This is a genomic window from Maricaulis sp. W15, from assembly GCF_001924955.1.
GTDB lineage: Bacteria > Pseudomonadota > Alphaproteobacteria > Caulobacterales > Maricaulaceae > Maricaulis > Maricaulis maris.
Map to the genome: position 1 here is coordinate 457,488 of NZ_LQXG01000012.1, position 50,436 is coordinate 507,923.

Genomic DNA, 50,436 nt, shown 5'->3' on the forward strand with positions numbered 1-50,436 from the left:
GGAAGGCCGGGATCTGCAACACGTCGACGGCCCCGGCCGCGATCCGGGCCTGCTCTTCGCTGTGCACATCGGTCAGCACCGGCAGTCCACTGGTCTCACGGATTTCCGCGAAGACCGGCAAAGAGGCTTCCAGGCCCAACCCGCGCTGGGCACTGGCACTGGTGCGGTTCGCCTTGTCGAAAGAGGTTTTGTAGATCAGCCCGATATCAAGGCGATCCGCGATTTCCCGCAATTGGGCGGAGACTTCCAGACCGTGTTGCCGACTCTCCAGCTGGCACGGGCCGGCGATCATCGTCAGCTTGCGATCATTGCCAATCTCGATCGGGGCCTGACCGGGACGCGGAATGGAAATGACGGAATTGACCTGGCTCACGCTCTGTCTCCTTGTCGGTGCGGACGCTGTCGCTCGCCGGAACGTGTTGCGACCTGATGCGTATCGGAGTGATCCGATATCGGGTCGATGACGTAACCGGACAAGGCCCTTATTGAGCGACAGGACAGGAATGGCAAGTTCGAGCGCCACCGACACAGCTCTCGTCTGGTTCAGACGCGACTTGAGACTGGCAGACAACCCGGCCCTGCACGCTGCCGTGCAGAGCGGTCGGCCGCTTGTCTGCGTCTATGTCCACGAGACCGGATCAGACACCGCGCTCGCTCCGGGTTCGGCATCGGCCTGGTGGCTGCACCACTCGCTCACACGACTTGGTGACGCGATCGAAAGCATCGGCGGTCAACTGGTCCTGCGCCAGGGGCCGGCGTCGCAGGTCCTGCCGGCGCTGTGCCAAGAGGCGGGTTGTAGCGAGGTGTTCTGGAACCGCAGCGACATCCCCCAGATCGACGCCCGCGATTGTCGCCTTGCCAGCGAACTGGCCGGAATGGGCGTCAGGGCGCGCGGGTTTCGCGCCAGCACGCTGATCGATCCGCAAAGACATCTCAACGGCTCCGGCGCCCCTTATCGGGTCTTCACACCCTTCTGGAAGGCGGCACTCAAAGAGCTCGATCCGAGGGAAGCCCTGCCGGCTCCAATCCGGCTTGTCGGCGGCCCGCGCCTGGTCAGTGACAGGCTCGACACCTGGCATCTCCGGCCGACATCGCCGGACTGGGCAACCGGGTTTGATGCCGACTGGACACCCGGAGAAGACGGCGCCAACGCGCGGCTGGACAGTTTTCTGGCGAACCGGCTGATCGACTATCGCGAGCATCGAGACCGTCCCGACATTGAGGGCACGTCGCGACTGTCACCGCACTTGGCCTGGGGTGAAATTTCGCCGCGGACCGTCTGGCACCGGGCCCGTGGACATGCCGAGCGCAGCGGGCAGTACCAAGAGGCCGAAAAACTCCTCGCCGAGATCGGCTGGCGCGATTTCGCGACCTATCTCGCCGCCCATTTCGGCGATTTCCGCACCGCCAATTTCAACCGCCAGTTCGATTATTTTCCGTGGCGGGAAAACCCGGACGGGCTGGCCGCGTGGAAACGCGGGCAAACCGGAATTCCGATGGTCGACGCCGCGATGCGGCAATTATGGACCACCGGCTGGATGCACAATCGCACCCGCATGATCACGGCGTCTTTCCTGATCAAACATCTCGGCGTGCATTGGCGTAAAGGCATGGCCTGGTTCGAGGACACGCTGGTTGATGCCGACCTCAATGTGAACGCGGCGAGCTGGCAATGGGTCGCCGGATCCGGTGCTGATGCGGCCCCCTATTTCCGCGTCTTCAACCCGGTTACCCAGGGCGAAAAGTTTGACCCTGATGGCGATTATGTCAGACGCTGGGTGCCCGAACTGGCAAATCTCGGCGGCAAGGCCACCCATGCTCCCTGGCATCAATCAACGGATATGCTTGCCAAGGCCGGCGTCACGCTTGGCAAGACCTATCCCGAACCGATCATTGATTTGAAACTGGGGCGCGAGCAGGCACTGGAGGCCTACCAGTCCATGAAGGCTGACGCCGAAGCGGCGACCGCACTCGGCATTGATGGTTAGGCGTCGCGTAGGCGGTAGACAATGTCCTGGTCGCCGATCGTAAAGGCGCAACCGACCCAGCGCCCGGCGGCGTCATACCAAAGATCGACCGCCACCGTGCCGGTCATGCGCAAATGCCGAGCCTCGATCGCCCCATCCGCAGTCGCCACCGTCCCGACACCGAGGTCCTCGATCTCGACCGCCATCGGCTCACCGGTCTCAGTATTCAGGACCGCCGGCACGCCCGGTGTATAGCCGGACCAGTGACTGGACGGGTGCAGCGCTTCAACAATGTCGCCATCAATATCGACATGCCCATCCGGCCGGCGGCGAAGCATGAAGTACTCGCGATCCCCCGCTTTCAATGTCGATGCCTGAAGGCTTTGAAGCGCGCCATCAACCCAAACTTCCTCCGATTCATGCTGATAGTGGAAAACGGTCACCGGCCCGAAACCGACGCGCAGCTCGACATCAATATCCACCCGGAGTTCGCCGCCGGGCAATTGCGCAAAGCGAACAGCATGCTCTCCGAACAAGGAACCATTGCGATAGACGTCAAAGACGACGTCCCGGGGCATCTCTGCCTTCGCGGCGGCAGGCGCCACGGCGGCAAACAGCAGGGCGCAAAGCGCGGCGATACGGAATCGTGTTGGCAAGGTCATGTCGGCTCTACGTTTCAGGCCGCTATCCGGATCGCAGCGCTTGCCATTTAATTCACCATCCGCGAAACCCAGATGAGTCCGGACCGCGCAATTTCAGGAGACGAACCGTGCCAGCTGCCCGCAATGTCATCGACCTGATTGGAAACACGCCGCTCCTGCGCCTCAAGGCGGCCTCGGAGGCGACGGGATGTGAAATCCTCGGCAAGGCCGAATTCCTCAATCCGGGCGGCTCGATCAAGGACCGCGCGGCGCTCGGCATCATTCGTGCCGCCGAGGCCAGCGGTGCTCTGCGGCCCGGTGGCACGATCGTCGAAGGCACGGCCGGCAATACCGGTATCGGCCTCGCCCTGGTCGGTGCCGCACTGGGCTATCGCGTGGTCATCGTCTTCCCGCGCACCCAGTCCAAGGAAAAGAAGGATGCGATCCGGCTGCTCGGCGCCGAACTGATCGAGGTTGACGCCGTACCCTACGCCAATCCCAATCATTATGCCCGCTATTCGGGGGCACTCGCGGCGCAGCTCGACAAGAGCGAGCCGAACGGGGCGATCTGGGCCAACCAGTTCGACAATACCGCCAATCGCGATTTCCATGCCGACACCACCGCCCGGGAAATCTGGGAACAGACCGGTGGCAAGCTGGACGGTTTCATCTGCGCCGTCGGGTCCGGCGGGACGCTGGGCGGGCTTTCCAAGGCGCTCAAGGCCAAGCGCGACGACATCCAGATCGGCATTGCCGACCCCGGCGGCGCGGCGCTCTATGGCTATTACAAGCACGGCGAACTGAAATCCGAAGGGACTTCGATCACTGAAGGCATCGGCCAGAGCCGGGTCACCGCCAATCTGGACGGGACGGTTGTCGACCGGGCCTATCGCATCAATGATGACGAGGCCCTGCCGCTCCTCTTCGACCTGGTCCAGCATGCGGGGCTCTGCCTTGGCGGCTCGTCCGGCGTGAATATCGCCGGCGCCATGCACATGGCCCGCGACCTTGGTCCCGGCCACACCATCGTGACCATATTGTGTGATCATGGCGGGCGCTATCAGTCCAAACTCTACAATCCCGACTTCCTGCGCGAGAAGGGTCTGCCCGTGCCGGCCTGGCTGGCCTGATGACCCGCGCGCTCATCACCGCTGCTGAGGCCCTGGCTCGGCTTGATGATCCGGACACGGTCTTTCTGGATGGCAGTTGGACCTTTCCCGGCGGTCCCCGAACCGGCGCAGACGGTCATGTCCGCGGCAGTCGGCGCTTTGATATCGATACGGTGAAAGACAGCGCCAACCCGCTGCCGCACATGTTGCCGGACGCCGACACGTTCACCGCCCACGCCCGGGCATTGGGCCTCAACAACACCTCACGCCTGATCATCTATGATCGCTACGGCCTGTTCAGCGCCGCCCGGGTCTGGTGGATGTTTCGCGCCATGGGCCATGATGATGTTGCGGTCCTGGATGGCGGTTTGCCCGCGTGGGCCGTTGCCGGTGGACCCATTGCCGACACGATTGAGCCGACATGGCCGGAGGGCGATTTCCAGGCGCGTTTCTGTCCGCAACGGGTCGCTGACAGGGTGGCGGTCGCGGCCGCGATTGCGTCGGGCGAGCGGCAGATTCTTGACGCGCGCGGCGAGGCCCGCTTTTCCGCCCGCACTCCCGAGCCGCGCGAAGGCATGCGCAGCGGCCACATGCCCGGCGCCCACAACCTGCCTTTTACCACCCTGTTGCACCCGGACGGTCGTTTGCGGGTCAGCGCCGAAGCGTTCCGGGATGTCGGCATTGATCTCGACAAACCGGTCATCACCAGCTGCGGCTCTGGGGTGACGGCTTGCATTCTGTCGCTGGCACTGGATTGTCTGGGCAAGGAGTCGGCGGTCTATGACGGGTCCTGGAGCGAATGGGGCAGCCGTCCCGACACCGCAATTGAACCGGAAGCATGACGCCATGAAAGACGAGACCAAACTCACCCGCCTCGGCCGACCCCATGATGAGCGCGGCCAGGTCAATCCGTCGGTGGCGCGCGGCTCGACCATGCTCGCCCCTTCAGCGTCGGCACTCTACGACTTCCCGCCGGGCCGCAAGCATTACGGCCGCATCGGCCTTGAAACCCATGACGCGCTGCGCGGGGCACTGACCGAGTTGCAAGGGGGCGCAGGCTGTGCCCTCACCTCCTCCGGCCTGATGGCCAACACGCTGTCCATCCTGGCCGCGACCGAAGCCGGTGGCGAGGTCTTGGCTGCCGATTGCATCTACGGTCCCGTACGCAATTTCCTGCTGACCCAGCTGGCGCGCTTTGGTGTCACGACGCGCTTCTTTGCGCCGCGCATGGGCGCGGAAATCGGCGATCTCATCACGGACAAGACCCAGGCCATCCTGCTGGAAAGCCCCGGCTCGCTGACCATGGAATTACAGGACGTGCCGGCGATCGCCAAAATCGCACGCGACAAGGGTGTCATTACCATTATCGACGACACCTGGAGCGCCGGCCTGACCCTGAAACCGCTGCAGCTCGGCGTCGATTATGCCGTCCAGGCGCTGACCAAATATGTCGGCGGTCATTCCGACCTGTTGATGGGCGCTGTGGTGGCGCGCGACGAGGCCCTGTTCCAGCGCCTGCAGACCACCGAACGCGCCTTCGGCTTCCATACCGGACCCGATGACGCCTATCTCGCCCTGCGCGGGCTGCGCTCGATGGGTGTTCGCATGCAGCGCAGTGCCGAGAGCAGCCTGGCCATCGCCGATTGGCTGGCGGCCCGCGATGACGTCGGTGCGATCCGCCACCCGGCCCGGCCCGACCATCCAGATCACGCCATTTTCAAGCGCGACTTCACCGGCGCTTGCGGCCTGTTCGCCTTTGAGGTCCCCGGCTGGGACATTGCCACATCAGAACGCTTCCTCGACGCGCTGGAGGTGTTCGGCATGGGCTTTTCCTGGGGCGGCTATGAAAGCCTCGCCATCCATTGCGACCCGCAATTGAAGCGCAGCAAGACCGAACATAAGCATGACGGCGCGCTGATCCGCCTGTCGATCGGCCTGGAAGCACCGGAAGATTTGATCGCGGATCTGGAACGCGGATTTAAGGCAGCGACCTGAAAGCCGGTTATCGCAACCGATCCACCTCGCCATTAACAACAGATCCCAATCCATGACGATGACACCCAGCGGAATTTTGCTTCGCACCTACACGCAAATGCTCAAGGGCCTCGCCGCTTGGCTCGAAAAGGCGCGTGACCAGGTCGACAACCCCGACGCGCTGATGGCTGCACGCCTGGCGCCGGACATGTTTCCGTTGACGACACAGATCCGCTTTGCCTGCCTGCAGGCCCACGAGGGCGGTCACCGTCTGTGTCACCAGGACTTTCCCGCAGAGCTCGATATTCTGCTCGAGGAAGGCCGGCAGGGCGGCGACAGGCCGGGAACCATGGCCGACGCACTGCAACGGATCGACGAGGCTCTGGCGGCCCTGGACTCCTTTGTCCCAGAGGAAATGGACGCAGGTGGCGACCGCCCGCTCGCTCTCGAGCTGCCGATCGGCCTGGCCTTCGATTTCGACGGTGCGACCTATGTGCGGGATTGGGCCCTGCCGCAATTCTACTTCCACATCACGATGGCCTACGCGATCCTGCGCCAACAGGGCGTCGAGCTGGGCAAGGCGGATTATGTCGCCCACATGTTTGCCTATCGCCGCGAGTCCGCGGACACGCCTGGCTAGCGGCGGATCCCGGCTGACCGCGATATTGATCGGGCGCGCCGCCAATTCGAACCCGCAGGGTTCGCAAGTGCGTCCAAGCGCCGGGCGGTCAGCCCGCCCCTCGGTGGCGTTCGCGCAGCGAACTGCCGCGAGATCAAAGATCAATCAAGCGCCCAGACCACAGCCCTGAGCGCGTTCCATGTGAGCATCGACCCCGGCACCGGAATCGATGACGGGCTCGGGTCGTGCGGAACGGGAACAAAAAGAAAGGCTGGCGCTTCCGGCAGGACTCGAACCTGCAACCATCCGCTTAGAAGGCGGGCGCTCTATCCGGTTGAGCTACGGAAGCTGAAATCAGGCGCGCAGGCGCTAGTGCGACCAAGGCTGTTTGCGGGTCGCCGAGAAATTGTCGGAATAGGATTTGGCGTAGCGCTTGGGCTCTTGCGGTTCGACGACCTGGAAGGGAATGCCCTGACGTTTGGCATAGGCCACCGCGTCATCCTGGCTGTCGAAATTGAGTTTGATCTGACCGCGCATGTCGGACGAAGACGTCCAGCCCATCAGCGGATCCGGGCGCTTGGCCATTTCCGGCGAGAATTCCAGGACCCATCTCTTGGTCTTGCCGCGACCTGATTGCATGGCATTGCGTGCGGGACGGTAGATCTTCGCGAACATTCGCCTCTCCCAATCAAACCCTCGACCGGCCCGGAGCACAGGGCTGATCACGTCAACGGCAAATGGTCGGGGCGGCAAGATTCGAACTTGCGACCCTTCGCTCCCAAAGCGAATGCGCTACCAGACTGCGCCACGCCCCGACTTGATGCCCTTATGTAAGCGCCGCCCGATTAAGGCAAGCCTACTGCGCCTCGTCGGCGCTTTCCTCTGCAGCAGGCGCGTCGTCCAACGCAGCCGCCTCGACCTCAACCGTGTCAAAAAAGGGATGATGCACGATATCGCCGGGACGTAATCCCATCTCGATCGCCTGACCGGCTCCCAATTCCAGCACACCGGCCACGGTCGCATCCGACGACAGGCTGCGCAGCGATTCGGCTTGCGCGTAGGCGATGATCTTCACGACCACGCCGGCCGGGTCGATATAGACAATGTCGAGGTCAACCAGGGTATGGCGCATCCACATCGAAGCCGGCTGTGCCGGTTCGTAGTGGAACAGCATGCCGGTGCCCGGCTCGACCGCCTCGCGCCACATCAGCCCGCGCTCCATCTGGGCCGGCGTCGCGGCAATTTCTGCCATGATCTCATACTCATCGCCGCGCGCGGTCACGATGCGCACAGGATCGGGACCACCGAATTCGATGCTCGCATCCCGGGCGGTCGGATCTTGATTGGTTTGCGGGTCGGTCTGCTGCGCCGAGGCGGCGTCAGCAAGACCAAGAGCCAGAAGGCCGGAAAGGATCAGGTTTCGCATGCGCCGAAGCTAGCGGCGCACCGGTTCGTGCGCAACGCTCAATCACAAGCAGGGGCAGCGTCAGGCAGAGCCGGGCAAACAGGACCGGGCCTTCTGCCCCGGTCCGCGCTTGTTCACGACAGGCCGGCGACCTTGATTTCCGCCGCCAGCGCCCCCTTGGGACCTTCCACGCAACGCACTTCGAGCCGGTCACCCGGCTGGATATCGTCCAGACCCGCCCGCCGCAGTGTGGCCGCATGCAGGAAGACATCACCCTCGACATCATCGCAGGTCACGAAGCCATAGCCGCGCAAGGCGTCGAACCATTTCACAACGGCCTCACAAAACGGCGTGTTGACCACGGCATAGGGATGGAAACGGCGTGGGCGGGATTCCGCCTCGGCATCGCCACCCGTCATCGCCATCAACTCGACCGCCTGCCGACCCTTGTCGCCTTGAACAGCCTTGCAGAGAATTTTCGCGTTGGGCAGGGCCGGCCCTTGGCCGAACCGTCGAAGGCAACTGGCATGAAGGAGGATGTCCCCCTGCCCGTCACTTGCATCAATGAACCCGTAGCCCCGAGCTGGATCATACCATTTTACCCGGCCTTCGAGCTCAAGCATCTCTGTGTCTTCAAAGACTTCGTGAGCCAAAACCATCTTGTCACTCGCTAAAACAACCCTCAAGCGAAGGATTGTCACACAAAATGACATGTTAAGAGAAGATGAAAGCGACGATTGGTTGCTTGAAACTTCCGCTAAATCTTGATAGTGAGAGCCAGTCGCAGCAAGATTACCACAACATGTTGAGGTATAGACAAATTTCGACCGCTATCTGATGCGGTTTTCATGACAGTTTGGTAATCTGCAAAATTCGCGTTTAAAGCGAATTTCTTGAGCAGCTAACAGCGTTCACATTCGACAAAAACCGGTTCGTGTGCGCATGGATTTGCCTGTTCGACGGTCAGCCGGTGGTGGCAAATCCGGTGAAAACGAATCAGTCGCCGGAGAGTTCGGCCTGCAGCCGTTCCGCCTCGGCAAGCTGTGCCATGGCCGCCGACGACCGGTAGATGGCCGAATTGGACGCGTGCTCAGAACATTCCACCGACTCGACCCAGCAACGCCCGCCGGTCGCCGCGCGGACGATCTCGGAGGCCTTGTGGAAGGCAAGTTCCGCCATCCGCTCGCAGCTGGTGCCCTGCACGATGCGCACGCGCGCCAGGCCGCGCTCGCCCAGCGCTTCCAGGACGGGCCGTTCCGGATCGTCCTCGGCGACAAGAAGCGTGTGGTCGAACATCTCATGAAGCCAATCCTTGATCGGCCCGAAACCACCCCTGCCGAAATCGAGCACCCAGCCGCGCTTGTCGAGCTGTTCAGCGGCGAAGACGAAATGGAATCCGAAGGAGTAACCGTGCAGGAGTGCGCAATGACTGTCCGCCGCCCATTGCCGCGAACAGCAGGACAGTCCGCGCTCATTGCCATAGGATTTGGTCGACAGATGGGCCATGCCCCACTCTCCGCTCACTGTTCGGTGTGGGCCTATAGCCCGCACCCTGCACCAAGGCAAACCGGCGCCGGACTTGCGACCGGGTTCAGGGTCGGATCGCTCTGTATGGGGAGGAACATCGTGGCAGTCCCTAGGGGAATCGAACCCCTCTTTCCAGGTTGAAAACCTGGCGTCCTAACCGATAGACGAAGGGACCGCAGCGATGTGAGGGCCGTCGTATAGAAAAGCCTGAGCGACCTTGCAAGCGGGATTTCTGTAAAATCTCATTCCGCTGCAGTCGCGAGGTCCTCCAAGTGCAGCTGCACCCGTTCCCGACCCTGCCAAGTGTCCAGCTTAAGACGACCGAAGGCATGGAACAAGCCCGGCCCGGCGGCCAGCAGGGCCTCGCCAATCGGGGTTTCGGCGCAGCGAAAACAAATGCCATCAACCCGCCGCCCGTCGAGATCACCCAGCGTAAACCGGACATGATCGGTGCCGACCCGTTTGGCGAAGCTGACCCGCATGCGCGGCAGCACAAAGCGCGGTTCGGCATTGCCCTGGCCGAAGGGCGCCGCCCGTTCGAGCAATTGCGCCAGTTCCGTCGTGATCCCGCCAGCAGTCAGAACGCCATCGGCCCGCAATGCCATCTCATCTGCCGCTGCGGCGAGTTCCGGCGCCAGCCTGTCGTCAAGATAGGCGACCAGCTCGGTAATCCGGTCCGGGTCGATGCTCAACCCGCCAGCCATGGCGTGACCGCCGCCCGACAGCAACAGGCCGGCATCGCGCGCGGCGGCAATGGCGCCGCCGAGATTGACCCCGGGCACTGAGCGCCCGGACCCCTTGCCGATCGGCGGTGAGGCCGCGCGATCCAGCCCGATCACGATGACCGGCTTGTCGAATTTCTCTTTCAGACGCCCGGCGACCACGCCGATCACGCCGGGATGCCAACCCTCGCCGGCCGCGACCAGGATGGCGCGCTCACTGGCCTGGCCCTCCAATTGCGCCAATGCCGCTTCCTGCACATCGGCTTCGATGCTGCGGCGCTCGGCATTCAGCGCATCAAGCTCCCCGGCGATCCGCCGGGCGAGCGCTTCATCTTCGGTGGTCAAGAGCGTGGCCCCGAGATCGGACTTGCCAACACGGCCGCCGGCATTGATGCGCGGACCGATCAGAAAGCCGGCATGATAGGTATTGGCCTCGCCCTCGACACCTGACGCCTCGGCCAGGCAGCGCAGGCCGAGATGCGACCAGCGCCCCATGGCCTTGAGGCCCTGCGCCGTGATGGCGCGATTGACCCCGGTCAGCGGAACGACGTCACAAATCGTGCCCAGGGCCGCCAGGTCGATCCAATCGAGCAGGTCGGGTTCATTGTTCGGTGTGATCGTGCCACGCCGCCTGCCCTCGCGATTGAGCGCGGCCAGGAAGATGAAGGTCACCCCCGCTGCGGCGAGATGGCCACACCCGGATTTGTCGTCGGATCGATTGGGATTGACCAGTGCCGCCGCCGGCGGCATCGCCGCGTCCATCAGATGGTGGTCGATGACAATGACGTCGAGTCCGATTCCCGCCGCATGCTCCAGCGCCGCATGAGCGGCCGCACCGCAATCGACCGTGATGACCAGTTCGGCGCCGCGTGCCTGCAAGGTCTCGAACGCCGCACCGGAAGGGCCATAGCCTTCCTCGATGCGATCCGGAACATAGATATCCGCCGTGCGGTCAAAATGGCGGAAATAGCGGATCAACTGTGCCGCCGAGGTCGCGCCATCGACGTCATAATCGGCGAATACCGCCATCGGACGCTGCGCCTCGATGGCGTCCCAGACCAGGCTTGCGGCCTTGTCCATGTCGGCGAAATCGGACGGATCGGGAAAGCTGTCCCGCAAACGCGGTGTCAAAAAACCGGCTGCTGCCTCCGCCGTGATGCCGCGCGCCGCGATCACACGGGCCAGGGCATCCGGAACACCTTGTTGGCGGGCAATGGTGACCACGGCGCTCTCATCGGTCTCACGCAGCCGCCAGCGCTTGCCGGAAAGCGAACGGCTCACCCCCAGGAGTGGAGGCGAGCCGTTTGTCAGTGTCGGATTGTCGTCAAGCATCACACCATCGATCAGGCCGCCGGTCGGGCTGACCGGATACGGCGGACCGAATGATCGGCTGAGTCGAGCAAAAGCGTATGCGTGTGCACCGAACCGCCCTCAAAGCGGACACCATCGACCAGATCACCATCGGTGACGCCGGCGGCGACGAAGAGACAATGGCTGGCCGCCAGCTCGGCAACATCATATTTGCGGTCGAGATCGGTCACACCGGTGCGGGCGGCACGGGCGCGTTCGTCATCATTACGGAACACCAGGCGGGCCTGCATCTGGCCACCAATGCAGCGCAGCGCGGAAGCGAGCAGCACGCCTTCCGGTGCCCCGCCCTGGCCGATATACATGTCGACACCGGCGCCGAGACCGGCCGTGCCCATGCCACCGGCCACATCGCCATCGGGAATGAGTCGGATACGGCCACCGGCCTCTTTCACACCATCGATGATATACTGGTGACGTTCGCGTTCGAGGATGCAGACGGTGATCTCGGAGACGTCGACGCCCTTGGCCTTGGCCAGATTGCGGACATTGTCGCCCGGCGTCGCATCAAGATCGACCACGCCCGCAGGCAGGCCCGGCCCGACTGCGATCTTGTCCATATAGGTGTCCGGCGCATACAGGAGACCACCGCGCAGCGCGAAGGAAACCAGAACCAGCGCATTGGCCTGACCCTTGGCGGTCAGGGAGGTGCCTTCGAGCGGGTCGAGGGCGATATCGATCTCCGGACCTTCACCGGTGCCGACTTCCTCGCCGATATACAGCATCGGCGCCTCGTCGCGCTCGCCCTCGCCGATCACGATGCGGCCCTTCATCGGCATGGCGTTGAGACCGGTACGCAAAGCGTCGACGGCGGCCTGGTCAGCCAGCTCCTTCTCACCGCGACCGATCCAGCCGGATGCGGCGACAGCGGCGCTTTCAGCCGCTCGGACGGCCTGGAAGGCCAGATTGGTCAAGGCATGCGTATCGCTCATCTCGTCTTCCTCAAAACACCGTCCGGATCGGGTCCGGTCGGAGACTTCCTGTTCATTGCTGGGGCGGCTGCGTGCGTGCCTGCCCTTCGGACGTGAATTCTTCTGGAGATCCACGCCGGTTTTCCGCTTCCCGGCGCTCGGCCTCGGCCGCCATGGCCGCGCGTGCTGCAAGCAGCCGGCGAGCCTCGGCATCCATGGCGCTGGTTTGCGCCGCGGGAATGGATGTTACCGGTACCACCGCCGGTGCCTGCCGTCCATCCCCGGCCTGGTCCAGGCGATCCTCAACCCAATCCGGATTGCCGGCATTCTCCGTCGGCCTGTCGACGACTGCACAGCCCCCGACAAGCAGCGTGATGGACACGGCGATCAGGACATGTTGCATGGGATCTCCTCGCGCTGGACGCGCGTCGCGCTTTCTATACGCTGATAAGGGTCTGAGTCACCCGTTGATAACAAGGGACTGCCATGAGCGACAAGTCGGGCAAAGGCAAGGCCGGATCCGGTGCGGCGGGTTGGAGCGAGTTGACGGAGAAAGAACTCGAGACCCTCGACCATCTCTCCCGCAATCTCATGCAGGCCTCGCTGAAATCGCAGCATCTGATGTCCGATGTTATGCGCAAGGCGCTTGAGGGTGACCCCGTCCTGCCCAACGCTGACCCGTTTCATTCGGCGCCGGAATTCCAGGAAGTCTGGAAACAGATCATCGCCCAGCCCGACCTGATGATGCGCGCCCAGGCCGATCTGATGAAGGGCTATATCGATCTGTGGTCGAATACCAGCAAGCGCGTGATGGCTGGCGAGGCCGAGACCAAGCCCGCGATCGAGCCGGAAGCCGGCGACAAGCGCTGGCGCTCGTCCGACTGGTCGGAAAACCCGGTCTTTGACGCGATCAAACAATCCTATCTCCTCAACCAGCATTTCTTGATGGGCCTGGTGGGCAGTGTCGAGGGCATTGATGATCGCACCAAGCGCAAGGTCGAATTCCTGACGCGGCAAATGACCGACGCCCTGTCGCCGACCAATTTCGCCCTCACCAATCCCGATGTCCTGCGCGAGACCATGCAGAGCCAGGGCGAGAACCTGACCCGCGGCCTGCAAAACCTGCTCGACGATCTGGCCGGAGGCGACGGGCGGTTGGCACTCAAACAGACCGATATGGACGGTTTCCAGGTCGGCCGCGACATGGCGACGGCGCCGGGCGAAGTGGTGTTCGAAAACGCGCTGATGGAGCTGATCCAGTACACGCCGACCACCGAGACCGTGAAGCAGCGCCCACTGCTGATCGCGCCGCCCTGGATCAACAAATTCTACATCATGGATCTGCGCGAGAAGAACTCGATGATCCGCTGGCTGGTCGACCAGGGTTTCACCGTCTTCCTGATTTCGTGGGTCAATCCCGGTCCCGAGCTGAAGGACAAGACCTTCAACGACTACATGCATGAAGGCCTGTTCGCGGCACTGCACGCGATTGAGGCGACAACCGGAGAGACCTCGGTCAATGCGGTCGGCTATTGCGTCGCCGGCACGCTGTTGTCCTCGGCCCTGGCGTGGCTGGAAGCGGAAGGCCAGGCCGACCGCATCGGCTCAGCCACCTTCTTTGCCGCCCAATCCGATTTTGAAAAGGCGGGTGATCTCCTGCTTTTCATTGACGACGTCTGGATGAAGGAGATCGAGCGCATCATGGATAGCCAGGGCGGCGTGCTCGATGGCCGTTCCATGGCCGACACATTCAACCTGCTGCGCTCGAACGATCTGGTCTGGTCCTTCGTGGTCAACAATTACCTGCTCGGGCGCCAGCCTCAGGCCTTTGACCTCCTGTTCTGGAATGCCGACCAGACCCGCATGCCCAAGGCGCTGCACCTCTGGTATCTCGACAATTTCTACAAGAATAACCGTCTGGCCAAGGGCGAGCTGGAGCTGGGCGGACACAAGCTCGATCTCGGCGCGGTCAAGACACCGGTCTATATCCAGGCCTCACGCGACGACCACATCGCCCCCTACCCGTCCGTCTATCGCGCGGCGCGGCTCTATGGCGGCGAAGCCCGCTTCATGATGGCGGGATCCGGTCACATCGCCGGCGTCATCAACCACCCGGACGCGAAGAAATACCAATACTGGACCAATGAGGCCCTGCCCGAGACGGTCGAGGCATGGATTGATGGGGCCACCGAACATCCCGGCTCCTGGTGGGGCGATTGGCGCGACTGGCTGTTCGAGCGTTCCGGCGACGACGTCCCGGCCCGCACGCCCGGCGATGGCAAGCTGAAACCCATCCGCGAGGCGCCAGGCCGTAATGTCCTGGTGCGCAGCGATGCACCCAAGGGCCAAGCGGCGACACCGCCCAGTCCTGATTCCACGGCAGATATTCGGCCCGCCACTAAATCCGCGGCCCGCAAACCGGCGCCGAAAAAACAGGCGTCTGCGAAGGCCACGGCCAAGAAAACGACCGCAAAGAAACCTGCCGCGCGCAAACCCGCAGCCCGGAAAACCAGCGCCAGAAAGCCCGGAAAGACCACGCCGAAGGCCGACTAGCGATCGGCGGTGGCGCCGTCCTGGCCGAACTGAAGTTCGACATAGCGGGCATAGAGGCCGCCGCGCGCCAGCAAAGCCTCATGCTGGCCTGTATCGACGACCAACCCATCTTCCAGCACGATGATCCGGTCCGCCGAGCGGACCGTGGCCAGGCGGTGGGCGATGACCAGCGTGGTGCGTCCTTGGGACAGGCGTTCGACGGCAGACTGGATCAATTGCTCGCTTTCCGAATCGAGGGCGCTGGTCGCCTCGTCGAGCAGCAGCACCGGCGCGTCGCGCAGGATGGCCCGGGCAATGGCCAGGCGTTGCCGCTGGCCGCCCGACAGAGTCGCCGCCCGTTCGCCCAGTGCCGTGTCATAGCCCTGCGGCAGGGCCGCGATGAAACCGTCAGCATTGGCGGCCTGCGCCGCAGCGCGGACATCCGCATCAGACGCACCGGGGCGACCAAAGCGGATATTGTCGGCGACGCTTCCGGAGAAAAGCGGCGCATTCTGCTGCACGATTGCCATTTCCTGCCGCACGGCGCGCGGATCGAGGTCGCGGATATCGACCCCGTCAAGACGGACCTCCCCGGACTGTGGGTCGTACAGGCGCAGCAAGAGCTGGAACAATGTGCTCTTGCCGGCACCGGACGGGCCGACAATGGCGACGGTCTCGCCCGGCTCGACGGAAAAGGACACATCACGCAGCGCCGGGTCCTGCGGTCGCGGTGGATAGGCAAAGGAGACCGCGTCAAACCCGATGGCGCCGCGTACCGGTTGGGCCAGCGGCAGGGCCGGCTCGCGCACCGGCAGGGTCGACCGCGCCGCCAGCAATTCCATCAGGCGTTCCGTCGCACCGGCCGCCCGCATCATCTCGGTATAGGTTTCCGTCAGCATCGCAACGCCGCTGACCGCAACGAAGGCATACATGACGAATTGGGTCATCGCGCCCGGCGTGATCGCGCCGGACTGGACCTGGACCGCCCCGAACCACAACACCGCGATCAGGCCGGTGAGAATGACCGAGAAGATCAGGGCCGTCATGATCGAGCGCACGACGATCCGGCGCATCGAAGCGCCGAACGTCATCTCCACCGCATCTGCAAAACGGGTGGACTCCTCGGTTTCGCGGGTGAAGGCCTGCACGGTTTCAATTGCCTGCAGGGTCTCCCCGGCCCGCGCCGATGCGTCGGCCAGATTGTCCTGACTGACCCGGGACAGGCGCTGGATGCGGCGCCCGAAGAGCAGGATCGGTCCCAGCATGAGCGGGCCGAGTGCCAGCACCAGCAGCGCCAGCTGCCAGCTCACCACCACCATCAGGACCAGCGCCCCGGTCGTCGTCGCAACGGTGCGCAGGGCGACCGAGATCGACGAGCCGACCACGGTCTGGATCAGGGTTGTATCCGTGGTCAGGCGGGACAGGACCTCGCCCGTCCGGGTGCGGGCATAGAAGCCGGGATCGAGCGACAGGAGGTGGGCAAAGACATCCCGGCGCAGATCCGCCACCACACGCTCGCCGAGCCGGCTGATGAAGTAGAAACGAAAGGCGCTGGCGAGCCCGAGCAGGACGGCGACGGCCATGCCGGCCATGAAATACACGCCCAGACCGCCGCCATCGCCCAGAGTCCCGCAACTCGCCGGCCGGACATCGCCGGCGAAACCGCAATCCACCACGAGGCGGAAGGCGGCCGGCAAGACGAGGGTCAGGCCGGAGGCGAGGACCAGAAAGGCCGAAAACGCTGCCAACAATCCCGGATAGCGCGTGATATAGGGCAGCAAGCGGCGCAAGGGCTGCACCGTCTTGGCCTTTTCGCGATGGGCCTGATCTCGTTCCAGCTCGGCGGCAAAGCCGGACCCGCGCGCTTCATCCACGGCATCACTGGCCGATGCGTCCTGTTGGCTCATCTGTGTGTCCTGCAATCCTGCGTGTGAAAACGGTCAACCAGCCGGTTTGCGGGCGACAATGAAGAGCGCCGCCGACGGCTTGGCGCGCCATTCATACTCGATCTCAAAGCCGGCATCGGCAATCTCGCGCTTCAGCGTCTTGGCGCCAAACGCCTTCACCGGCGGAAAGGCGCCCAGCATTCGCCCGATCGGCAGGATGGGGACCATGAACCAGAAACCGTCCAGCAGGCAGGCCGTGCTGGTAATGAAAAGACCGCCCGGCTTCAACAGCTGTCGCGCCTTGGCCATTGCCGCATGACGGTCGTCGAGCAGGTGCAGGATGCTCATCCCCAGGACCATGTCGAATTGACCTGCCGGAAGGTCGAGCTCTAGAAAATCGCCGCGCTCATAGCTGATATTGGTCAAGCCCTTTTCGTCCCCCCGGGCCTTGGCAATACGCAACATTTCGCCCGACAGGTCGGTCGCCAGGATCGACCCGGCATGGGGTGCCAGACGGCGGGCATTTCCGCCGGTGCCGCAACCGAACTCCAGCATGCGGGTGTCCGGGGTCAGATGGCTGCGGATCCGGTCCAGCTTGTGTTCCCAGCCGGGGATGTCCGCGATGGGTTGGGTCGAGTATTTCTCGGCGATCTTGTCCCACCAGCGGTGCGCTTGCGTCATGTTCTGTCTCTCCCGGCCACGACCACCCGTCGTGATCGCCTCGGCTGATATTTAGGCATACGCAGACCGGATATGAATTGCCGCAAAACGGGTTTCTGATATACGAAAACCCATGAATTGGTCCGCTATCGCCTTCGACTGGAATCAGATCCGCGCCTTCCTCGCCACAATCGAGGAAGGGTCGTTCTCCGGCGCTGCCCGCGCCCTGGGGCAAACCCAACCCACGCTGAGCCGACAGATCGCGGCGCTGGAATCGGACCTGGGCGTCACGCTATTCGAGCGCAATCGGCGCGCCACCGTGCCGACCGGCGCCGCCATGGAATTGGTCGAACATGTCCGCTCCATGGGCGAAGCCGCGCAACGGATATCCCTGACCGCCTCCGGCCAGTCCAGCACGATTGAAGGGCTGGTGACCGTGACGGCGACCAATATCATGGCCTCCTACTACCTGCCGCCGATCATCCGGCACATCCGCGAGACGGCACCCGGTATCCGGCTGGAGATCATCGCCTCGAACGAGTTGCACGACCTGCAAAAGCGTGAGGCCGACATTGCGATCCGTCACGCAAGACCCGAACAGCCCGACCTGATCGCGCGACTGGTTGGCGAAACGACCGGCCATCTCTACGCCCATCCCGACTATCTCGACCGGGTCGGACGACCGACCTCAATCGACGACATCAATCGCATGGATTTCATCGGGTTCGAGCAGAATGAACGGGTGATCGAGGCCCTCAACGCGATCGGACTCAGCCTCACGCCTGACAATTTTCCCATCAGTTGCGGCAGCAGCACCGTTCACCATGCGCTGGCGATGCAGGGCCTGGGCGTGACGCCGATGACGCGCGACTGGATCGAGCAGCATTCGGAGCTGGAGGAGCTGTGGCCGGCGCTGCCGCCCATCCCCGTCCAGACCTGGCTGGTCACCCATCGCGAGCTCAATACCAGCCGCCGTATCCGACTGGTCTTCGATGCGATCGCGGACGGGCTGGCAAAACAGGCGCGGTCGCGCCGCCGAAGCTGAGACAAAAAGAAAACGGGCGGCGCCATTGGCACCGCCCGTCTTGTACTCGGCGTTGTTCGGAAAGCTTAGCGCTTGGAGAACTGGAAGGAGCGGCGAGCCTTGGCCTTGCCGTACTTCTTACGCTCGACGACACGACTGTCGCGGGTCAGGAAGCCACCGGCCTTCAGGACCGGGCGCAGGCCCGGCTCGAACAGCTGGAGGGCTTTGGAGATGCCGTGACGCACAGCACCGGCCTGGCCGGACAGGCCACCACCGACGACGGTGGCGACAATGTCGAACTCGTCAACGCGCTCGGCGGCCTGCAGCGGCTGCTGGAGCAGCATGCGCAGGACCGGACGGGCGAAATAGGCTTCCTGGTCACGGCCATTGACCGTGATCTTGCCATTGCCGCGCTTGATCCAGACGCGGGCGACCGCGTTCTTGCGCTTGCCGGTGGCATAGGAACGGCCGTGCTCATCGATTTTGGGCTCAGCCGGAACGGACTCGTCAGCCACCACGGTGCCGGCATCGGCTTCCTTGATGACGTCTTTGAGGTCTTCGAGCGAGCGGGCTTCTTCAGACATATCAGCCTCGCGTATTCTTGGAGTTCATGGACTTGAAATCGACCACTTCCGGCTGTTGCGCCTCGTGCTTGTGGTCGGGACCGGCGTAAACGCGCAGGTTCGAGAACTGCTGACGCGCCAGCGGGCTGTCTTTCGGCAGCATGCGCAGCACGGCTTTCTCGACAACGCGTTCCGGGAAACGGCCGTCCAGCAGTTTCGCCGGGCTGGTTTCCTTGATCCCACCCGGGTGACCGGTGTGGTGATAATAGCGTTTGTCATCGCGCTTGGTGCCGGTGAAGACGACCTTCTCGGCGTTCACGATGATGATGTTGTCGCCCATGTCGACATGGGGGGTGTAGTCCGGACGGTGCTTGCCGCGCAGGCGGGTGGCGACATAAGCAGCGAGGCGACCGACAACGGCACCTTCTGCGTCGATCACGACCCACTTTTTAACGACATCCGCCGGCTTAACGGAGATGGTTTTCATAATAATCCTGCCTCAGGCCTGATTGGATCAGGTTGAATTCGAGCGCGCCGTTTAGGGGGGATTTTCCACTCGGTCAAGCAGGTGTCCGATTTTAGCTGTAATTTTATACACCTAGGGATGCGGTTAAATAATACCGCATGCTGCAGCGGCGTCATGCATCCGTCGCGAAGTCGTTGTAGTTACAAGGTGATCACGCACGCCCTGGAGAGCATCATGTCCCTGTCCCGACGCCATTTCCTGCGCAACAGCGCTGCCACCACCCTCGCCTTTTCCGGCCTGGCTGCCCTGTCGGCCTGCCAGCGTCGCTATCCGGCCGAACAGGGCTACTTCAACCAGGTCGAAGGCTTTGGTGACCTGCAGGTCGATCCGGACGGCCTGTTCGATCTGCCCCGCGGCTTCACCTATGACGTGATCTCCTCGGCCGGCCAGCCGATGAGCGACGGCCTCATCGTGCCCGGCGATTTTGATGGCATGGCCTGTTTCCAGCGGACCGACGGGCGCCTGGTCCTGGTGCGCAATCACGAATTGCGTGTCGGTGAGACCGACAAGAGCCCGTTTGGCGTCGACAATGCCGGGCTCGAATTGATTGATCGCTCGCTGGTGCATGACTGGGACGCCGACGGCAATCCGCATATTGGCGGCACCAGCCATGTCGTCCTCAATCCGGAAACCCTCGCCGTCGAAGACGAATACCTGTCCCTGGTCGGCACCATCAATAATTGCGCCGGCGGCCAGACACCATGGGGCACCTGGCTGACGTGCGAAGAAAACGAAACCAATGCCGGACCGGAAGCCGGTGTCGAACATGGTTATGTGTTCGAGGTTCCTGCGGACGCGACCGGCCTGGTCGAACCGGTCCCCCTCAAGGCAATGGGCCGTTTCCGCCACGAGGCCGTTGCCATCGATCCGCGGACGCTGATCGCCTACCTCACCGAGGACCGGTATGATGCGTGCCTGTTCTACCGCTTTCTGGCCAATGTGCCGGGAGAGCTGGCGCAAGGCGGCCGGCTGCAGGGTCTCGCCGTGCGTGGCCGTCCGGGCTTGGATACCCGCAATTGGAACGGTGCCGACATCGCGCAGGGCGAATGGCTGGACGTCGAGTGGATCGATCTCGACGATGTCGAGGCGCCCAATGCCGACCTGGCCCTGCGCGGGATCGCCGCCGGCGCCGCCAAATTCACCCGCGGCGAAGGCATCTGGTGGGGCGATAATGAGTGCTATTTCACCTGCACCGACGGCGGCCCGGAGCGTCTCGGCCAGATCTGGCGCTATCAGCCCAGCCCGGCCGAAGGCGAAGCGGACGAAACAGCCGAGGCCGGTCGTCTCCAACTTTTCTTCGAGAGCCATGACGATGCCGTGATGGAGCGCTGCGACAATCTCTGCGTCGCGCCCTGGGGCGATCTGATCGTCGTCGAGGATGGGCCGCAGGACCAGTACATCCGCGGCGTGACGCCCGATGGCGAGGTGTATACGATTGGACGCAATGCGGCCTCCGGGCCGGAAGGTCAAAAAAGCGAGATTTGCGGTCCATGTTTCAGTCCCGACGGTTCGACCCTGTTTTTCAACGTTCAGCGCTATCCCGGACAAACCTTCGCGGTTCGCGGTCCCTGGCCCGCGCCTTCGCTCTAGGCGCTTCGCTGCTGGCACTCGCCGCCTGCGGTCCGAACGCGGAAGCGCCGGAAGGCGAGACGGCGGAGATTGAGGAAACCGGCCCGGTCGAGGTGCTTGTCACTGCGGCCTTCACCGCTGTTGAGGGTGGCGGCGGCCCGGTCGGTTTCCTGCCCGATCCGAACGCCCCTTCCTTGGGCTTTGTGCTGTCTGCACCCGGCGCCGGCGGGATCGACATTTTCGATCTCGACGGGCTCCTCAAGACCCGCCATGCCGGTGAACGCCTTACCGGTCTGGCTGTTGCGCCGGCCTTCGAGCTGCGCGGTGAAGCCCTGCCGCTCATTTTCGGATCGGTCAGCGACGCCAATGCCGTCCGGGGCTATGCCGTGGTGCGCGACGGTGCCCAGGTTCTCGACCTGCCGCTTGGCGCCATCGAGCCGGTCGACGGCGTCGCCGGGCTGTGCCTGATGCGTGAGGGCGTCGGCTTTGTCGAGCTGGTCATTCTGGGCACCGGTGCCCATGCCGAGATTTGGCGTGTCCGCGATGCCGGCAGCGACCAACTCAGCGTCGAACGCGTCCGTGATTTCCCGCTGCCCGCGCCGGCACGCCAGTGCGCGACCCTGGACGGCGACATCTACACGGCCAGCCCGGTCGGCGGCATTGCCCGCCTGTCCGGTGACGGCACGATCCTGGCCGAGGATCCCTTCCGGGCTGCCAATCTCACGCTCGGCGACTTCAACGGCACCCAGCGCGTGCTCGCGACCAGTGGCAGTGGCGAGACAGTGGAAAGCTTTGACGCGGAAACACTGGTGCGGGGCGCCTCGCTCGACATTGTCGACGGGCTCTCAACCCCCGGCATCCAGACACCCGCCGCCCTCGCCGTCACCGATGCGGATTTCGGCTACACCGCCTACGCCAACGGGCTAATGGTCGTGTTCGATGAGGGTGCCGGCCGGCTCAAAGTCGTCTCGCGCGATGCCCTGATCCGGGCCGTTGTGGCGCAAGACTAGCAACGGGTTGAAATTCGATCAGACATCAAGGTGAGCCGCGCAAGCGGCTCATTTTGCATGGCCCTGTTTGCATGGCCATGGCCCGGTCAGGAAACCCGGTCGACCAACGGCGTCGCCTTCAGCGATCGGACCGCTTCCACGGCCTTGGCCGCCAGATCGACGCCCAACTCGTCAAACAGCGCGTCCATGGCCGCGCGAATTTTCTCCAGCATGATCATCATCAGATCATACTGGGTCCTGCCCAGCGCAGTGAATTCCAGAACCTTGCGGCGACTGTCCGATGAGTGAGGCCGCTTGGACACAAGTCCCAGCTTGATGAGGAGCGCCACCCGTTGGGTCGCAACCTGGTGCGGCTGGTCCAGCGCGGTTGCGATATCCGCTGCGGTGACGTCGGGCACTTCGCCGATCATCAGCACGGTGGAAATGGCGCGCGGCGGAATGACGATGCCGGCTGTCTGCAACAAGACCTCACCCTGATCGGCGAGGGTTTCAACCAGCCGCAGAAGCTTGTTCGACACGAAAGCGCCGCTCAGCCGGTGTGTGTCCATGATATTGCTGTCACGCATGGCTTGCCTTTATACAATTAATTGTACAATTATGTGCATAAATTACACCCGACGGCCTCACACGTAAAGGAAAGCCGCACATCATGACCGTAACCCAGGCTGACAAACGCACGACTGTCATCACCCTGCTGGTATTTATCGGCATTCTCACAGTCCTGAGCGCCCTTGCCCACTACGCCATAGTCGCGCTCATTCCGACCTCGCTCTATGTCGGCACCCTCATGATGATGCCGGCCCTGTCCGCCTTCCTGACACTCAAACTCCGCCGCCGGACGATCGCGTCACTGCCCTGGAAATGGGGCAAGCACGGCGCCAATCGGGCCGGTTACCTGATCCCGGTTCTCTACGTATCGATCGCCTACGGGCTTGTGTGGCTGACCGGGCTGGGCGGGTTTGGCAATGCCGAAACCATTACCGAATGGGGGCAGTCACTCGGACTGCCGGAAGCTCCGGCCTTCGTCGTGATCGGCTTGATGGGCGTGCTGATGGCCGTCGTACAATTCGTCAAATCATTGGGCACGATCGCCGGTGAGGAAATCGGCTGGCGCGGCTTCTTTGTGTGGGAGTTGCGCAAGATCTTCTCATTCAATGCCACATGCCTGATCAGCGGCGGCATCTGGGCCGTCTGGCACTACCCGGTCATCATTGCCTATGGCGGCGGCAACCCCCTGTTTCAGCTGGCGTGCTTCACCGTGATGATCATCGCGATGAGCGTCATCATGACCTACTACACGTTCAAGAGCGGGTCGGTTTGGCCTGCCATCATGTTTCACGGCGCCCACAATATCTACATCCAGAAAATCTTCACGCCCTTGACGGTGGAGAATGCCTCAACCGCCCTGTGGACCGATGAATACGGACTCATGATCCCGATCACCGTGAGCCTGATCGCGATCATCTACTGGCAGCGCGCGCGCCGGGCCGGTCTCTAGCCTGACGAGGGCGTCTCTCAGACCGCCCGCCGCGCCGTCCAGGCCGCCCAGACCGTGGCGCTGAACAACAGGATCGCCCCCGCCTGGTGGGCCAGCGACAGGTGCAGCGGCACGACCGATACCAGGGCCGCAATGCCCAAAGCCATCTGGCCGATCACCAGGGCCGGCAGGATGATCATGAAGGGTTTCAGCGACACCCGCGGCTCACGCCAGATCAGGACGGCATGCGCGAATACGCACAGCGCCACCAGATAAGCCATCCAGCGATGGTGCATCTGGACGGCGGCATGGCTCTCGAAAATCGCCGGCAAGAATGACATGCCGCCGAGATAGTCAGACGGGATCAGCTCGCCATTCATCAGTGGCCAGGTGTTGTAGATGCGTCCGGCATCGAGGCCGGCCACGAACGCCCCCAGCAAGACCTGTACGAAGATCAGCGCCAGCAGACCGGTGGTCACACCGGCCAGTCGTCCCCGGCGCAGCGGCGGCGGGCCGAAGCGCGCTTCCAGCGACAGCCAGATCGACGCGCCCAATATGATGAAGGCCATGCCGAGATGGGTCGCCAGCCGGTATTGGCTGACATCGAGCCGGTCGGACAATCCGCTCGCCACCATCCACCAGCCGATCGCGCCTTGGGCGCCGCCAAGCAGGAAAAGCCCGAACAGGCGCGGCTTGAGGCGGGCGCTGAGATGGCCGCGCAGCCAGAAGAAGACGAAGGGCACGAAATAGACCAGGCCGATCAGGCGGCCGAGCTGGCGATGGCCCCACTCCCACCAGAAGATGAATTCGAACTCGGCCAGCGTCATCGCCGAATTCTGGACCTGGAACTCTGTCGTCTGCTGATAGAGGGAAAACTCGCGTTCCCAATCCGCTTGGCTGAGCGGCGGAATGGCGCCGGAGATCGGCTTCCACTCGGTGATCGACAGGCCGCTATCGGTCAGGCGCGTGGTGCCGCCGATAATGATCATGGCGCAGACGAGCGCGGCAACGACGAGCAGCCAGAGCGAGACGGCGCGGCTTGTGGTGCTGGAATGATACGACATGCAATCTCCCGGGCGGGCTACCTACCCCATCCACGCCGCAGCACAAGCCTTGTGCCTCACCGCCGGACCCCGACATGATGATATTGCACTCGCAGGACTGGACCGGACGCGCCATCATGTCGCAAGCGGTTCGCGAATTGGGGAGAGATGCGCGTGAGCAATTCCGACGAGACAGTCGTCATTCTCGGCGCCGGCCAGGCAGGCGGCCAGTGTGCCGCGTCGCTGCGGCGCGGCGGCTTTGCCGGTCGTATCGTGCTGGCGGGCGATGAGCCCCATCCGCCCTATCAACGCCCGCCCTTGTCCAAGACCTATCTGTCCGGCGAGATCGATGAAAGCCGGCTGTGGCTGCAGCCGCCGGAAACCTGGGCAGAGCAGAATGTCGAGCTGCACCTGGGCAGCGAAGCGACCGAAATCGACCGCGATGCCCGCATCGTGCGCTTTGCCGACGGGTCGAGCGAGACCTACACCCATCTCGTCCTGGCGACCGGATCGCGGGTCCGCCGCCTGCCCGTCCCGGGCGCGGATCTCGACGGTGTGCGCTATCTGCGCACCATCGCCGATGTCGACGCCCTGAAAGCCGATTTCGCACCCGGCAAGCGCATCGCCATCATCGGTGGCGGTTACATCGGCCTGGAAGCGGCCTCCGTGGCCCAGAAGCGCGGCGCCGAACCGATCGTGATCGAAGCGATGGACCGGTTGCTGGCCCGCGTCGCCGTCCCCGAAGTTTCGGAATTTTATCGCATCGCCCATGACACGCGCGGCGTCTCGGTGCGGCTGGACAGCCAGGTCGCAGCGCTCAAGGCCAAATCCGGCCTGTTCTCACGCGGCAAGCACGTGCAGGCGGTCGAATTGACCAGCGGAGAGACGATTGCCTGCAACAGTGTCCTTGTCGGCATCGGCGTCATCCCCAATCAGGAATTGGCCGCTGCCAGCGGTCTCGCCACCGCCAATGGTATCTGCGTCGACGCCGAGTGCCGCACCGATGACCCGGCCATTTTCGCCATCGGCGATTGCGCCGAACAGCACAACTGGCTCACCGGCACCCGACTGCGCCTGGAAAGCGTGCCCAATGCCCTCGACCAGGCCAAGCACGCGGCCGCGGCGATCTGCGGCGCGGCCGCACCGAAACCGGAAGTGCCCTGGTTCTGGTCCGACCAGTATGACCTCAAACTCCAGACCGCCGGCCTGATCGGCCAGCACGACACCACCATCACCCGCGCCGGCGACGGTGAAACCCCGCGCAGCTTCTTCCACCTCGCCAATGGCGTCCTCATTGCCGCCGACTGCATCAATGACCCGCAAAGCTTCATGGCCGCCAAGATGATGATCCTGAAACGCGCCAAGCCGGACCCGGCGGCGCTGGCAGATCCGGAGATGGCAATGAAGGATGTGATGAAAGCCGCTATGGCGGGGGTGTAAAGGCAGTCGCGCGCGTCTGCCACCTGCCTTCCCTCTCCCTGGGGAGAGGGTCAGGGTGAGGGGTAAATCCCAGTGACCGCAGAGCGAATCCCCCTCATCCGGCCCTTCGGGCCACCTTCTCCCCAAGGAGAAGGAGGGTTGATACCCGCAACAGGGTCAGAATTGTCGAGAACATCGCAAGCAAATGGTCGGAGCGGCGAGATTCGAACTCGCGACCCCCGGTCCCCCAGACCGGTGCGCTAACCGGGCTGCGCCACGCTCCGACACTCACTTGCTGGACAGGCAGGCCCGTCCGATGGGGAAGTCGCTTATAGGGGGAGGTTTGCCGCTGGGCAACAGGCCTGTCAGCACCATCTGCGGTGACGACGCCCGGGCACCCAGGGTCACGGTTCCAGCGCCGCTTTCAGCTTGGCCTGGGCGTTTTCCAGGTCGGCGAGGATATCGTCGAGCTGGCGTTGCGCACCATCGGCCGGACGCGGTTTGGCCGGCGTCCGCACGGTCGGTGTTTCACGGTCCGCGGCATCGATTGCCAGCGCGTCACGCGGCTGGCTGCCGGACGGGTCACCCATTTCCATCACGGCAGCAACACCATGATCCTTGAAATATTTGCGGGCCCCCTTGATCGTGTAGCCGTCCTCATAGAGAAGACGCTTCACGCCGCGCAGCAATTGCAGGTCTTGCGGCCGGTAGAAACGGCGGCCACCGGCCCGTTTTAGCGGGCTGATCTGGGCGAATTTGCTTTCCCAAAAGCGCAGCACATGCGCGGGAATATCCAATTCCTCAGCGGCTTCGCTGATGGTTCGAAATGCGTCTGCAGACTTGTTCGTGACCGACATGCGCTGTTCGCGTCAGTCTGCGGGTCCGCCCTAATCCTTGGACAGAGCCGAGTCGACGCGCTCCTTGAGTACTTGTGACGGTTTGAACACCAGAACGCGGCGTGCCTCAATCGGCACTTCCACCCCGGTCTTCGGATTACGCCCCACACGTCCACGCTTGTCCCTCAGCAGGAACGAGCCGAAGGAGGAGAGTTTCACGGACTCACCTTTCGCCAGCGTGTCCGAAACCATACCCAATACCGACTGGACCAAATCGGCCGACTCCTGGCGAGACAGGCCGACCTCCCGGTAGACTGCTTCCGCCAGATCGGCACGCGTCAAGGTTTTATCTGCCATGGCTATCCCCACAAAGACGATATCAGGCTACGCCCCGAAACCGGGTCAGGTCAACGCCAAGGTCTTGGATAGGTGCGAGAAACTCTGGAAAATGTCGATCAGAACCGGGCCAGGGCTGCGCCCCAGGTAAATCCGCCGCCCAATGCTTCCATCAAAACCAGGTCGCCCCGCTTGATCCGACCGTCCTGCACAGCGCGGTCAAAAGCCAGCGGGACCGAGGCTGCCGACGTGTTGCCATGGTCGGCAACGGTGGAAATCACCTTCTCGGTCGGGATCGACAACTTGCGCGCGACACCCTCGAGAATGCGCTGATTGGCCTGGTGCGGCACGAACCAGTCAACCTCCTCGATCGTGACGCCTGACCGGCCCGCAATCGTGGTCATCGACTCTGCAATATTGGTGATGGCGTGCCGGAAGACCTGATTGCCGACCATGCGCAAATGCCCGACCGTGCCCGTCGAGGACGGACCGCCATCGACGTGCAGCAAATCCTTGAAACGCCCGTCCGAGCGCAGATAGGTGCCCAGAATGCCGGACCGCTCGGGCCCGCTGGCGGTCTCGTCGGCCTGCAACACCATGGCACCGGCGCCGTCACCGAACAGGACGCAGGTCGAACGGTCGGTCCAGTCGAGGATGCGCGACATGGTCTCGGCGCCGACGACCAGCGCCGTTTTCGCCTGACCGCGGGCAATCATGTTGTCAGCCATGGCAAGGGCATAGACAAAGCCGGTGCACACGGCCTGGACGTCAAACGCGGCGCCCTTGGTCGCCCCGAGGCGCGCCTGCAACATGGTGCCAACCGAGGGGAAGGTGAAATCCGGCGTCGTGGTGGCGACCACGATCAGGTCCAGCTCTTCAGCGGCCAGGCCGGCATCGTCCAGCGCACGCCGGGCTGCCCGTTCGGCCAGATCACAAGTGGTCACCCCCTCGCCCGCAATATGGCGCTGGCGGATCCCTGTGCGCTCGCGGATCCAGCTGTCGCTGGTATCCACCATCGCCGAGATCTCATCATTGGTGAGAATCCGTTCGGGCAGATGCGAGCCGATACCGGCGATACGCGAACTCAATTCAGTCATGACGCGGCTGCGACTTCCTGTTCTTCGAAACTGGCAAACTTGTCGAGATTGGCGCGAATCTGGGCCATGAAATCGCTCTGCGCCATGACATAGGCAAGGCCGAGTGCCGAGGCAAAGCCCTCGCCATCGGCACCGCCATGGGACTTTACCACGATGCCCTTGAGACCCAGCAGCACGCCGCCATTGATATAGCGCGGATCCATGCGCTGACGCAGGCGTTCAAGCGCGCCCAGCGACAACAGGCCGGCCGCCAGCTTGGCCAGCAGCGAACTGGTCAGCGCATCACGCACCCAGCCGGCCACCAGGCGGGCCGTGCCTTCAGCCGTTTTCAGCGCAATATTGCCTGTGAAACCGTCGGTGACGACGACATCGATACCGCCGGCGGAAATGTCATTGCCCTCGATGAAGCCCTGATAGGCGATGTCCAGATTGGCCTTGCGGATCAGCTGATCGGCCTCACGGACGGTGTCATTGCCCTTGAGTTCTTCCTGACCGACATTCAACAGGCCGACACTGGGCGCCTCGCCGCCGAACACGGCACGATGATAGGCCTCGCCCATAATGGCAAACTCGACCAGCTGGGTCGCATTGCATTGAACATTGGCCCCCACATCGAGCACCACGGTGTGGCCCTTCGGGGTCGGCCAGTTGGCCGAGATCGCCGGGCGGTGGACGCCCTTCTTCATGCGCAGGATGACCTTGCTGATCGCCATCAATGCGCCGGTATTGCCCGACGACACGATGGCGCCCGCCTCACCCGCCTTGACGCTCTGGATCGCGTTCCACATCGACGAGCCGCGCGCCCGGCGCACGGCTTCGCTGGGCTTGTCAGTCATCTGGACCAGCGTGTCGGTGTGGCGCAGCTCGCACACGGCGGCGACCTTGGGATGTTTGGCCAGCAAGGGGGCCAGCAAGGCCTCGTCGCCGTGAAGGAGGTAGGTTGCCTTGCGGTCCGGCCAGCGCTTGAGCGCGTGTCCGATGCCCTCGACGACCGCCTCCGGTCCGAGATCGCCGCCCATGGCGTCGACCGAAATCGTGGGGATACCTGTCATGAGTAGCGGTGCTCAGTCCCTCGCAGAGGCGCCATGCGCCAAAAAGCTCGCGGAACTTAGACCATGACCGAAGCAATGCAAGGCAGCAAGGCGGCGATCAGGATTGCGGGAAATCGGGCGCCGCGCCATCAAGAAGCGCTTGCCCGCCCTGGCCGTTCAGCGCCTCGACCGCCGAGTTGACGTATAGGGCAAGGGCGGGCGCACGCGGATCATCCGGCCCGGCATTGAACACATTCCGCGCCAGCACGGCCTGCAATTGGCCGGGATCGGGACTGTCGATGGCATCGCGAAGGGCTTCGGCACGGCCATAAAACCCCTGCGCCATGAAGCGGATCTTCTTGCCGACGCCCGAATCCCCGACTCCCATTTCGCGCATGGCGGCGTCGAAATCATCAAACATGGTGTCAAACAGCGCCTGGCTGAGGCCGCGGGCCGGGTCGCTGTCGACCGGCTTCAGGGTCAATACGACCAGGGCGCAATGCAGGATGATCATCTCGAACCGCCCCTCCACCGTGTCCGGCACGCCAAGCCCGGCATAGAGATGCGGCGCCCGCGCCGCTGTCACGACATCACGATACAGCGCCTCGGCCCGGCGTTTTTCCGGCTTGCGATCGAAAAGACGGTTCAACATGCGATCCGCACTCCCAAGAATTGGCGCTTGAAGCTAAGCTCGCCCTTGGTTAGGTCAAGACAGGGCCGCACGCGTCATCACGTCGCGCGGGGCTGATCCCATGTCACAGGAGTTCCTGATGAAGCGTCGCGTTAGCCTTACAGTCCTGATTGCCGCTTGCGCGATCGGCGCCTCGGCCTGCAATCCGGTCCTCCGCTCGCACGGCTATCGCTACACGACGCAGGAAGAGCCCAATATCGTGGTCGCCGAGGACACGGAAAGCTCCGTATTGTCGCGCCTTGGCAACCCGTCGACCCGTGGCACATTTGAAGACAATACCTGGTATTACATCTCCGCGACACGCGAGAGCCTCGCCTATCTGCGGCCCGCCACGCGCGATCGCCGCATCATTGCCGTCACCTTCGACGCTGAGGGCGTGGTCAGCGAAGTCTCTGAATATGGCCTGGAAGACGGCCGCGTCGTCGCCTATGCCGGTCGCGAAACCCCGACCCGTGGCCGGGAGCTGACCTTCCTCGAGCAGCTGCTCGGCAATGTCGGACGGCTCCCGACGGAACAATTCGGTGGCGAACAGAACCTGCCCGGCGGCGCCGGCGGCCCGCGTCGGGACCAGTAAGACGATCGGCACGACAGCGTCGCATCCAGAAAAAAAGCCCCGACCATCCGGTCGGGGCTTTTCTTTGCTGAAGGCCCGGACACAGGCCGGCCTCAGCGGCGTTTGTCATCCAAGGACGTTCGCCGGCAGCGCTCGGGATTATTCACCACATCCCATCATGGTTTCCATCAATCGCGCTGACAGGGCGAACATTTCACCCTGGCTTTCATCCACATTGGTCATGATGGCCACGGCGTAACCTGACTGGATATCGAAGGCCGACGTCATGTTGGAAGCCCCGTTGGAGCCCGACTGGGTAGAGACAGGGCGGGGCTCGCCACACAGCTCCCAGTCCCGATAGCGGCCGCCAAAAGCATAGGCTTGCTGTGGCGCCTGCACCGTCCGGAACAACTCCAGGCGCGCCGCGCTCAACACACGCCCATCGGCAAGCGCCCGCTCCAGTGCGATCATGTCCGCCGCGGTCGTATAGCTGCCGCGAAAAAAGCTCGGCGACCAATAATCGCCCTGCCCCGCCGGGTCGCCCGGGTCGAATCCGATCGCGACATCATCTACCCGCGGGTCGGTATTGAACAGGTCGTTGAGATAGCCGCCACTCTGGCGCATTTGCGCCGGATCGAAGACAAAGCGCGCCCGCAATTGCGGGTAAGGCAGGCCTGTCACTTCCTCCAGAAGGTGTTGAACCAAAAGCCAATTCGACAGGACATAGTCGAATTGCGCCCCCGGCTCGAAGCCGAGATCACCGCTGGCGTAGAGCGAAACAGCATCAGGGACACGGATCGCTTCGACCGCCTCCATCTCGCCATTGGCAGCCCGTCGGAACGCCTGGAGAATGTCATTGGGAAGGCCTGACTGATTGCTCAGGATATGGCGCAGGGTCAGCTGGTCGCCGGTATCGCTCCGGTAATCGGGAAGATAGGCCGAGATCGGGGTGTCAATGTCCAGCACCCCCTCATCCATCAGGGCGAAAACCACGATTGCCGCGAAATACTTCTCGACCGAGCCGGTCTGGAATGCCGTATCCGCTGTCAGCGGCCGCGCGGTATCCGGGTCCGCCACGCCAACGACCAGTTGATAGGCTGGGTGCCCTGGCGCGCTCGACATGATGACGCCATTGAAGTCATGCGCTTCGACCCATTCACGCGCTATCGCGTCTACCGCGTGATCGTGCGCCATCACAGCCGGAGTTGAACCGGTATTCGCGGAACATGCGGCCAGCCCCGCCGCCAGGGCAATCGTCAAAATATGCGTCATGGAAGACCTGTCTCCTTGCTATCGCGGCGGGTTCCGGTGCCGCAGCCATGAAGCAAGGCTAGCTGACCTGACCCCGCCAATCATCGCCGCTCGACGATCCATCGCCACCGCCGAACGATTGCCCCGCGCCGAGCGCGACGTCGACGTGCCGACCCCGCTCCCGCCCACTTGCCGTCTCCCTGGGAGTAAGGTGCGCACAACGCGGATGAGGGGGGAAACGCCTCCGCCCACCGGGACTTGCCCCTCACCCTGACCCTCTCCCAAGGGAGAGGGAAAGCGCGCCACATAAAAAAATCGAGAACACTTGTCCGCCCCCCTTTTCGCCCACCCCATCATCACTCCCGTTCCCAGGCCATGGATCGGTTATCCAGGGGATTGGGGAGAGCGAAGCGCATCCGGTCTGGCGGGCCTGTCAGGCCGCCTATTCCGACGCCGAGGAAACCTGGAAATCGCGCTGCGAGACCCTGGCAAAAAGAAGGAGCTCCGGCCGCTGGCCGGAGCTCCCAGATCGTCTCGATGATCCTGCCTGACTAGTGGGCCAGGAAGGCCAGCAGCAGCAAGGCCACGATATTGGTGATCTTGATCATCGGGTTCACAGCCGGGCCGGCGGTGTCCTTGTAGGGATCACCAACGGTATCGCCGGTCACGGAGGCCTTGTGGGCTTCCGAGCCCTTGCCGCCATGATGGCCGTCTTCGATATACTTCTTGGCATTGTCCCAAGCGCCGCCGCCGACAGTCATGGAGACCGCGACAAACAGGCCATTGACGATGACACCCAGAAGCATCGCGCCGACTGCCGCCAGTGCCTGCGCCTGACCGGCGATGGCATTGATGGCAAAGTAGAGCACGATCGGCGACAGGACGGGCAGAAGCGATGGCACGATCATCTCGCGGATCGCTGCCTTGGTCAGGATGTCCACGGCGCGGCCATAATCCGGCTTTGCCTTGTACTCCATGATGCCCGGGATTTCCTTGAACTGGCGGCGCACTTCGGCGACCACGGCCGTGGCCGCACGGCCCACCGCCATCATCGACATGCCACCGAACAGGTAAGGCAGCAGCCCGCCGAACAGCAGGCCGACGATCACATACGGATTCTCGAGCGAGAAGTCCGGCTGGATGCCAAGCAGGTGTTCAACATCGGTCGTATAGGCCGCAAACAGGACCAAGGCGCCGAGACCGGCGGAACCGATCGCATAGCCCTTGGTGACCGCCTTGGTCGTGTTGCCCACGGCGTCCAGCGTGTCGGTCGTGTTGCGGACGCTTTCATCGAGCCCGGCCATTTCAGCGATACCGCCGGCATTATCGGTGACCGGGCCGAAGGCATCGAGAGCCACGATCAAGCCAGCGAGCGCCAGCATGGTTGTCACCGAGATGGCAATGCCGAACAGGCCCGCCAGCATGTAGGTGCCGAGGATGCCGCCAATGATGATCAGGGCCGGCAGCGCCGTCGATTCCAACGAAACCGCGAGGCCCTGGATGACATTCGTGCCGTGCCCGGACTCAGACGCCAGGGCGACCGATTTGACCGGCCGGTACTCGGTGCCGGTGTAGTATTCAGTGACCCAGATAATGGCCGCCGTGACGACCAGGCCGATGATCCCGGAATAGAACAGGTTCATGCCGGTGATCATCTTGCCATTGACCTCGGCGATATCGCCCATGCCGATCGTGAAATCGGTCACGAAATAAAGCGCACCGATGGACAAGACACCGGCAACGATGAGGCCCTTGTAGAGCGCCCCCATCACATTGGTGCCCTTGCCCAGGCTGACAAAGAAGGTGCCGATGATGGAGGTGACGATACAAGCCGCCGCGATCATCAGCGGATAGAGCACCATTGTGGTGGCCAGTCCGCCGGTGAAGAAGATGGCGGCGAGCACCATGGTGGCAACCACGGTCACGGCATAGGTCTCGAACAGGTCAGCCGCCATGCCGGCGCAATCACCGACATTGTCACCGACATTATCGGCAATGGTGGCGGCGTTGCGCGGATCGTCTTCGGGAATACCCGCTTCAATCTTGCCGACCATGTCGCCACCGACATCCGCACCCTTGGTGAAGATACCGCCGCCGAGACGGGCGAAAATCGAGATCAGCGACGCGCCGAAGCCGAGCGCGACCAAGGAGTCGATGATGACCCGGCCATTCTCTTCACTGCCGAGCACGAAGCCCATCGGACCGGTCAGAATCCAGTAATAGCCAGCGACACCCAGCAGGGCCAAACCGGCGACCAACATGCCGGTCACCGCACCGGAGCGGAACGCGACGGCCAGGCCTGCAGCCAGGCTCGTGCTGGCAGCCTGGGTGGTGCGCACATTCGCGCGGACCGAGACCAGCATGCCGATAAAACCGGCAGCGCCCGACAGGACGGCGCCAATGGCGAAGCCCAGCGCGACCTGCCAACCAAGGAAGACGGCGATCAGGACGCAGACGGCGACGCCGACGATGCCGATGGTGGTGTATTGACGTTTGAGGTAGGCGTTCGCGCCTTCCTGAATGGCCGATGCGATTTCCTGCATCTTCTCAGTGCCTGCACTCGCCGCCATCAAACGCTGGGTCTGCACGACCCCGTAGATGATGGCGAGAACAGCTGCCGCAATGGCCAACAAAAGCATGTTCATGGATTCCAGCCCCGTTTGTTCACTTCGTTGTGGTCTCGGAATGAATGCAGGGAGTCATGCGCGTGTGCCCACGCCGACCTTAGACATCTCCCCGCTTTTGTTCTTATTGTTGGGGGGACTATGCCCAAAGCATTAGAGCGGTGCAACACGCACTCTTTAACAAGTCAAAACATTGACTTGCTGCAGCGCAATATAGAATTATCGACGAAAGAGCCGGGTATCGGCATTGCGAATCTCGACGCGCTCGATTGCCCGCGGTCCGTAATGCTCGGCCAACGCCGCCTGCCACACGGCCACCGCCCGCGTCACGTCGAGGCCGGAGCCTTCGACATTGGACACGGAATTGCGATAGGCCGCCCGGACGGCAGCATCGAGCGCGTAATGCGCGTCGTCGCGGATGGACCAGATATTCTGCCCGTCAGCGATCCGGACCCGGATCTGCACGTAGGCAAAGCCGGTCAGCCGGCCTTCGCGCGACAAGGGCGCGACCACGGTCGGCATGGTGAAGGAACGCGGATCATCCTCGTCCTCTTCCTCGACTTCGTCCTCTTCGTCGTCGGACCCGGCAAGATTGAAGAGCGTCAGGATGCGGTTGCCACGCTGGCCGCCTTCGGAGTCATTTCCGGAATCCGCCGGCGGCGACGCCAAGGCAAAGCCCGGCACTGGCGAAGCCGACACCAGAAGGGCAGCAAACAGGAATGCAAAGACGGAACGCATGACAGCCTCTCAATCACGACAGGAGACTGGCAGACTTGCCTCAAAAATGCGTAAACCCGGCCGTTTGCGGCTCAAGGCGGCGCCCGTCGGCGGTTTCGGCCACGACGCCGGCCCCATCACGCACCGCACCAATCCGGGTCAACGACAGACCAAGCCGACCGCCCAGCGCTGTCAGCGCAGCGCTGTCGTCCGACGATGCGGTAAACAGGAGTTCATAATCATCACCCGAGGTCAAAAGCGTTTCGACCTGTCCACCGTCGCGCAGCCAAGCGTGCGCGGTGGGCGAATGCGGCACGGCATCGACATCAATCCGGATCGCACAGCGGCTCGCCGTCGCGACATGACCGGCATCGGCCAGCAACCCGTCAGAGACGTCAATTGCTGCACTGGCGAAACCGCGCAGCGCCTCCCCGAGCGCCAAGCGCGGCTCTGGCGCCTCATAGGCGGCGCGACAAGCGGCGAGGTCGCCCCCTGCCCCACCGGCCGCCTTCAGGCCAAGACCGGCATCGCCAACCACGCCGGAGATCCAGACATCATCGCCAATACGCGCGCCGTTGCGACGCAGCGCGGTTCCGGCCGGCACGGTTCCGACCAGGGTGAGGCTGATCGTCAGGGGGCCCGGTGTCGATGTGGTGTCGCCGCCGATCAGGGTGAGACCGAACCCCGCCTGCTCACGGTGCAAGGCAGCCGTGAACGCGGCGCGCCAATCGGCATCCAGATCGCGCGGCCAGGCGATGGCCGACAGATAGGCCCGCGGAACAGCGCCCATGGCGGCCAGGTCTGACAGGTTGGTCCGCAGCGCCCGGCTGGCGACGACTTGCGGCGTGTCGGTCTCGAGGAAATGCACGCCGGCAACCAGTGTGTCGCAGGCCAGCACCAGATCCTCGCCCGCTCCGGGTGTCAGCAAGGCGGCGTCGTCGGCCAGGTCGAGAGCGGCGGGATCGCCTTCTGTCAGCGGCTGCAGCCGCTGTCGGATGAAGTCGAACTCGCCGTCCCCGGCCATCGCCTAGAATTCGTCCGGACGGGCGCCGCGGGCGCAGCGATCAAAGGCTGCATTGATGAATTTGGGTTCCGAGCCCTCGAAGAAGGCATTGGCGACCTCAATATATTCGTCGATCACAACGCGGGCCGGGACATCCTTGCGGTACAGGAGTTCAAACCCGCCGACACGCAGGATCGCACGCACGGTCGCATCGAGACGTTCCAGGCGCCATTTGTCGGCCAGCAGCGCATCCATCGCCGGATCGACCTCGGCCTGGCGCTCGACCACGCCGGCCACCAGGCTCTCGAAGAAATCCTCATCCGCCTCAACATATTCCGGACCTTCATGGTCGGCGCCGAAACGATGGTCGCGAAACTCGCGGATGACAGCACTGGCACCCAGCCCGCCGATTTCCATCTGGTAGAGCGCCTGAACGGCGGACAGACGGGCCGCCCGGCGCAGACGGGCGCGGCTTTCCGACGGGGTTTCCTTGCTGGCAGTGGCCATGCTCACGCGCTCCTGAAGCGATTGCGCAGCTCGATCAACATCATCGCTGCATTGGCTGCGTCCGCGCCTTTATTCTTGTCGACCGCCCGCTTCAAGGCCTGGGCGCGGTTCTCGACCGTCAGGATACCATTTCCGACGGGAATGGCACGCAGGTTCAAATCCATGATTCCCCGCGCGGATTCGCCGCAGACATAGTCGTAATGAGAGGTTTCGCCACGAATGACACATCCCAAAGCAACATAGCCGTCATAGCCGGCCCCGGCCTTTTCGGCCTGGGCGATGGTGCCTGGGATTTCCAGCGCGCCCGGCACTTCCACGATGTCAAAGGCCAAGCCCTTGGCTTCGATGGCTTCAACGGCGCCCTTGATCAGGGCATCGGCGATATCACGGTAGAAGGTGCCCGCAATGATGAGATATTTCGGCGCGCTCATGCGTCACCCTCCGGAAAATGCCGCTCTTCGCGGATGGACAGACCATATCCTTCCAAGCCCACAATCGTCTGCGGCTTGGTTGACAAAAGCACCATGTCGCGCACGCCGAGATCGAGCAGGATCTGGGCGCCGACACCATATTCGCGCAGACGCCGCGCTTCACGCTCGCCCTGCGGCAGGCTGGGATGGGCGCCAAGGCGCTCGATGATGGCGGTGTGCGACGTCTCGCGGATAAAGACCATCACTGCCGGTCCCTTGGCCTCAGCGATGGCGCGGATCCCGGCCTCGATCAGTTCCCCGCGTGGACCGCTCTCATGCAGGACATCGTCGACGAAACTGACCTTGTGCATGCGCACCATCGTGGGTTCCGACGCATTCGGTTCACCCTTGACCAGCGCCACATGCTCGGCGCCGTCCAGGGTGTTGCGGAAGACGATCAGTTTGAACGGACCGCCAAATTGACTGGTGAACTCGCTTTCGATCCGGCGCTCGATGAAGCGGTCATTCTTGCGACGATAGGCAATCAGGTCGGCAATCGTGCCGATCTTAAGACCGTGCAACTGGGCAAAGGCGACGAGGTCCGGCAGGCGCGCCATCGACCCGTCCTCATTCATGATCTCGCAGATCACACCGGCCGAACCGGCACCGGCCAGACGCGCGACATCAACCGAGGCCTCGGTGTGGCCGGCGCGGACCAGCACGCCGCCATCACGGGCAACCAGCGGGAAGACATGGCCCGGCGTGGCGATATCGTCGGCGCCCTTGGACGGGTCGGTCGCAACTTCGATGGTACGGGCCCGGTCATGTGCGGAAATGCCGGTGGTGACGCCCTCACGCGCTTCGATCGAGGTGGTGAAGGCGGTCTGGTGGCGCGAGCGATTGTCGCTGGACATCAATTTGAGATCGAGCTGTTCGACCCGCTCCTGGCTCATCGCCAGGCAGATCAGGCCGCGGCCATGCTTGGCCATGAAGTTGACCGCGTCCGGCGTGGCGAACTTCGCGGGGATGACCAGGTCGCCCTCATTCTCGCGGTCCTCGGCATCGACCAGGATGAACATGCGCCCATTGCGCGCATCCTCGATGACGTCCTCGATGGGGGAAAGTGGGATGTCGCTCACGCGCGTCTCCAAATATCAGGCCGGCGAGAATTCGCTCAGGCGGGCGGCGTAGCGCGCCATGAGGTCAACCTCAAGATTGACGTGTGCGCCAATTTGCAGCGCGCCCAGCGTCGTGACCTCGGCGGTGTGGGGAATGATCATCAGATCAAAGCTGTCAGCGGTCACGTCATTGACGGTCAGCGACACGCCGTCAACGGTGATCGAACCCTTGCGGGCGATGAAACGGTTGAGTTCGGCCGGGGGCCGCACGGTCAGCACGATCCACTCGCCCTCATCGCGCCGCTCGACAAGTTCGCCGACACCATCGACATGGCCGGTAACCAGGTGCCCGCCCAGCTCCTCGCCCATCGCCAGGGCGCGTTCGAGATTGACCGGGTCGCCCTCGCGCCAACCACCGAGCGTGGTCAGCCGAAGCGTCTCCGGGGAAATTTCGACCGCAAACCAGCAGCCCTCGCCGCTCGCGCCCTTGTCGACCACGGTCAGGCAGGCGCCGGCATGGGCGATCGACGCACCGAGCGCGATCGTGTCGGCGTCGTACGGTGCCTCGATTTCAAAGCGTCGCACATTTTGACCACTGATCGCGCGGATGCGGCCCTTGGCGGTGACAATCCCGGTGAACATCAGCGGATCCGTTCATATGTTTCCTGCAGGTCGGCGCCGCGCTCGACGACACCGGTCCGCCTGAAAATGGGGGCTTTGTCGAGTGTCTCAAGGCCCAGCGCTGCCATCACAGGCAATCCGTCACCGCCGAGAACGATCGGAGCGCGGAACCATTCGATGCAATCAACCAGGTTCGCCTTGATCATGGCGGCGGCTATCTTGCCACCCGCCTCGACCATCACACGCTCATGGCCGGTGATGGCGCGAGCAACATCACGGTGCGGGATCAAGGTCACCGACCGGTCGCCGCCCTTGAACACGGCGGCATCGCCCGGTGTCCGCCCGGTTGAGTCCATGATGATGACATCCGGCTGGCGCTCGCAGCCGCCTTCGGGCCGAGCCGTCAATTGCGGGTTATCGGCCAGTATGGTGCCGATACCGGTGAGAATGGCATCATGCGCCGCCCGCATCCGGTGCACCACGGCACGGCTTTCGGGACCGGTGATCCATTTGGACGCGCCATTGCCCAGCGCAATCATGCCGTCGAGCGAGGTGGCAAGCTTGAGCGTGACCCGCGGTCGCTCGGTGCCGGTCATGCCCCGCCGTCGTCGTCAGGTTCGCCGAAATGAGCGGTGAGCGCTTCATCGGTGATGAATTCGCGGAAATCCTCAACCTTGTGGAAGTCCTTGTAGACCGAGGCGTAGCGGACATAGGCCACAGCATCGAGGTTTTTCAGGCCTTCCATCACCAGTTCACCGACGCGATCCGAGGTGACATCGGTCTCGCCGGTCGATTCGAGGCGGCGCACGATGCCGGAAATCATCTGGTCGATCCGGTCCGGTTCGATATTGCGCTTCTGCATCGCCAGCTGGATCGAGCGATTGAGCTTTTCACGATCAAACGGCACCCGGCGTCCCGACTTCTTCATCACCGTCAGCTCGCGCAGCTGCACGCGCTCGAACGTGGTGAAACGGGCCGCGCAGGACGGGCATTGCCGCCGACGCCGGATGGCATTCCCGTCCTCGGCAGGACGGGAATCTTTGACCTGGGTGTCAGGATGACCGCAAAAAGGACAACGCATGCGCGTATCTTAGGCCAGTTCGGGATAGATGGGGAAGCGTGCCGTGAGCGCCTTCACCGCCTCGCGCACTTCAGCCTCGATTTCGGCATTGCCGTCGGGCGCATCAACCAAGGAGTCGAGGACCTTCACCATCAACTCGCCAACCAAGGTAAATTCGGCTTCACCGAAGCCTCGCGTGGTCGCGGCAGGCGAGCCGACGCGCAAGCCGGAGGTGACGGTCGGCTTCTCCGGATCGAAAGGAACGCCGTTCTTGTTGCAGGTGATGTAGGCACGCTCGAGCGCCTGCTCGGCAATATTGCCCTTCAGACCCTTGGGGCGCAGGTCAACAAGTGCGAGATGACTGTCGGTGCCGCCCGACACGATCGCATATCCGCCATCGGTGATGGCCTTGGCCAGCGCTTGGCAATTGGCGACGACCTGTTTGACATAATCCTTGAATTCCGGCTGCAGCGCTTCACCGAAGGCCACGGCCTTGCCGGCGATGACATGCATCAGCGGGCCACCCTGCAGGCCCGGGAAAATGGCCGAATTGAACTTCTTGCCGAGATCGGCGTCATTGGTAAGGATCATGCCGCCACGCGGGCCGCGCAAGGTCTTGTGGGTCGTCGTGGTACAGACATGGGCATGCGGCATCGGATTGGGATAGACGCCACCAGCGACCAGACCGGCCACATGCGCCATATCGACCATGAACCAGGCGCCAACCTCATCGGCGATCTTGCGGAATTCAGCAAAATCGATCTCGCGCGGATAAGCCGAGCCTCCGGCAATGATCAGCTGTGGCCGGACCTCCTGCGCCTTGGCGCGTACCGCGTCATAGTCGATGCGCGCATCGCTCTCGCGCACGCCATAGCTCTCGGCCTTGAACCATTTGCCGGACATGTTCGGGCGGGCGCCGTGGGTGAGGTGTCCACCCGCGTCCAGCGACATGCCGAGAATGGTATCACCCGGCTGAAGCAGGGCGAGGAAAACGCCCTGGTTGGCCTGGCTGCCGGAATTGGGCTGGACATTGGCGTACTGGGCGCCGAACAGCGCCTTGGCGCGCTCGATGGCCAGCGTCTCGACCACATCGACATGCTCGCAGCCGCCATAATAACGACGACCAGGATAACCCTCCGCGTATTTGTTGGTCAGCGGCGAGCCTTGTGCCTCGAGCACGGCTCGCGACACGATATTCTCCGACGCAATCAGCTCGACCTGGCTCTGCTGGCGCTGGATTTCCTCATGAATGGCGTGCGCGATCTCACGATCACTCTCGACGATGGAGCGCGTGAAAAACGGGCTTTCACTACCGGCTTCGACCTGGGTATCGGGCATGACACATCCTCATCATATTTGACCCGTGTGATAAGGTGCTGCTCCCGACGGGGCAAGCGGGCAATTGACGGTATGACAGGTCTGCTGCCCACCAGCCCAGGTCAGCCAGTTTACTTACGCAGTGTTATGTGTGGTATCGCGCATGAAAGATATTCATACTCACACGCTTGAACTGAACATCAACTCATAATACCGATCACCCATTGCAATAATGAATGAAGTCACCACTTGTGACAAAAGCAAGACAACGTTTGAAAGGTTGCCCCGATGGCCGAAGACATGCTCCCTGACGTCGACAAGGAAGAATTGCTGCGAATGACGACCGATGTCGTCGCATCTTATCTCTCGCACAACTCCATGCCGGCAGATAATGTTCCTGACCTGATCCGGTCTGTCCACGCAACCATGAAGGAAGTTTCGGAATCCGAAGTGAAGCCGGAGCCGAAGACCAAACCGGCCGTTGCCGTGTCCAAGTCTGTCGCCGACGACTACATTGTCTGTCTGGAAGACGGCAAGAAACTGAAAATGCTCAAGCGCTATCTGCGCTCGCAATACAACATGTCGCCGGATGATTATCGCCGGAAATGGGGCCTGCCCTCGGATTACCCGATGGTCGCACCAGCCTATTCGCGCAAGCGCTCGCAGTTTGCCAAGGATATCGGTCTGGGCCGCGGCAAGAAAGACGGCTAAGCCGACCGCGTCTAGACTTCGATTCCACGACGGCCGGGCCTTGTGTCCGGCCGTTTTTCGTTGGCGGAGGCGCGCTTGAGTTTCCAGGCCAGCTTGGCCCGGGCCAGATCGTCGATACTGGCCCGCGGCGTGTTTGACGGCACCTGAAAGACAACTTCTTCAGCCGTCGTGGCGTCGATCGCCGCAACGCGCAACGCATTCCCCACACGCTGGATTTCGACGAATATGTCGCCGGCCATCTTGCTACCTCGGCATGCGGGCGCTGCCTGTCAGGCCCGGGCCACCCCGGTCTGTTCGCAAGCCCGTTCCCAGACATCATCGAGAGCGGCAATGAGTTGGTCAAACATTTCATCGCTGTGCAGCGGTGTCGGTGTCAGCCGTAAGCGCTCGGTTCCGCGCGGTACCGTCGGATAATTGATCGGCTGCACGTAGATGCCGTGATCCTCAAGCAGCATGTCGGACATGCGCTTACACAAGACCGGATCACCGACCTTGACCGGTACGATATGGGTCACCGAGGGCATCACCGGATAACCGGCATCACTGAGCTTGGCCTTGAGCGTCGCGGCACGCTCCTGATGATGTTCGCGCAGATGGTGCGCGGCCTTGAGATATTCGACGCTAGCCCTGGCGCCGGCGGCCAATGCGGGCGGCAGCGCTGTGGTGAAGATGAAACCCGGCGCCAGCGAGCGGATGGCGTCGACGATGGCCCCGTCGGCTGCGATATACCCACCCATCACACCGAAAGCCTTGCCGAGCGTGCCTTCGACAATGTCGATCCGGTCCATCAGCCCTTCGCGCTCGGCGATGCCGGCGCCGCGCAGACCGTAGAGCCCGACGGCATGCACTTCATCGAGATAGGTCAGCGCGCCATATTTCGCGGCCAGGTCACAAACAGCTTCGATCGGACCGATATCACCGTCCATCGAGTAGACGGATTCAAACGCGATGACTTTCGGCGCGTCCGGCGGCGCTGCGGCCAGCAATTCCTCAAGATGGGCGATGTCATTATGGCGCCAGATCCGCTTTTCACAGCGCGCGCCCTTCACGCCTTCGATCATCGAGGCGTGATTGAGTTCATCGGAGAACATGATCAGGCCCGGCAGGATCTTGCCCAGCGTCGCCAGCGTCGCCTCATTGGCAATATAGCCCGAGGTGAACAGCAGCGCCGCATCCTTCTGGTGCAGGTCGGCGAGCGAGCGCTCCAGTTCGACATGGTAATGCGTGGTGCCGGAAATATTGCGCGTCCCGCCAGCGCCGGACCCGACATCATCGATCGCTTTTTTCATCGACTCGACGACGCAGGGCAATTGCCCCATGCCGAGATAATCATTCGAGCACCAGACCGTGACGTCCCGCACCTTGCCGTCTTCCGAGCGCCAGCGCGCTACCGGAAACTCGCCCTTGCGACGCAGCAGGTCGGCGAAGACGCGATAGCGCCCTTCGGCCTTGACGCGGCGGACAGCATCTTCAAAGGCGCGTTCATAATTCATCTCGGGGCCTTTCATGGTGCGTGCCCGATCAAGTCGTGATCTCGCAGACTGTCTAACCGCATTGCCGTGCCAGGGCGACAGGACAGACAGCCGCACCCCCATGAAATATCACAATAACCTGCAGTGATGCGAGCTATACCCGTATAATATTCGGGGCTTGCATGCCCCAAACACCAACTGCACAAATCCGTCGGGTGGGATTCACAGGACGATCGCCACAGCCAGGCTTCGGTTGAGCGCTATTGCGAACGGAGAATCTTCGCCATCGCCTTGCCGCGCGCCAACTCGTCCACCAACTTGTCGAGATAGCGTATCTCGCGCATCGTCGGATCCTCGACCTCTTCGACGCGAACGCCGCACACAACCCCCTTGATCAACGCACGATCCGGATTGAGGCGGGGCGCCGAACCGAAGAAAGTCTCGAAATCCGTCTTATCGGCAATCCGGGCATCGAGTTCGGTATCACTATAACCGGTCAACCAGCCAATGATGGCGTCCACCTCCGCCTTCGTCCGCCCCTTCTTCTCCGCCTTGGCAACATAGTGCGGATAAACGGAAGCGAAACTTGTGGTGAAAATACGGTGCTTGGCCACGCAACATCCCTGAATATCTGCCCGCAAGCCGTTGATCATCACGACTTGGCCCGCGGCATGGCGTCGATTTTACCACAAAATGCCGGGCGATCGACCGATGCAGACCGGGCGCAAATACCGCAAACAGAAAAAGGTGCATGCCGGTCCGGAATGCACCTTCCTCGTGTTGCAGAAGACCTAGTGTGACGCAGGCAGACCGGCCGCGCGTTACATCCTGAAGCGGATATGATCGGCCCAGAAGCGCTCGATACGGGCGAGCGCGGTGTTCATTCCGGGCAGCTGGTCGACATCGACCCCGCCGACCGGGTTCAGCGCCGTGCCCTGGCGATCGAAAAGCTTGTTGAGATGACCGCACACGGCAAAGCCGCTCTCGGTCAGGCTGACCCGCACCGAGCGCCGATCAACTGCCGAGCGCTCATGGCGGATATAGCCGGCATCAACGAGCTTTTTGAGATTGTAGGAGACATTCGAGCCAAGATAATGGCCGCGTGTGCGCAATTCGCCGGCGGTCAATTCCTGGTCACCGATGTTGAACAGCAACAGAGCCTGCACACTGTTCAGATCATCCAGCCCTTCGCGGTCCAGCTCATCCTTGACCACATCGAGCAATTGCCGATGGAGACGTTCCACCAGTTGAAGAAGCTCAAGATAATCGGAACTCGGCGCCGCTTCCGGAGCCACGCTTTCTGCCATCGCCATCACACACACTCCACCCGATCTTTGATGATCGTTTTTTACGTTCAGTGGAGACAGTAATGTGAAAGCGCAAAAATCCCCTTAACGGGCACGCTCAAATGCGAATCACCTGTTCTGCCAGCTGCCATCGAGCAGTTTGTAGATACCGGAAAAGTCGGCCGAACCGCCGCCAAGATTGTCGAACATGGCGTAGAGCGCTTCGGCCTGGGCACCCAGCGGCGTGGTTGCGCCGGCGCTTTGCGCGGCGTCCTGGGCCAGCTTGAGATCTTTCAGCATCATCGCTGTCGCAAAGCCCGGCTTGTAGCCGTTATTCGCCGGTGTGGTCGGGATCGGGCCCGGCACCGGGCAATAGGAGGTCATCGACCAGGACTGGCCGGACGCCTTGGAGGCAATGTCGAAGAAATTCTGTTGGTCCAGACCCAGTTTCTCGGCCAGGGCAAACGCCTCGCAGGTGCCGATCATGGTAATCGCCAGCAGCATGTTGTTGCAGATCTTGGCGGCTTGGCCGGCACCGACATCGCCGGCGCGGATCACTGCCTTGCCCATCGCATCGAGGATCGGTTCGGCCGCCGCGAAGTCACTCTCGGAACCACCGACCATGAAGGTCAGCGTGCCAGCCTGTGCCGCTGCGACGCCGCCGGAAACCGGCGCATCGACAAAGCGGAACCCCTTCTCCACCGCGAGCCCGCCGACATGGCGCGCACTGTCGACATCAATGGTCGAGCAATCGAGGAAAAGCGTGCCCGGCGCGGCTGCGCCGAAAATCTGGCCTTCATAGACACCGCGGACATGCTTGCCCGCGGGCAGCATGGTGACCACGGCATCAGAGCCGGTGACCGCATCCACCGCCGAACCGGCGGCTTTGGCGCCCTGCTCCACGGCGTGGGCAACTGCGTCGGCGCTGAGGTCGAAAGCGTGGACCTCATGGCCGGCCTTGACCAGGTTGGCGGCCATGCCGGAGCCCATGTTTCCAAGTCCGATAAAGGCGATGCGGGCCATTTTGTGTCTCCCGGTGGATGGTGGTGTTCTTTGTGGTGTCTTCTTGGTGGTCTGCGTGTCGTGACCGTCAGGCCTCGTCGAGAAAGCTCATCTCATGGGCCGCATCAAGCGGTGCGAACGCCTTTTCGATCGCGCTGTCATCTGCGGCCGGCGCCCATTTCGGTGCCTGATCCTTGTCGATGATCACGGCGCGAACACCCTCGTAGAAATCGGTCCCGGTCAGGCACCAGCTGGACACCCGCAAGTCCTGGCACATCACATCCCCGAAGGAGAGATCAGCGCCCTTGCGCAGGCAGGCCAGGGTCAGTTTGAGCGCGGTCGGTGATTTGGTGGCAAGGATTTTCGCCTGTTTGGCCGACCAGGGGTCACCGGCCGCCTCGATGCGGGCGAGAATCTCTTCGACGCTATCACCGGCAAAGGCCGCATCGATCAGGCCGCGCGTCACCGAGAGGTCACTGTCACCCGGATCGCCGGAATATTCCTCAAGCAGGACTTCCAGCGCATCCTCGCCGGTCAGGTCGGCGGCCTCCAGAGCCGAGACCAGCGCATCGAACTGGCCGGACGGGCAGTAATGCGTGGCGAGGCCCGCGGCGACACAATCGGGAGCTTTCAGACGGGCGCCGGTCAACCCCATCCAGATGCCGATCTCGCCAGCGAGGCGCGGCAGGAAATAGGCGCCGCCGACATCCGGGTGAAAGCCGATCCCGGTTTCCGGCATGGCCAGCATCGTCCGGTCGCCGGCAACCCGGTGCGAGCCATGCACCGACACCCCCACACCGCCGCCCATGGTGATGCCGTCAATCAGGGCGACATAGGGTTTGGGATAATGATGGATCAGCGTGTTGAGCTGGTACTCATCGCGCCAGAACAGCCAAGCCTTGTCGTCGCCCGCCCTGCCGGAATTGTGCAACTGGAGAATATCCCCGCCAGCGCAAAACCCCTTCTCGCCAGCCCCGTCAACGACGATGGCCTGAACCTCATCGTCATTCCGCCAGGCCTGCAGCGCCTCGATCATGGCGAGGCACATGCCATGGGTCAGCGCATTGAGCGCCTTGGGACGATTGAGCGTGATCCGGCCGATCTGGCCGATCTTGCGGGCGATGATTTCGGGTTCGTCGGTCATGTTGGCTCCGCTCTACTCACTCAAGTCGTGACACGGGATGGCGTGTGCCCGCGCCGCCGTCAACAGGGCTCTGTCGCGTGAGACCAGTTCCGCATCGGCTTCGACCGCCAAGGCGAGATAGGCCGTATCATACACGCTGAGCTTCAGCGCAAAGGCGACAGGTGCAAGCTCATATATGCGCTGGGCCGGTCGCGATGGCGCATGACGAATATCTAGAGCCGACAACTCACCCAGACCCTCGTCCAGGTCCAGCACGCCTGCCAACGCGAAGCGGCGCAAGAGGTTGGCCATCTCCCAGGCAAAGACATCCGGCGCGATCAACTCGTAAACGTCCAGCTTGCCGATAAAGGCTTCACTCACCGGCCCTGATTGCGAGCGCACCAACCAGGCGATGGCCGCTGATGCGTCAACGACAAGCGGCGTCACTTCCGATTCTCGTCCTTGATTTCGTCCCAGCCAAGACCGTCCAGTTGCGGCGCTGATGATTGGCGCTCGCGAAAAGCCTTCAAGCGCGCTGCCAATTCCGTACCGGACAGGCGCGGCGGCTCGTCATAGCTGACATCCTTGGCAAGGACCGCAATCCGCTTGCCGTATCGGGTGATCGCGATCGGCCCCTCACCCTGTTCGATCATCTCGAGCAGGGCGGAGAGACGCGTCTTGGCTTCCAGGACACCGACTTCGATCATGATTTTCTCCTGACCAACATTATGGTCAGATCATAACGCGAAACTGGCTTCCCGAACAGCGTTTCCCTACCTCATCACATCCTTGGCAATGATCACCCGCATGATCTCATTCGTACCTTCCAGGATCTGGTGGACGCGGAGATCGCGGACGATGCGTTCGAGCGGATAGTCCTGGAGATAGCCATAACCGCCATGCAGCTGCAGGGCCTGGTTGGCGACGTCGAAACAGGTGTCGGTCGCAAACCGCTTGGCCATCGCGCAATATTTGGCAGCCGACGGGTCACCGGCATCGATCGCCGCGGCGCCACGATAAAGCATCATGCGAGAGGCTTCGAGCTCGGTCGCCATGTCGGCCAGCTTGAACTGGGTGACCTGGAATTGCCCGATCTCGCGGCCGAACTGCTTGCGCGTGCCGACATAGTCTTTCGCCAGCTCGAAAGCCTCGGTCGCCCCGCCCAGAGAGCAGGCCCCGATATTGATGCGGCCGCCATTGAGGCCCTTCATCGCCAGGGTGAAGCCCATCCCCTCTTCCGCCAGAAGATTGGCGGCGGGCACGCGGCAATCCTCGAAGGTGACAACGCGGGTCGGCTGGGCATTCCAGCCCATCTTCCGCTCGTTCGCTCCAAAGGAGAGGCCCGGCGCGTCCTTCTCGACCACGATGGTGGAGATGCCCTTGGGACCGTCTCCGCCGGTGCGGCACATGACGACATAATAATCCGACGTGCCGGCGCCCGAGATGAAGGCCTTCGAACCATTGAGCACATAATGATCGCCATCGCGCACGGCCTTGGTGCGCAGCTGGGCCGCGTCGGAGCCGGCACCCGGCTCGGTCAGGCAGTAAGACGCGATCTTCTCCATCGTCATCATGCCGGGCAGGAAACGCTGGCGCTGCTCCTCATTGCCCCAGCTGTCGATCATCCAGGCACACATATTGTGGATCGACAGGAAGGCTGCCGTCGGCACGCAGCCGCGCGACAGCTCCTCAAAGATGATCGCGGCATCAAGACGCGACAGGGCGGATCCACCGACATCCTCGCGCGTATAAATACCGGCGAAACCGAGCTCGGCGGCTTCGCGCATCACTTCCACGGGGAAGTATTTTTCCTCGTCCCATTTGGCCGCATTGGGCTTCAAACGGTCTTCGGCGAATTTTCTCGCCATGTCGCGGATCAGGGTCTGATCTTCTGTGAGAGCGAAATCCACAGCAGCACTCCTGTTGCTATTCAGTTGTTTGGCAGACAAATCTTGTCCGACGGCTTTGGCCGGAGCCGTAACGCGGGTTTGCCGCGGCGGCAAGATTGATATGTCATTGCAGACGAAGAAGACCAGAGGCCGACATGTATCCCAATACCCGCCTTCGCCGCACCCGCCAGGCCGACTGGTCACGCCGCCTTGTGCGCGAAAATTCCCTGTCGGTGAATGATCTGATCTGGTCGGTCGTGGTGTCGGATACCGCCGATCCGGTCGAGCCTGTTGCCGCCATGCCGGGCGTGGAACGCCTGTCCCTCGCTGCACTGGCGAAGGCCGCCAAGGAAGCGCAGGCCCTGGGCATCCCGGCCATGGCGATCTTCCCGCATATCGATCCGTCAAAGAAGGACGATGCTGGCAGCGAGGCCCTGAACCCGGACGGTCTCGTGCCCAATGCCATCCGTACCATCAAGGATGCCGCTCCCGATCTCGGCGTGATCTGCGATGTCGCGCTCGATCCTTTCACCACGCACGGTCATGACGGCATTTTGCAGGGCGACCGGATCGCCAATGACGAGACCGTCGAACGCCTGATCGAACAGGCCCTGGTCCAGGCCGATGCCGGCTGCGATGTGGTCGCCCCGTCGGACATGATGGATGGCCGCATCGGCGCCATCCGCGAAGCACTGGAAGGTGAAGGCCATCACGACACGATGATCCTCTCCTATGCCGCCAAATATGCTTCGGGTTTTTATGGCCCCTATCGCGAGGCGATCGGCTCGGCCGCTGCCCTGAAGGGCGACAAGCAGACCTATCAGATGGACCCGTCCAATCGCGATGAATGCCTGCGCGAGGTCGAACTCGACATCGCCGAGGGCGCCGACATGGTCATGGTCAAGCCCGGCCTGCCCTATCTCGACATCGTCCGCGCCCTCTCCGACGCCTTCCCCGTCCCGGTCTATGCCTTCCAGGTCTCCGGCGAGTACGCGATGATCGAAGCCGCCGCCGCCAATGGCTGGATCGATGGCGACCGCGTGATGATGGAAAGCCTGCTGGCCTTCAAGCGCGCCGGCGCGGCGGGTGTGGTGACGTATTTCGCGAAGCGGGCGGCGATGAAGTTGGCGGGGTAAACACGGATGGGCTGGGGACGGATGAAATGTCTCGGTTGCGGGCATGTATTCGATGCCTACGTCGCCGAACTCCAGGATAAGCGGCGACAGCTTGGTCCGGCCGGTGAGCCGATATCTCACATTGGGGACTATTATCACTTCACTGGTCGTGACCCGATCCCGCATTGCCCTGAATGCAACTTCGCCCAACGCATGGCGGTCTGGCCATTCATCCCGCTGATCTGTTCGTTTGCATCGGTATGGCTGGCCGGAATGACCATGATGGTCATCTTGCTATCCGACAAGATTCCCGACGAATTCGCCGCGCCCTTGCCATGGATTGTCGGCATATGTTTCGCGGCAAGCTTGGTCTACGCCATCATTGCTCACTCGATCGCCAAGCCGATCCGCTGCTAGCGCCTTTGGCGCCCTTGACCTCAAGAACCGGATACGGCCCGCTGGCTGACAAGTGATTTATGGTCGGCTCCGCGCGAGGCGCCGATTTTTTCGCATCGCGCTCACCCAGTTGTTGTCATCCCTGATGGACGCCCCGCGAAGGTGGGGCGAAAGTCAGGGACCTAGCTGGTCACCGGCACATAGGTCCCTGTGTTTTGCGATGATGTAGGATGGTTGCGCGAAGGAGGCCGTTAGGTCCCTGGCTGCCTTGGCAAGCCGTGAGCGGGTTTGGCCCCTTCGCGCGTACCCAGCGTTTAG

The 50,436-nt window shown here is 62.8% G+C and carries 55 protein-coding genes and 4 tRNA genes (1 of these 59 cut by a window edge); 15 read left to right on the top strand and 44 right to left on the bottom strand.

Translation table 11 applies throughout. The features are described 5' to 3' along the window. Positions 1-373: the beginning of a 3-deoxy-8-phosphooctulonate synthase gene (gene kdsA, locus AWH62_RS07580; protein WP_075189863.1), read on the bottom strand. The gene continues 476 nt to the left of window position 1, outside the view; 373 of the gene's 849 nt are visible here — the first part of the coding sequence; it begins with the start codon at positions 371-373; the stop codon falls past the left edge of the window. A gap of 130 nt (positions 374-503) precedes the next feature. Here kdsA and AWH62_RS07585 point away from each other — a divergent pair, with 130 nt between their 5' ends. Further along, positions 504-1,988 carry a deoxyribodipyrimidine photo-lyase gene (locus tag AWH62_RS07585; protein WP_075189864.1) on the top strand — a complete coding sequence of 495 codons (1,485 nt, stop codon included), beginning with the start codon at positions 504-506 and terminating at the stop codon, positions 1,986-1,988. Here AWH62_RS07585 and AWH62_RS07590 read toward each other — a convergent pair. After that, on the bottom strand, positions 1,985-2,629 hold the full coding sequence (locus AWH62_RS07590; protein ID WP_075189865.1) for a DUF6134 family protein: 645 nt from the start codon (positions 2,627-2,629) through the stop codon (positions 1,985-1,987). The two genes, AWH62_RS07585 and AWH62_RS07590, sit on opposite strands and share 4 nt — an antisense overlap. A 107-nt stretch (positions 2,630-2,736) precedes the next feature. Between AWH62_RS07590 and AWH62_RS07595 the strand changes: the two genes are divergently transcribed. From AWH62_RS07595 to AWH62_RS07610, 4 genes are read left to right on the top strand one after another with little or no spacing between them, the layout of a single operon-like run. Next, a complete protein-coding gene (locus AWH62_RS07595; protein WP_075189866.1) occupies positions 2,737-3,738 on the top strand; it encodes a cysteine synthase A in 1,002 nt (333 codons plus the stop codon). Continuing rightward, a complete protein-coding gene (locus AWH62_RS07600) occupies positions 3,738-4,559 on the top strand; it encodes a sulfurtransferase (RefSeq protein WP_075189867.1) in 822 nt (273 codons plus the stop codon). Before AWH62_RS07595 ends, AWH62_RS07600 begins: the two co-directional genes overlap by 1 nt. 4 nt (positions 4,560-4,563) lie before the next feature. Beyond that, a complete protein-coding gene (metC, locus tag AWH62_RS07605) occupies positions 4,564-5,712 on the top strand; it encodes a cystathionine beta-lyase (RefSeq protein WP_075189868.1) in 1,149 nt (382 codons plus the stop codon). A gap of 52 nt (positions 5,713-5,764) precedes the next feature. Next, positions 5,765-6,331 carry a DUF1993 family protein gene (locus AWH62_RS07610; protein ID WP_198928869.1) on the top strand — a complete coding sequence of 189 codons (567 nt, stop codon included), beginning with the start codon at positions 5,765-5,767 and terminating at the stop codon, positions 6,329-6,331. Between the two features lie 251 nt (positions 6,332-6,582). Here AWH62_RS07610 and AWH62_RS07615 read toward each other — a convergent pair. The 10 genes from AWH62_RS07615 to AWH62_RS07660 form a co-directional block, all read right to left on the bottom strand. Continuing rightward, a tRNA-Arg gene (locus AWH62_RS07615) sits at positions 6,583-6,659 on the bottom strand. Positions 6,660-6,679: 20 nt separating this feature from the next. Continuing rightward, positions 6,680-6,985 (bottom strand): ETC complex I subunit, encoded by a 306-nt coding sequence (locus tag AWH62_RS07620; RefSeq protein WP_075189869.1) that lies wholly within the window; start codon positions 6,983-6,985, stop codon positions 6,680-6,682. Between the two features lie 63 nt (positions 6,986-7,048). Then, a tRNA-Pro gene (locus tag AWH62_RS07625) sits at positions 7,049-7,125 on the bottom strand. Between the two features lie 41 nt (positions 7,126-7,166). Continuing rightward, positions 7,167-7,736, bottom strand: coding sequence for a DUF192 domain-containing protein (locus tag AWH62_RS07630; RefSeq protein WP_075189870.1), 570 nt, complete (start codon positions 7,734-7,736; stop codon positions 7,167-7,169). A 113-nt stretch (positions 7,737-7,849) separates the two neighbouring features. Further along, positions 7,850-8,338 carry a cold-shock protein gene (locus AWH62_RS07635; RefSeq protein WP_158025584.1) on the bottom strand — a complete coding sequence of 163 codons (489 nt, stop codon included), beginning with the start codon at positions 8,336-8,338 and terminating at the stop codon, positions 7,850-7,852. A gap of 373 nt (positions 8,339-8,711) precedes the next feature. Next, complete coding sequence (locus tag AWH62_RS07640) at positions 8,712-9,221, bottom strand: 6-carboxytetrahydropterin synthase (protein ID WP_075189872.1); 510 nt, start codon at positions 9,219-9,221, stop codon at positions 8,712-8,714. A 121-nt stretch (positions 9,222-9,342) separates the two neighbouring features. Next, positions 9,343-9,417, bottom strand: a tRNA-Glu gene (locus AWH62_RS07645). 67 nt (positions 9,418-9,484) lie between these two features. Next, positions 9,485-11,296 (bottom strand): single-stranded-DNA-specific exonuclease RecJ, encoded by a 1,812-nt coding sequence (gene recJ, locus AWH62_RS07650; RefSeq protein WP_075189873.1) that lies wholly within the window; start codon positions 11,294-11,296, stop codon positions 9,485-9,487. An 11-nt stretch (positions 11,297-11,307) separates the two neighbouring features. Beyond that, the gene (gene glpX / locus AWH62_RS07655) at positions 11,308-12,264 is read right to left on the bottom strand and encodes a class II fructose-bisphosphatase (protein ID WP_075189874.1); all 957 of its coding nucleotides are present in this window, start codon (positions 12,262-12,264) and stop codon (positions 11,308-11,310) included. A gap of 52 nt (positions 12,265-12,316) precedes the next feature. After that, entirely contained in the window at positions 12,317-12,646 is a 330-nt protein-coding gene (locus AWH62_RS07660; protein WP_075189875.1) for a hypothetical protein, read from the bottom strand. An 83-nt stretch (positions 12,647-12,729) separates the two neighbouring features. Here AWH62_RS07660 and phaC point away from each other — a divergent pair, with 83 nt between their 5' ends. Beyond that, the gene (phaC, locus tag AWH62_RS07665) at positions 12,730-14,796 is read left to right on the top strand and encodes a class I poly(R)-hydroxyalkanoic acid synthase (protein ID WP_075189876.1); all 2,067 of its coding nucleotides are present in this window, start codon (positions 12,730-12,732) and stop codon (positions 14,794-14,796) included. Here phaC and AWH62_RS07670 read toward each other — a convergent pair. Further along, positions 14,793-16,682, bottom strand: coding sequence for an ABC transporter transmembrane domain-containing protein (locus tag AWH62_RS07670; RefSeq protein ID WP_075189877.1), 1,890 nt, complete (start codon positions 16,680-16,682; stop codon positions 14,793-14,795). The two genes, phaC and AWH62_RS07670, sit on opposite strands and share 4 nt — an antisense overlap. Before the next feature lie 33 nt (positions 16,683-16,715). Beyond that, positions 16,716-17,342: a bifunctional 2-polyprenyl-6-hydroxyphenol methylase/3-demethylubiquinol 3-O-methyltransferase UbiG gene (locus AWH62_RS07675; protein ID WP_075189878.1), complete on the bottom strand. Its 627-nt coding sequence runs from the start codon at positions 17,340-17,342 to the stop codon at positions 16,716-16,718. Between the two features lie 112 nt (positions 17,343-17,454). Here AWH62_RS07675 and AWH62_RS07680 point away from each other — a divergent pair, with 112 nt between their 5' ends. Beyond that, positions 17,455-18,366 (top strand): LysR family transcriptional regulator, encoded by a 912-nt coding sequence (locus tag AWH62_RS07680; protein ID WP_075189879.1) that lies wholly within the window; start codon positions 17,455-17,457, stop codon positions 18,364-18,366. A 65-nt stretch (positions 18,367-18,431) separates the two neighbouring features. Here AWH62_RS07680 and rpsI read toward each other — a convergent pair whose 3' ends face one another. Both rpsI and rplM read right to left on the bottom strand, forming a co-directional pair. Beyond that, the gene (gene rpsI, locus AWH62_RS07685; RefSeq protein ID WP_075189880.1) at positions 18,432-18,929 is read right to left on the bottom strand and encodes a 30S ribosomal protein S9; all 498 of its coding nucleotides are present in this window, start codon (positions 18,927-18,929) and stop codon (positions 18,432-18,434) included. Between the two features lies 1 nt (position 18,930). Then, positions 18,931-19,395 carry a 50S ribosomal protein L13 gene (gene rplM / locus AWH62_RS07690; RefSeq protein ID WP_075189881.1) on the bottom strand — a complete coding sequence of 155 codons (465 nt, stop codon included), beginning with the start codon at positions 19,393-19,395 and terminating at the stop codon, positions 18,931-18,933. A gap of 213 nt (positions 19,396-19,608) precedes the next feature. Between rplM and AWH62_RS07695 the strand changes: the two genes are divergently transcribed. Beyond that, on the top strand, positions 19,609-21,024 hold the full coding sequence (locus AWH62_RS07695; protein WP_075189943.1) for an alkaline phosphatase PhoX: 1,416 nt from the start codon (positions 19,609-19,611) through the stop codon (positions 21,022-21,024). Then, on the top strand, positions 20,925-22,013 hold the full coding sequence (locus AWH62_RS07700) for a hypothetical protein (RefSeq protein WP_158025585.1): 1,089 nt from the start codon (positions 20,925-20,927) through the stop codon (positions 22,011-22,013). Before AWH62_RS07695 ends, AWH62_RS07700 begins: the two co-directional genes overlap by 100 nt. An 86-nt stretch (positions 22,014-22,099) precedes the next feature. On the opposite strand, the gene AWH62_RS07705 is transcribed toward AWH62_RS07700, so the two are convergent. After that, positions 22,100-22,579: a MarR family winged helix-turn-helix transcriptional regulator gene (locus tag AWH62_RS07705; protein WP_075189883.1), complete on the bottom strand. Its 480-nt coding sequence runs from the start codon at positions 22,577-22,579 to the stop codon at positions 22,100-22,102. An 83-nt stretch (positions 22,580-22,662) separates the two neighbouring features. Between AWH62_RS07705 and AWH62_RS07710 the strand changes: the two genes are divergently transcribed. After that, complete coding sequence (locus AWH62_RS07710; protein WP_075189884.1) at positions 22,663-23,511, top strand: CPBP family intramembrane glutamic endopeptidase; 849 nt, start codon at positions 22,663-22,665, stop codon at positions 23,509-23,511. 17 nt (positions 23,512-23,528) lie between these two features. On the opposite strand, the gene AWH62_RS07715 is transcribed toward AWH62_RS07710, so the two are convergent. After that, on the bottom strand, positions 23,529-24,554 hold the full coding sequence (locus AWH62_RS07715; RefSeq protein ID WP_075189885.1) for a COX15/CtaA family protein: 1,026 nt from the start codon (positions 24,552-24,554) through the stop codon (positions 23,529-23,531). Positions 24,555-24,701: 147 nt separating this feature from the next. Between AWH62_RS07715 and AWH62_RS07720 the strand changes: the two genes are divergently transcribed. Next, positions 24,702-25,973: an FAD-dependent oxidoreductase gene (locus tag AWH62_RS07720; RefSeq protein WP_075189886.1), complete on the top strand. Its 1,272-nt coding sequence runs from the start codon at positions 24,702-24,704 to the stop codon at positions 25,971-25,973. A 185-nt stretch (positions 25,974-26,158) separates the two neighbouring features. Here the strand turns inward: AWH62_RS07720 and AWH62_RS07725 are convergent. From AWH62_RS07725 to AWH62_RS07750, 6 genes are all read right to left on the bottom strand, one after another. Then, positions 26,159-26,236 (bottom strand) — tRNA-Pro (locus AWH62_RS07725). Between the two features lie 120 nt (positions 26,237-26,356). Further along, positions 26,357-26,809, bottom strand: coding sequence for a MerR family transcriptional regulator (locus AWH62_RS07730; RefSeq protein ID WP_075189887.1), 453 nt, complete (start codon positions 26,807-26,809; stop codon positions 26,357-26,359). A gap of 30 nt (positions 26,810-26,839) precedes the next feature. Beyond that, entirely contained in the window at positions 26,840-27,145 is a 306-nt protein-coding gene (locus AWH62_RS07735; protein WP_075189888.1) for an integration host factor subunit alpha, read from the bottom strand. Between the two features lie 98 nt (positions 27,146-27,243). After that, positions 27,244-28,221, bottom strand: coding sequence for a beta-ketoacyl-ACP synthase III (locus AWH62_RS07740; RefSeq protein ID WP_075189889.1), 978 nt, complete (start codon positions 28,219-28,221; stop codon positions 27,244-27,246). Next, entirely contained in the window at positions 28,218-29,273 is a 1,056-nt protein-coding gene (gene plsX / locus AWH62_RS07745) for a phosphate acyltransferase PlsX (protein WP_075189890.1), read from the bottom strand. The genes AWH62_RS07740 and plsX overlap by 4 nt, the downstream gene beginning before the upstream one ends. 97 nt (positions 29,274-29,370) lie before the next feature. Then, positions 29,371-29,904: a ubiquinol-cytochrome C chaperone family protein gene (locus tag AWH62_RS07750; RefSeq protein ID WP_075189891.1), complete on the bottom strand. Its 534-nt coding sequence runs from the start codon at positions 29,902-29,904 to the stop codon at positions 29,371-29,373. A gap of 118 nt (positions 29,905-30,022) precedes the next feature. Here AWH62_RS07750 and AWH62_RS07755 point away from each other — a divergent pair, with 118 nt between their 5' ends. Further along, on the top strand, positions 30,023-30,517 hold the full coding sequence (locus AWH62_RS07755) for an outer membrane protein assembly factor BamE (protein WP_075189944.1): 495 nt from the start codon (positions 30,023-30,025) through the stop codon (positions 30,515-30,517). A gap of 138 nt (positions 30,518-30,655) precedes the next feature. On the opposite strand, the gene AWH62_RS07760 is transcribed toward AWH62_RS07755, so the two are convergent. The 11 genes from AWH62_RS07760 to glyA all read right to left on the bottom strand — a co-directional run bounded on the left by AWH62_RS07760 (position 30,656) and on the right by glyA (position 41,145). Then, on the bottom strand, positions 30,656-31,768 hold the full coding sequence (locus tag AWH62_RS07760; protein WP_075189892.1) for a serine hydrolase: 1,113 nt from the start codon (positions 31,766-31,768) through the stop codon (positions 30,656-30,658). Positions 31,769-32,298: 530 nt separating this feature from the next. Next, the gene (locus AWH62_RS07765) at positions 32,299-34,392 is read right to left on the bottom strand and encodes a sodium-translocating pyrophosphatase (protein ID WP_075189893.1); all 2,094 of its coding nucleotides are present in this window, start codon (positions 34,390-34,392) and stop codon (positions 32,299-32,301) included. A 198-nt stretch (positions 34,393-34,590) separates the two neighbouring features. Further along, entirely contained in the window at positions 34,591-35,109 is a 519-nt protein-coding gene (locus AWH62_RS07770; protein WP_075189894.1) for a hypothetical protein, read from the bottom strand. A 40-nt stretch (positions 35,110-35,149) separates the two neighbouring features. Further along, positions 35,150-36,112 carry a thiamine-phosphate kinase gene (thiL, locus tag AWH62_RS07775; protein WP_075189895.1) on the bottom strand — a complete coding sequence of 321 codons (963 nt, stop codon included), beginning with the start codon at positions 36,110-36,112 and terminating at the stop codon, positions 35,150-35,152. Between the two features lie 3 nt (positions 36,113-36,115). Beyond that, entirely contained in the window at positions 36,116-36,598 is a 483-nt protein-coding gene (gene nusB, locus AWH62_RS07780) for a transcription antitermination factor NusB (protein ID WP_075189896.1), read from the bottom strand. A gap of 2 nt (positions 36,599-36,600) precedes the next feature. Continuing rightward, positions 36,601-37,029 (bottom strand): 6,7-dimethyl-8-ribityllumazine synthase, encoded by a 429-nt coding sequence (ribH, locus tag AWH62_RS07785; RefSeq protein ID WP_075189897.1) that lies wholly within the window; start codon positions 37,027-37,029, stop codon positions 36,601-36,603. Next, entirely contained in the window at positions 37,026-38,147 is a 1,122-nt protein-coding gene (gene ribB / locus AWH62_RS07790) for a 3,4-dihydroxy-2-butanone-4-phosphate synthase (protein WP_075189945.1), read from the bottom strand. Before ribB ends, ribH begins: the two co-directional genes overlap by 4 nt. Before the next feature lie 15 nt (positions 38,148-38,162). Then, positions 38,163-38,768, bottom strand: coding sequence for a riboflavin synthase (locus AWH62_RS07795; protein ID WP_075189898.1), 606 nt, complete (start codon positions 38,766-38,768; stop codon positions 38,163-38,165). After that, a complete protein-coding gene (locus AWH62_RS07800) occupies positions 38,768-39,343 on the bottom strand; it encodes a RibD family protein (protein WP_075189899.1) in 576 nt (191 codons plus the stop codon). The genes AWH62_RS07795 and AWH62_RS07800 overlap by 1 nt, the downstream gene beginning before the upstream one ends. Beyond that, positions 39,340-39,828: a transcriptional regulator NrdR gene (gene nrdR, locus AWH62_RS07805; RefSeq protein ID WP_075189900.1), complete on the bottom strand. Its 489-nt coding sequence runs from the start codon at positions 39,826-39,828 to the stop codon at positions 39,340-39,342. The genes AWH62_RS07800 and nrdR overlap by 4 nt, the downstream gene beginning before the upstream one ends. 9 nt (positions 39,829-39,837) lie before the next feature. Beyond that, positions 39,838-41,145: a serine hydroxymethyltransferase gene (gene glyA, locus AWH62_RS07810; protein WP_075189901.1), complete on the bottom strand. Its 1,308-nt coding sequence runs from the start codon at positions 41,143-41,145 to the stop codon at positions 39,838-39,840. Positions 41,146-41,412: 267 nt separating this feature from the next. Between glyA and AWH62_RS07815 the strand changes: the two genes are divergently transcribed. After that, positions 41,413-41,835 (top strand): MucR family transcriptional regulator, encoded by a 423-nt coding sequence (locus AWH62_RS07815; RefSeq protein WP_075189902.1) that lies wholly within the window; start codon positions 41,413-41,415, stop codon positions 41,833-41,835. A gap of 11 nt (positions 41,836-41,846) precedes the next feature. Here AWH62_RS07815 and AWH62_RS07820 read toward each other — a convergent pair whose 3' ends face one another. The 9 genes from AWH62_RS07820 to AWH62_RS07860 form a co-directional block, all read right to left on the bottom strand. Continuing rightward, positions 41,847-42,074: a hypothetical protein gene (locus AWH62_RS07820; RefSeq protein WP_075189903.1), complete on the bottom strand. Its 228-nt coding sequence runs from the start codon at positions 42,072-42,074 to the stop codon at positions 41,847-41,849. 30 nt (positions 42,075-42,104) lie between these two features. Beyond that, on the bottom strand, positions 42,105-43,328 hold the full coding sequence (gene hemA / locus AWH62_RS07825) for a 5-aminolevulinate synthase (protein WP_075189946.1): 1,224 nt from the start codon (positions 43,326-43,328) through the stop codon (positions 42,105-42,107). A gap of 239 nt (positions 43,329-43,567) precedes the next feature. After that, the gene (locus AWH62_RS07830; RefSeq protein ID WP_075189947.1) at positions 43,568-43,921 is read right to left on the bottom strand and encodes a DUF2200 domain-containing protein; all 354 of its coding nucleotides are present in this window, start codon (positions 43,919-43,921) and stop codon (positions 43,568-43,570) included. A 207-nt stretch (positions 43,922-44,128) separates the two neighbouring features. Further along, positions 44,129-44,620, bottom strand: coding sequence for a transcriptional regulator LdtR (ldtR, locus tag AWH62_RS07835; RefSeq protein WP_075189904.1), 492 nt, complete (start codon positions 44,618-44,620; stop codon positions 44,129-44,131). Between the two features lie 102 nt (positions 44,621-44,722). Then, the gene (gene mmsB / locus AWH62_RS07840; protein ID WP_075189905.1) at positions 44,723-45,616 is read right to left on the bottom strand and encodes a 3-hydroxyisobutyrate dehydrogenase; all 894 of its coding nucleotides are present in this window, start codon (positions 45,614-45,616) and stop codon (positions 44,723-44,725) included. Between the two features lie 67 nt (positions 45,617-45,683). After that, positions 45,684-46,739, bottom strand: coding sequence for an enoyl-CoA hydratase/isomerase family protein (locus tag AWH62_RS07845; protein ID WP_075189906.1), 1,056 nt, complete (start codon positions 46,737-46,739; stop codon positions 45,684-45,686). A gap of 12 nt (positions 46,740-46,751) precedes the next feature. Next, on the bottom strand, positions 46,752-47,165 hold the full coding sequence (locus tag AWH62_RS07850; RefSeq protein WP_075189907.1) for a type II toxin-antitoxin system VapC family toxin: 414 nt from the start codon (positions 47,163-47,165) through the stop codon (positions 46,752-46,754). Further along, positions 47,162-47,425 (bottom strand): type II toxin-antitoxin system Phd/YefM family antitoxin, encoded by a 264-nt coding sequence (locus AWH62_RS07855; RefSeq protein WP_075189908.1) that lies wholly within the window; start codon positions 47,423-47,425, stop codon positions 47,162-47,164. Before AWH62_RS07855 ends, AWH62_RS07850 begins: the two co-directional genes overlap by 4 nt. A 66-nt stretch (positions 47,426-47,491) precedes the next feature. Next, positions 47,492-48,628 carry an isobutyryl-CoA dehydrogenase gene (locus tag AWH62_RS07860; RefSeq protein WP_075189909.1) on the bottom strand — a complete coding sequence of 379 codons (1,137 nt, stop codon included), beginning with the start codon at positions 48,626-48,628 and terminating at the stop codon, positions 47,492-47,494. A 134-nt stretch (positions 48,629-48,762) separates the two neighbouring features. Between AWH62_RS07860 and hemB the strand changes: the two genes are divergently transcribed. Further along, positions 48,763-49,743, top strand: a complete 981-nt coding sequence (hemB, locus tag AWH62_RS07865; RefSeq protein WP_075189910.1) for a porphobilinogen synthase — start codon at positions 48,763-48,765, stop codon at positions 49,741-49,743. Between the two features lie 21 nt (positions 49,744-49,764). Continuing rightward, positions 49,765-50,139, top strand: coding sequence for a hypothetical protein (locus AWH62_RS07870; protein WP_075189911.1), 375 nt, complete (start codon positions 49,765-49,767; stop codon positions 50,137-50,139). Positions 50,140-50,436: the final 297 nt, after the last annotated feature.

What these genes read in the sequence shown, in the direction of transcription:
- plsX (WP_075189890.1), bottom strand. Translation starts at nt 29,273, where the DNA reads ATGACAGGTATCCCCACGATTTCGGTCGACGCCATGGGCGGCGATCTC.
- AWH62_RS07680 (WP_075189879.1), top strand. Translation starts at nt 17,455, where the DNA reads ATGAATTGGTCCGCTATCGCCTTCGACTGGAATCAGATCCGCGCCTTC.
- AWH62_RS07700 (WP_158025585.1), top strand. Translation starts at nt 20,925, where the DNA reads ATGTTTCAGTCCCGACGGTTCGACCCTGTTTTTCAACGTTCAGCGCTA.
- AWH62_RS07610 (WP_198928869.1), top strand. Translation starts at nt 5,765, where the DNA reads ATGACGATGACACCCAGCGGAATTTTGCTTCGCACCTACACGCAAATG.
- hemB (WP_075189910.1), top strand. Translation starts at nt 48,763, where the DNA reads ATGTATCCCAATACCCGCCTTCGCCGCACCCGCCAGGCCGACTGGTCA.
- AWH62_RS07730 (WP_075189887.1), bottom strand. Translation starts at nt 26,809, where the DNA reads ATGTCGGTCACGAACAAGTCTGCAGACGCATTTCGAACCATCAGCGAA.
- AWH62_RS07735 (WP_075189888.1), bottom strand. Translation starts at nt 27,145, where the DNA reads ATGGCAGATAAAACCTTGACGCGTGCCGATCTGGCGGAAGCAGTCTAC.
- AWH62_RS07795 (WP_075189898.1), bottom strand. Translation starts at nt 38,768, where the DNA reads ATGTTCACCGGGATTGTCACCGCCAAGGGCCGCATCCGCGCGATCAGT.
- metC (WP_075189868.1), top strand. Translation starts at nt 4,564, where the DNA reads ATGAAAGACGAGACCAAACTCACCCGCCTCGGCCGACCCCATGATGAG.
- AWH62_RS07715 (WP_075189885.1), bottom strand. Translation starts at nt 24,554, where the DNA reads ATGTCGTATCATTCCAGCACCACAAGCCGCGCCGTCTCGCTCTGGCTG.
- AWH62_RS07820 (WP_075189903.1), bottom strand. Translation starts at nt 42,074, where the DNA reads ATGGCCGGCGACATATTCGTCGAAATCCAGCGTGTGGGGAATGCGTTG.
- AWH62_RS07705 (WP_075189883.1), bottom strand. Translation starts at nt 22,579, where the DNA reads ATGCGTGACAGCAATATCATGGACACACACCGGCTGAGCGGCGCTTTC.
- glyA (WP_075189901.1), bottom strand. Translation starts at nt 41,145, where the DNA reads ATGCCCGATACCCAGGTCGAAGCCGGTAGTGAAAGCCCGTTTTTCACG.
- AWH62_RS07640 (WP_075189872.1), bottom strand. Translation starts at nt 9,221, where the DNA reads ATGGCCCATCTGTCGACCAAATCCTATGGCAATGAGCGCGGACTGTCC.
- AWH62_RS07755 (WP_075189944.1), top strand. Translation starts at nt 30,023, where the DNA reads ATGAAGCGTCGCGTTAGCCTTACAGTCCTGATTGCCGCTTGCGCGATC.
- AWH62_RS07845 (WP_075189906.1), bottom strand. Translation starts at nt 46,739, where the DNA reads ATGACCGACGAACCCGAAATCATCGCCCGCAAGATCGGCCAGATCGGC.
- AWH62_RS07720 (WP_075189886.1), top strand. Translation starts at nt 24,702, where the DNA reads ATGCGCGTGAGCAATTCCGACGAGACAGTCGTCATTCTCGGCGCCGGC.
- AWH62_RS07675 (WP_075189878.1), bottom strand. Translation starts at nt 17,342, where the DNA reads ATGACGCAAGCGCACCGCTGGTGGGACAAGATCGCCGAGAAATACTCG.
- AWH62_RS07815 (WP_075189902.1), top strand. Translation starts at nt 41,413, where the DNA reads ATGGCCGAAGACATGCTCCCTGACGTCGACAAGGAAGAATTGCTGCGA.
- AWH62_RS07855 (WP_075189908.1), bottom strand. Translation starts at nt 47,425, where the DNA reads ATGATCGAAGTCGGTGTCCTGGAAGCCAAGACGCGTCTCTCCGCCCTG.
- ldtR (WP_075189904.1), bottom strand. Translation starts at nt 44,620, where the DNA reads ATGGCGATGGCAGAAAGCGTGGCTCCGGAAGCGGCGCCGAGTTCCGAT.
- AWH62_RS07770 (WP_075189894.1), bottom strand. Translation starts at nt 35,109, where the DNA reads ATGCGTTCCGTCTTTGCATTCCTGTTTGCTGCCCTTCTGGTGTCGGCT.
- AWH62_RS07670 (WP_075189877.1), bottom strand. Translation starts at nt 16,682, where the DNA reads ATGAGCCAACAGGACGCATCGGCCAGTGATGCCGTGGATGAAGCGCGC.
- rpsI (WP_075189880.1), bottom strand. Translation starts at nt 18,929, where the DNA reads ATGTCTGAAGAAGCCCGCTCGCTCGAAGACCTCAAAGACGTCATCAAG.
- AWH62_RS07630 (WP_075189870.1), bottom strand. Translation starts at nt 7,736, where the DNA reads ATGCGAAACCTGATCCTTTCCGGCCTTCTGGCTCTTGGTCTTGCTGAC.
- nrdR (WP_075189900.1), bottom strand. Translation starts at nt 39,828, where the DNA reads ATGCGTTGTCCTTTTTGCGGTCATCCTGACACCCAGGTCAAAGATTCC.
- AWH62_RS07660 (WP_075189875.1), bottom strand. Translation starts at nt 12,646, where the DNA reads ATGCAACATGTCCTGATCGCCGTGTCCATCACGCTGCTTGTCGGGGGC.
- AWH62_RS07760 (WP_075189892.1), bottom strand. Translation starts at nt 31,768, where the DNA reads ATGACGCATATTTTGACGATTGCCCTGGCGGCGGGGCTGGCCGCATGT.
- AWH62_RS07600 (WP_075189867.1), top strand. Translation starts at nt 3,738, where the DNA reads ATGACCCGCGCGCTCATCACCGCTGCTGAGGCCCTGGCTCGGCTTGAT.
- ribH (WP_075189897.1), bottom strand. Translation starts at nt 37,029, where the DNA reads ATGAGCGCGCCGAAATATCTCATCATTGCGGGCACCTTCTACCGTGAT.
- nusB (WP_075189896.1), bottom strand. Translation starts at nt 36,598, where the DNA reads ATGGCCACTGCCAGCAAGGAAACCCCGTCGGAAAGCCGCGCCCGTCTG.
- rplM (WP_075189881.1), bottom strand. Translation starts at nt 19,395, where the DNA reads ATGAAAACCATCTCCGTTAAGCCGGCGGATGTCGTTAAAAAGTGGGTC.
- thiL (WP_075189895.1), bottom strand. Translation starts at nt 36,112, where the DNA reads ATGGCCGGGGACGGCGAGTTCGACTTCATCCGACAGCGGCTGCAGCCG.
- AWH62_RS07695 (WP_075189943.1), top strand. Translation starts at nt 19,609, where the DNA reads ATGTCCCTGTCCCGACGCCATTTCCTGCGCAACAGCGCTGCCACCACC.
- AWH62_RS07800 (WP_075189899.1), bottom strand. Translation starts at nt 39,343, where the DNA reads ATGACCGGCACCGAGCGACCGCGGGTCACGCTCAAGCTTGCCACCTCG.
- glpX (WP_075189874.1), bottom strand. Translation starts at nt 12,264, where the DNA reads ATGAGCGATACGCATGCCTTGACCAATCTGGCCTTCCAGGCCGTCCGA.
- phaC (WP_075189876.1), top strand. Translation starts at nt 12,730, where the DNA reads ATGAGCGACAAGTCGGGCAAAGGCAAGGCCGGATCCGGTGCGGCGGGT.
- AWH62_RS07870 (WP_075189911.1), top strand. Translation starts at nt 49,765, where the DNA reads ATGAAATGTCTCGGTTGCGGGCATGTATTCGATGCCTACGTCGCCGAA.
- AWH62_RS07585 (WP_075189864.1), top strand. Translation starts at nt 504, where the DNA reads ATGGCAAGTTCGAGCGCCACCGACACAGCTCTCGTCTGGTTCAGACGC.
- AWH62_RS07635 (WP_158025584.1), bottom strand. Translation starts at nt 8,338, where the DNA reads ATGCTTGAGCTCGAAGGCCGGGTAAAATGGTATGATCCAGCTCGGGGC.
- hemA (WP_075189946.1), bottom strand. Translation starts at nt 43,328, where the DNA reads ATGAATTATGAACGCGCCTTTGAAGATGCTGTCCGCCGCGTCAAGGCC.
- AWH62_RS07620 (WP_075189869.1), bottom strand. Translation starts at nt 6,985, where the DNA reads ATGTTCGCGAAGATCTACCGTCCCGCACGCAATGCCATGCAATCAGGT.
- recJ (WP_075189873.1), bottom strand. Translation starts at nt 11,296, where the DNA reads ATGCTTGACGACAATCCGACACTGACAAACGGCTCGCCTCCACTCCTG.
- mmsB (WP_075189905.1), bottom strand. Translation starts at nt 45,616, where the DNA reads ATGGCCCGCATCGCCTTTATCGGACTTGGAAACATGGGCTCCGGCATG.
- AWH62_RS07590 (WP_075189865.1), bottom strand. Translation starts at nt 2,629, where the DNA reads ATGACCTTGCCAACACGATTCCGTATCGCCGCGCTTTGCGCCCTGCTG.
- AWH62_RS07750 (WP_075189891.1), bottom strand. Translation starts at nt 29,904, where the DNA reads ATGTTGAACCGTCTTTTCGATCGCAAGCCGGAAAAACGCCGGGCCGAG.
- AWH62_RS07740 (WP_075189889.1), bottom strand. Translation starts at nt 28,221, where the DNA reads ATGACTGAATTGAGTTCGCGTATCGCCGGTATCGGCTCGCATCTGCCC.
- AWH62_RS07765 (WP_075189893.1), bottom strand. Translation starts at nt 34,392, where the DNA reads ATGAACATGCTTTTGTTGGCCATTGCGGCAGCTGTTCTCGCCATCATC.
- AWH62_RS07710 (WP_075189884.1), top strand. Translation starts at nt 22,663, where the DNA reads ATGACCGTAACCCAGGCTGACAAACGCACGACTGTCATCACCCTGCTG.